Source organism: Bradyrhizobium sp. AS23.2, from assembly GCF_001908185.1.
Classification (GTDB): domain Bacteria; phylum Pseudomonadota; class Alphaproteobacteria; order Rhizobiales; family Xanthobacteraceae; genus Bradyrhizobium.
The window spans coordinates 1-56,978 of sequence record NZ_LGHM01000076.1 but is presented as its reverse complement, the minus strand read 5'-3'; the positions used below and the strand labels follow the sequence as shown (position 1 = coordinate 56,978).

The 56,978-nt window shown below is 64.3% G+C and carries 43 protein-coding genes, 1 tRNA gene and 2 pseudogenes; 25 read left to right on the top strand and 21 right to left on the bottom strand.

Going from position 1 to position 56,978, the window contains the following annotated elements:
- The first annotated feature begins 180 nt into the window (after window positions 1-180).
- Both AC630_RS17090 and AC630_RS17085 read left to right on the top strand, forming a co-directional pair.
- On the top strand, window positions 181-7,287 hold the full coding sequence (locus AC630_RS17090; protein ID WP_083636298.1) for a VCBS domain-containing protein: 7,107 nt from the start codon (window positions 181-183) through the stop codon (window positions 7,285-7,287).
- Between the two features lie 79 nt (window positions 7,288-7,366).
- Window positions 7,367-9,598: a CHASE2 domain-containing protein gene (locus tag AC630_RS17085; RefSeq protein WP_074119664.1), complete on the top strand. Its 2,232-nt coding sequence runs from the start codon at window positions 7,367-7,369 to the stop codon at window positions 9,596-9,598.
- Window positions 9,599-9,941: 343 nt separating this feature from the next.
- On the opposite strand, the gene AC630_RS17080 is transcribed toward AC630_RS17085, so the two are convergent.
- Window positions 9,942-11,537 carry an ABC transporter substrate-binding protein gene (locus tag AC630_RS17080; protein WP_074119669.1) on the bottom strand — a complete coding sequence of 532 codons (1,596 nt, stop codon included), beginning with the start codon at window positions 11,535-11,537 and terminating at the stop codon, window positions 9,942-9,944.
- 201 nt (window positions 11,538-11,738) lie between these two features.
- Between AC630_RS17080 and AC630_RS17075 the strand changes: the two genes are divergently transcribed.
- The 12 genes and pseudogenes from AC630_RS17075 (at window position 11,739) to AC630_RS17015 (ending at window position 25,762) form a co-directional block, all read left to right on the top strand.
- Window positions 11,739-13,400, top strand: a complete 1,662-nt coding sequence (locus tag AC630_RS17075; protein ID WP_074119663.1) for an ABC transporter substrate-binding protein — start codon at window positions 11,739-11,741, stop codon at window positions 13,398-13,400.
- Window positions 13,401-13,591: 191 nt separating this feature from the next.
- Window positions 13,592-14,545: an ABC transporter permease gene (locus AC630_RS17070; protein ID WP_074119662.1), complete on the top strand. Its 954-nt coding sequence runs from the start codon at window positions 13,592-13,594 to the stop codon at window positions 14,543-14,545.
- A 3-nt stretch (window positions 14,546-14,548) separates the two neighbouring features.
- On the top strand, window positions 14,549-15,451 hold the full coding sequence (locus AC630_RS17065) for an ABC transporter permease (protein WP_074119661.1): 903 nt from the start codon (window positions 14,549-14,551) through the stop codon (window positions 15,449-15,451).
- Window positions 15,452-15,454: 3 nt separating this feature from the next.
- Window positions 15,455-16,516: an ABC transporter ATP-binding protein gene (locus AC630_RS17060; protein WP_074119660.1), complete on the top strand. Its 1,062-nt coding sequence runs from the start codon at window positions 15,455-15,457 to the stop codon at window positions 16,514-16,516.
- Window positions 16,513-16,710: a hypothetical protein gene (locus tag AC630_RS17055; RefSeq protein WP_074119659.1), complete on the top strand. Its 198-nt coding sequence runs from the start codon at window positions 16,513-16,515 to the stop codon at window positions 16,708-16,710. The genes AC630_RS17060 and AC630_RS17055 overlap by 4 nt, the downstream gene beginning before the upstream one ends.
- Window positions 16,707-18,122, top strand: a complete 1,416-nt coding sequence (locus AC630_RS17050; RefSeq protein WP_074119658.1) for an Asp-tRNA(Asn)/Glu-tRNA(Gln) amidotransferase GatCAB subunit A — start codon at window positions 16,707-16,709, stop codon at window positions 18,120-18,122. Before AC630_RS17055 ends, AC630_RS17050 begins: the two co-directional genes overlap by 4 nt.
- Window positions 18,119-19,098 (top strand): annotated as a pseudogene (locus AC630_RS17045) (ABC transporter ATP-binding protein). The gene AC630_RS17050 and the pseudogene AC630_RS17045 overlap by 4 nt, the downstream one beginning before the upstream one ends.
- 498 nt (window positions 19,099-19,596) lie before the next feature.
- Complete coding sequence (locus AC630_RS17035) at window positions 19,597-21,345, top strand: type I secretion system permease/ATPase (RefSeq protein WP_074119656.1); 1,749 nt, start codon at window positions 19,597-19,599, stop codon at window positions 21,343-21,345.
- A 187-nt stretch (window positions 21,346-21,532) separates the two neighbouring features.
- Entirely contained in the window at window positions 21,533-22,867 is a 1,335-nt protein-coding gene (locus AC630_RS17030; protein WP_074119655.1) for an HlyD family type I secretion periplasmic adaptor subunit, read from the top strand.
- 170 nt (window positions 22,868-23,037) lie between these two features.
- Window positions 23,038-24,516, top strand: coding sequence for an AMP nucleosidase (locus tag AC630_RS17025; protein WP_074119654.1), 1,479 nt, complete (start codon window positions 23,038-23,040; stop codon window positions 24,514-24,516).
- A 145-nt stretch (window positions 24,517-24,661) separates the two neighbouring features.
- Window positions 24,662-25,282: a tetratricopeptide repeat protein gene (locus AC630_RS17020; protein ID WP_074119653.1), complete on the top strand. Its 621-nt coding sequence runs from the start codon at window positions 24,662-24,664 to the stop codon at window positions 25,280-25,282.
- 204 nt (window positions 25,283-25,486) lie between these two features.
- Window positions 25,487-25,762 carry a DUF1488 family protein gene (locus AC630_RS17015; RefSeq protein ID WP_074119652.1) on the top strand — a complete coding sequence of 92 codons (276 nt, stop codon included), beginning with the start codon at window positions 25,487-25,489 and terminating at the stop codon, window positions 25,760-25,762.
- Between the two features lie 189 nt (window positions 25,763-25,951).
- On the opposite strand, the gene AC630_RS17010 is transcribed toward AC630_RS17015, so the two are convergent.
- The gene (locus tag AC630_RS17010) at window positions 25,952-26,434 is read right to left on the bottom strand and encodes a CinA family protein (protein ID WP_074119651.1); all 483 of its coding nucleotides are present in this window, start codon (window positions 26,432-26,434) and stop codon (window positions 25,952-25,954) included.
- Window positions 26,435-26,604: 170 nt separating this feature from the next.
- On the opposite strand from AC630_RS17010, the gene AC630_RS17005 reads away from it, so the two are divergent.
- Genes AC630_RS17005 through AC630_RS16995 form a run of 3 tightly spaced genes read left to right on the top strand, consistent with a single transcriptional unit; the run spans window position 26,605 to window position 29,210 of the window.
- Window positions 26,605-27,663: an amidohydrolase family protein gene (locus tag AC630_RS17005; RefSeq protein ID WP_074119650.1), complete on the top strand. Its 1,059-nt coding sequence runs from the start codon at window positions 26,605-26,607 to the stop codon at window positions 27,661-27,663.
- A gap of 24 nt (window positions 27,664-27,687) precedes the next feature.
- Window positions 27,688-28,797, top strand: coding sequence for an amidohydrolase family protein (locus AC630_RS17000; RefSeq protein ID WP_074119649.1), 1,110 nt, complete (start codon window positions 27,688-27,690; stop codon window positions 28,795-28,797).
- The gene (locus AC630_RS16995; protein WP_074119648.1) at window positions 28,797-29,210 is read left to right on the top strand and encodes a Rieske (2Fe-2S) protein; all 414 of its coding nucleotides are present in this window, start codon (window positions 28,797-28,799) and stop codon (window positions 29,208-29,210) included. Before AC630_RS17000 ends, AC630_RS16995 begins: the two co-directional genes overlap by 1 nt.
- Before the next feature lie 193 nt (window positions 29,211-29,403).
- Here the strand turns inward: AC630_RS16995 and AC630_RS16990 are convergent, their stop codons facing one another.
- Both AC630_RS16990 and AC630_RS16985 read right to left on the bottom strand, forming a co-directional pair.
- Entirely contained in the window at window positions 29,404-30,729 is a 1,326-nt protein-coding gene (locus AC630_RS16990; protein ID WP_074119647.1) for an MFS transporter, read from the bottom strand.
- A 142-nt stretch (window positions 30,730-30,871) separates the two neighbouring features.
- Window positions 30,872-31,771, bottom strand: coding sequence for a transcriptional regulator GcvA (locus AC630_RS16985; protein ID WP_074119646.1), 900 nt, complete (start codon window positions 31,769-31,771; stop codon window positions 30,872-30,874).
- Between the two features lie 110 nt (window positions 31,772-31,881).
- Here AC630_RS16985 and AC630_RS16980 point away from each other — a divergent pair, with 110 nt between their 5' ends.
- Together AC630_RS16980 and AC630_RS16975 are read left to right on the top strand one after the other, a co-directional pair.
- Window positions 31,882-32,085 (top strand): DUF1127 domain-containing protein, encoded by a 204-nt coding sequence (locus tag AC630_RS16980; protein WP_074119645.1) that lies wholly within the window; start codon window positions 31,882-31,884, stop codon window positions 32,083-32,085.
- 67 nt (window positions 32,086-32,152) lie between these two features.
- Window positions 32,153-32,776, top strand: coding sequence for a GNAT family N-acetyltransferase (locus AC630_RS16975; protein WP_074119644.1), 624 nt, complete (start codon window positions 32,153-32,155; stop codon window positions 32,774-32,776).
- A gap of 52 nt (window positions 32,777-32,828) precedes the next feature.
- Here AC630_RS16975 and AC630_RS16970 read toward each other — a convergent pair whose 3' ends face one another.
- Window positions 32,829-33,671, bottom strand: coding sequence for an oxidoreductase (locus AC630_RS16970; protein ID WP_074119643.1), 843 nt, complete (start codon window positions 33,669-33,671; stop codon window positions 32,829-32,831).
- Window positions 33,672-33,792: 121 nt separating this feature from the next.
- On the opposite strand from AC630_RS16970, the gene AC630_RS16965 reads away from it, so the two are divergent.
- The gene (locus tag AC630_RS16965; RefSeq protein ID WP_074119642.1) at window positions 33,793-34,683 is read left to right on the top strand and encodes a LysR family transcriptional regulator; all 891 of its coding nucleotides are present in this window, start codon (window positions 33,793-33,795) and stop codon (window positions 34,681-34,683) included.
- 100 nt (window positions 34,684-34,783) lie between these two features.
- On the opposite strand, the gene AC630_RS16960 is transcribed toward AC630_RS16965, so the two are convergent.
- Both AC630_RS16960 and AC630_RS16955 read right to left on the bottom strand, forming a co-directional pair.
- Window positions 34,784-35,614 (bottom strand): enoyl-CoA hydratase, encoded by an 831-nt coding sequence (locus AC630_RS16960; protein WP_074119641.1) that lies wholly within the window; start codon window positions 35,612-35,614, stop codon window positions 34,784-34,786.
- A 123-nt stretch (window positions 35,615-35,737) separates the two neighbouring features.
- Window positions 35,738-36,439: an SDR family NAD(P)-dependent oxidoreductase gene (locus AC630_RS16955; protein ID WP_074119640.1), complete on the bottom strand. Its 702-nt coding sequence runs from the start codon at window positions 36,437-36,439 to the stop codon at window positions 35,738-35,740.
- A gap of 244 nt (window positions 36,440-36,683) precedes the next feature.
- Here AC630_RS16955 and AC630_RS16950 point away from each other — a divergent pair, with 244 nt between their 5' ends.
- Together AC630_RS16950 and AC630_RS16945 are read left to right on the top strand one after the other, a co-directional pair.
- Entirely contained in the window at window positions 36,684-38,468 is a 1,785-nt protein-coding gene (locus AC630_RS16950) for an acyl-CoA dehydrogenase family protein (protein WP_074119639.1), read from the top strand.
- Window positions 38,469-38,543: 75 nt separating this feature from the next.
- Complete coding sequence (locus AC630_RS16945) at window positions 38,544-39,632, top strand: Zn-dependent alcohol dehydrogenase (protein ID WP_074119638.1); 1,089 nt, start codon at window positions 38,544-38,546, stop codon at window positions 39,630-39,632.
- A gap of 167 nt (window positions 39,633-39,799) precedes the next feature.
- Here AC630_RS16945 and AC630_RS16940 read toward each other — a convergent pair.
- The 9 genes and pseudogenes from AC630_RS16940 to AC630_RS16900 all read right to left on the bottom strand — a co-directional run bounded on the left by AC630_RS16940 (window position 39,800) and on the right by AC630_RS16900 (window position 48,459).
- Window positions 39,800-40,130, bottom strand: a pseudogene (locus tag AC630_RS16940) (nuclear transport factor 2 family protein).
- A gap of 124 nt (window positions 40,131-40,254) precedes the next feature.
- Window positions 40,255-41,727: an amidase gene (locus AC630_RS16935; protein ID WP_074119668.1), complete on the bottom strand. Its 1,473-nt coding sequence runs from the start codon at window positions 41,725-41,727 to the stop codon at window positions 40,255-40,257.
- Between the two features lie 92 nt (window positions 41,728-41,819).
- The gene (locus AC630_RS16930) at window positions 41,820-42,350 is read right to left on the bottom strand and encodes a cytochrome b (protein ID WP_074119667.1); all 531 of its coding nucleotides are present in this window, start codon (window positions 42,348-42,350) and stop codon (window positions 41,820-41,822) included.
- A 126-nt stretch (window positions 42,351-42,476) separates the two neighbouring features.
- Window positions 42,477-43,448, bottom strand: a complete 972-nt coding sequence (gene mbfA, locus AC630_RS16925; RefSeq protein ID WP_074119637.1) for an iron exporter MbfA — start codon at window positions 43,446-43,448, stop codon at window positions 42,477-42,479.
- A 67-nt stretch (window positions 43,449-43,515) separates the two neighbouring features.
- Entirely contained in the window at window positions 43,516-44,664 is a 1,149-nt protein-coding gene (locus AC630_RS16920) for an alpha/beta hydrolase (protein ID WP_074119636.1), read from the bottom strand.
- Between the two features lie 189 nt (window positions 44,665-44,853).
- Window positions 44,854-45,723 (bottom strand): MBL fold metallo-hydrolase, encoded by an 870-nt coding sequence (locus tag AC630_RS16915; protein ID WP_074119635.1) that lies wholly within the window; start codon window positions 45,721-45,723, stop codon window positions 44,854-44,856.
- Window positions 45,724-45,821: 98 nt separating this feature from the next.
- Window positions 45,822-46,433 (bottom strand): glutathione S-transferase family protein, encoded by a 612-nt coding sequence (locus AC630_RS16910; RefSeq protein WP_074119634.1) that lies wholly within the window; start codon window positions 46,431-46,433, stop codon window positions 45,822-45,824.
- A 143-nt stretch (window positions 46,434-46,576) separates the two neighbouring features.
- Complete coding sequence (locus tag AC630_RS16905; protein WP_074119633.1) at window positions 46,577-47,419, bottom strand: fumarylacetoacetate hydrolase family protein; 843 nt, start codon at window positions 47,417-47,419, stop codon at window positions 46,577-46,579.
- 188 nt (window positions 47,420-47,607) lie between these two features.
- Entirely contained in the window at window positions 47,608-48,459 is an 852-nt protein-coding gene (locus AC630_RS16900; RefSeq protein WP_074119632.1) for an MBL fold metallo-hydrolase, read from the bottom strand.
- A 235-nt stretch (window positions 48,460-48,694) separates the two neighbouring features.
- Between AC630_RS16900 and AC630_RS16895 the strand changes: the two genes are divergently transcribed.
- The gene (locus tag AC630_RS16895) at window positions 48,695-49,171 is read left to right on the top strand and encodes a DUF3775 domain-containing protein (RefSeq protein WP_074119631.1); all 477 of its coding nucleotides are present in this window, start codon (window positions 48,695-48,697) and stop codon (window positions 49,169-49,171) included.
- Window positions 49,172-49,220: 49 nt separating this feature from the next.
- Here AC630_RS16895 and AC630_RS16890 read toward each other — a convergent pair whose 3' ends face one another.
- From AC630_RS16890 to AC630_RS16880, 3 genes are all read right to left on the bottom strand, one after another.
- A complete protein-coding gene (locus tag AC630_RS16890; protein ID WP_074119630.1) occupies window positions 49,221-50,210 on the bottom strand; it encodes an NADPH:quinone reductase in 990 nt (329 codons plus the stop codon).
- A gap of 163 nt (window positions 50,211-50,373) precedes the next feature.
- Complete coding sequence (locus AC630_RS16885; RefSeq protein ID WP_074119629.1) at window positions 50,374-51,156, bottom strand: SDR family oxidoreductase; 783 nt, start codon at window positions 51,154-51,156, stop codon at window positions 50,374-50,376.
- Window positions 51,157-51,283: 127 nt separating this feature from the next.
- Entirely contained in the window at window positions 51,284-51,796 is a 513-nt protein-coding gene (locus tag AC630_RS16880; protein WP_074119666.1) for a CvpA family protein, read from the bottom strand.
- 129 nt (window positions 51,797-51,925) lie between these two features.
- Here AC630_RS16880 and AC630_RS16875 point away from each other — a divergent pair, with 129 nt between their 5' ends.
- Complete coding sequence (locus AC630_RS16875; RefSeq protein ID WP_074119628.1) at window positions 51,926-52,687, top strand: SDR family oxidoreductase; 762 nt, start codon at window positions 51,926-51,928, stop codon at window positions 52,685-52,687.
- Window positions 52,688-52,888: 201 nt separating this feature from the next.
- On the opposite strand, the gene AC630_RS16870 is transcribed toward AC630_RS16875, so the two are convergent.
- A complete protein-coding gene (locus tag AC630_RS16870; protein WP_074119665.1) occupies window positions 52,889-54,493 on the bottom strand; it encodes a GMC family oxidoreductase in 1,605 nt (534 codons plus the stop codon).
- 148 nt (window positions 54,494-54,641) lie between these two features.
- Window positions 54,642-56,087, bottom strand: coding sequence for a coniferyl aldehyde dehydrogenase (locus AC630_RS16865; protein ID WP_074119627.1), 1,446 nt, complete (start codon window positions 56,085-56,087; stop codon window positions 54,642-54,644).
- Between the two features lie 310 nt (window positions 56,088-56,397).
- Here AC630_RS16865 and AC630_RS16860 point away from each other — a divergent pair.
- Window positions 56,398-56,474: transfer RNA gene (locus AC630_RS16860), tRNA-Met, on the top strand.
- Window positions 56,475-56,978: the final 504 nt, after the last annotated feature.

Below are 56,978 nucleotides of genomic sequence, written 5' to 3'. Positions count from 1 at the left end.
TTTTATTACTTGAATGATTACTTTTCCTTCTCTGCGAAGGTTCCGCTCGACGGGGGCCGCTGTAGTCAAGTGACGCGAAATCACACAAGCAATAGATGGTTTCGCTAAGGACTTGGTAATGCTAAGCAAGCTTAGGCGAGCGATACTTACTTAAATTTTAACCATTTTTACGGTGCCCAGTTGAATTACGCTGGCAAATTTGACTCCGCGATCTCTTTGGATGGCCAGAGTTCCCGCTCGCCCGCCTATGTCCATGTCGATTCGTTTACGGCCAAGGCGCACGGTCACGTGCCTGATGGCGCGTTCGTTGTTCCCGACCCGAACCTGATCTTCAACGGCGAGTTCAAGCGCGCAGGTCTCGACCTCGTGCTGTCCCATGAGGGGCACGAGTTCGTCGTTCACGACTATTTCCGGGGCGACAAGCGCGCGGCGATCGCTTCGCCCGATGGCGCGCACCTCACCGGCGACGTCGTCAACGCACTCACAGGCCACGTGCAATATGCGCAGGCGGCGCCGGGGGCTGCTGCCGCGCAGGTCATCGGCCACGTTACCAAGCTCGCGGGCAGCGCGACCGCGGTCCGCAACGGCGTCTCGGTCATCCTGAATAACGGTGACAATGTCGAGAAGGGCGATGTGGTCGCGACCGGCGCGGATTCGACACTGGGCATCACCTTCATCGACGGCACCGTGTTCGGCCTGTCCTCCAATGCGCGGATGGTGCTGAACGAGATGGTCTACGACCCCAACGGGTCGAACAATTCCTCGCTGCTCAGCCTGGTCGCGGGCACCATCACCTTCGTCGCCGGCGAGACCGCCAAGCACGGCGATATGAAGGTCGACACGCCGGTCGCCACCATGGGCATCCGCGGCACCGCGGTGCTGACCCAGATCGATTTCGTCGTTCCCTCCGGCGGCGGCGACCCGCAACCGCAGGCGAGCTTCCAGGTGCTGGTCGAGCCGAGCGGCACGACGGGCTCCTACATCCTGTTCGACAAGGTCACGCTGCTGCCGATCGCGACGGTCAACCAGGCCGGCCAGATGATCCAGATCAGCGGCGGCAACGTCTCGGTCAGCAGCGCGCTGCTGTCGCCGGACGTTCAGAAGCTGATCACGGACGTGTTCACGCTGAAGTTCACCGACAACAACAGCAACACCAAGCTGACCACGAACTTCACCGACACGATCACGCAGACTAGCGCTGGCATCGTGATCAAGACGCCGGCTGGCTACATCGCGACCGCGGTCTTCACGAACCTTAATCCGCAGGACCCGCACGGGCCGGACATTTCCACGCCGACCGTCGGCCGTTTTCCCGGCAAGCCCCTGGTTCAGAGCCTCGATCTCAATGGCAATGTGAAGTCGGTGTTCTCGCTGACGGAGCGCGCGAACACGACCGGCGACACCAAGGATTCCGATACGGTCTCCGGCCGGATCACCTTCCTCGATCAAAACCTGGGCGACCGGCCGACGGTGTCGGTGAACCTCGCCGACGCGCCGAACTATGTCTACAAGAACGCCGGTCAGCAGGACGTCACCGGCTCGCTCACTGCTCTCCAGAAGCAGGACATCGCGGCGACGCAGATCAAGATCGACGTCGTCGCCGACGCTGGCAACAACAACCACGGCTCGGCGGTCTGGACCTACACGATTCCGGACCACGTCTTCGACTTCCTCGCGGCGGGCGAAACGCTGACGCTGACCTACATGGTCCGCGTCGACAACAATTTCTCGCTCAGCCCCGAAACCTCCTTCATCCCGATCACAATCACGATCACCGGCACCAACGACAAGCCGGTGATCACCACCAGCGTCCCGATCATCACCTTCTCCGGCGGCACCAGCGTGCCGGGCGGCCCGCTCACCAGCGATGTCCCTACCTCGGGGACGCTGACCTTCAAGGATGTCGACCTCACCGACACGCATACGGTTGGAGTGTCGCACTTCAGCGCGGTCCTGCCCGACGGCCCCGTGCCCCAGAGCATCCACGACTTCCTTTCGAATGCCTTGTCGGTTTCGATTGCGGCCGGCAATGACAGCACCGGGTCTGGCACGGGAACGATTGCCTGGTCGCTGGCGGATATTCCCGTCTACCTCGCCGACTTCATCCCGAAGGGCGAAGGACTGACGTTGACCTACACCGTGACGGTTACCGATTCGCAAGGCGCGACTTCGGACCAGATCGTCACAGTCACGATCACCGGCACCGATGCTCCTGCCGTGGTGTGGATCGCGACCAGCAAGCCCGACGTCCCGCCCGGCGGCTTCTGGAAGGACGGCGCGAACTGGGAAACCGGCGCCGCGCCGACGATCAATGACGACGTTATCGTCATCACCGACCAGTTACACGGGCTGACGCCCTCCTATCCCGTCACGATCGACGCCGCGGCGTACGGCAAGTCGCTGACGATGGATGATTACGATACGACAGCGCACCACACGGCGCCGGAGGTGATCAACTATAGCACGTTGACGATCGCGGGCACGCTTACGCTCAATGCCGACGCGAAGTTCACCAACTCCGCCGATGGCCACGTTTTCGTCGGCGGCGCGATCGATGTCGAGACGATTACCAGGAAATCTGGTCTGGTCGTCACGAATACCAGCACCATTACGAATGCGGGCACGCTCACTCTGGCCGCAGGCGGCACGATCGATACCCTGACCACCATCACCAATTCCGGCACGATCGATCTCTCCGGCGGCACGCTGGCGCTGAAGAGCAGCATTGCCAACAGCGGCAACGTTACCGTCGACGCCAGCGGCAAGCTCACCGTCAACGGCGCGACAATTGACGGCGGGGCGGGCGATCGCGGGCCCGTGCTGAATGGCGGTACGAGCGATACCCCAGGCGGTACGCATGTCGCGACCAACGATTGGCCCGGCATCGGCGCGGTCACGAATAACGGCGAGCTCGATCTCACCGGCAATGCGGTTCTGAGCAACGGCATCCTGAAGAACAACGCCGTCCTCAAGGTCAGCGGCACGGGCAATGCGCTGGATTACGAGACCGTCACCAATGCCGGCACCATCGAAGTGCTGGCCAACGGCGCGCTCGCGATCGATCAGGGCTCGACCGTCGACAATTCGAGCGGCAACGTCATCGTCGACGGCAATGCCGTGCTGACGCTGGACGAAGCCACGATCAGCGGCGGCTCCATCAACAATTACCGCGGCGTCCTCGGCGGCACGATCGACGTCACAGGCAACAGCAAGCTCGACGGCAACGTGACCCTGAACAAGGGCGCTGTGAAGGTTGAGAGCGGCGTCACGCTGACGCTCGACGACGCGACGGTTGCAGGAGCCGCGATCATCAATTGCGGCATCGTCAAGGTCGACGCGAGCAAGAAGCTGGCGTTGAACGGTGCGACCCTGACCGGCGGCACGCTGACCGTTTCCGGCACGCTGGAGTCCACTGGCACCACCACGATCACCGACACCAATATCTCGAACAGCTATCTGATCGAGGCGATCGGCGGCGTGCTTGCATTGGTGGCGACGACCTCCGCGACCGCGATCACGAATGGCGGCACCATCCAGGCCAATGGCGGCGAGCTCGACATCAACGGCGAGGCCGTCACCAATACCGGCACGCTGGTCGCAATCAACGACGGCACGCTGAAGCTCACCGCGATGACCGTGAACAACGCCGGCGGCACGGTGTCGATCGAGTCCGGCTCGACGCTCGATCTCGCCGGCGCGATCATCGACGGCGGCACGGTGACGGTATCCGGCACGCTGGAATCGATCGGAACGAGCGCCATCGACTGCGCCGGCATCACCAACTCAGGCACGATCTCCGTCACCAGCGGCACGCTGACGATCGATCCCGGCGTTCTCCATGCCATCACCAATCACAGCCTGATCGAGGCGGCGAGCGGCGGCACGCTGAAGCTGACGAGCGCCATCATCACCAACACCGGCGGGATGATCACGGTTGACGGCGCGTCGAAACTCTATCTGACCGACCTCTCGATCAACGGCGGCAGCCTCAGCAATGCCGGCAATCTCTACAGCGTCTCCGGCCTTGACACGATCACAGGCAGCGTCACCAACACCGGCGCCATCGAGGTCCAGAGCGGCACGCTCAACCTTTCCGGCGGCCTCACCGGTGCCGGCACGCTGATCATCGACGACAAGGCGACGCTCGAGCTCGGCGGCGCGGACGCGCAGACCGTCACCTTCGCCGGCGGCATCAATACGCTTCTGCTCGACAAGGTGGCTGGTCAGAGCTTCACCGGCACGATCGCCGGCATGTCGTCGAAGGACGGCACGTTCACGATCGCCGGCGCGGCTAGTATCTCGACCTCGAGCGGCGACGCGCTCGACTTCACCGCATCAGGCGGGACGAGCGGAAACGGCGGCAACATCGTGCTGACGCCGACCGGCACGCTGACCGGCGCGAACAATGGCATCGTCGTCACGCAGAACGGCATCGGCGACATCACGCTGACGACGGCCGGTGCCGTTACCGGCCTGAGCGGCGACGGCATCGTGCTGCACGACGGTGCGAACGGCGCGGGCGACATCACGGCGACCGTCGGCGGCGGCGTTTCCGGCGCCGTCGGTCTCGACGTCGTCTCCCATGGCGCTGGCTACGTCACCATCACGAACAACGGGCACATCACCGGCACGGCCTCGCTCGGCATCCACGTTGACCAGGACGATGCGGGCGCGACCGGCTCGACGCACATCACCAACGCCGGCTCGGTGGTCGGCGCCAACGGCGTCGCTGCGATCTCGATCCAGGAGAACGCGACCGGCACCGCGACGATCGACAATTCCGGCACCATCGGGCCCACTGACGCCTGCACCGTGACTCCGATGACCTATGCGATCGTCGAGACCGGCGGCGCCATCACGATCAACAACACCGGCCACATCAACGGCAACATCTCGGTTGCCAGCGCGACCTTCCACAATGGGGCGACCGGCATCTGGACCGTCGCCGGCACCAGCGTCTTCGGCAATGTGTCCTCGATCGTCAACGCGGGCGAAATCGATCTGCTCAACGGTGCCTCGATTTCCGTGAACGGGTTGGGGATCACCAATTCCAACGAGATCGATAGTTGGGGCACGACGTCGATCACGGGCACCATTACCAACAACCACCTCATCGAGGTGCACACGGGAACGCTGACGCTGTTCGGCTCGCTGTCGGGCTCGGGCTCGGTCACCGTCGATGCCGGCGCGACGCTCGACGTCAAGGATGTGGTATCGCAGACGATCACGCTCGCTGGCGACGGCGCCCATCTTCAGATTGATACGTCGACTTTCGGCGGATCGATCGCGGCGCTGTCCGCGACCGACACGATTGACCTGTCCACCATCAAGTACGGGCCCGGCACCAGCGCGGTCTATGTCGCCAATGCCGATCCCTCGACGGGCGGTGTGCTGACGGTCACCGACGCTGACGGCAACCACATCAGCCTGAAGCTGACAGGCGCCGACTACAGCAGTGCACATTTCGCAGGCAGCAACGATGGCACCGGCCACACGCTGATCACGTTCAATGCGGCCGACGACGCGCCGGCGCTCGACACGGCCACGGCGTCGCTGACCGCCAGTTTCTCCGAGCGTGAAAACACCACCGGCTCCGGAGCGCCCGACCCGGTGCCGACCGCGACCGGCTCAATCGATTTCACCGACATCGACTTGACCGACCGGCCGACGGCGACGATCACGGGCCAATCCGTGACCTGGCTGGGTGTCGATCACACGACACAGCTGGCGCTGACGGGCCAGGAGGAGGCCGCGCTCGAGCAGGCGCTGACGCTCGAGCAGACCGGCAAGAACAATGGCACGATCAGCTGGAGCTATTCGGTCGCCGACAGCGCGCTGGATTTCCTCGGCAAGGGCCAGACCGCGACGGTAGACTCCACGATTGCGCTTGATGACCACCAGGGACAGAAGGACACGGCCGAGGTTACTGTCACGATCACCGGCGCCAACGATGCGCCCACGCTGGCGTCAGTATCCGTCGGGCCGCTGGTGGATACGGCCGTAACCGACCGTTTCTCCAATCTCACCGGGAAGCTGATTGGGACCGATGCCGACAGCGGCGAAACGGCGACACTGACCTTTGCCGTGCTGGATGCACATAACCAGGCAACAAGCATGGTCACGGGCCACTACGGCGCGCTGACCGTCAACCCCGACGGCACCTACAGCTACGTTGCCGATGCCGCGGCGATCAACGCGCTTCCGGCAGGCTCCTATACGGATACTTTCACGGTCCAAACCACCGACGTGCATGGCGCGACCGGCTCGGCGACAGTCACGGTGGGCGTGACGGGTGCCAACGACGCGCCGACCCTGTCCGATCTCAACATAGGCACGCTGACAGACACGGCTGCCGCCGATACTTTCTCCAATCTCACCGGCCAGCTGGCCGGGACCGATGCCGACACCGGCGAGACTGCGACGCTGACTTATTCCGTGCTCGATGCGCATAACCATGCGGCGACGACGGTCGTGGGTCACTATGGCTCGCTGACGGTCAACTCCCACGGTACCTACAGCTACGTTCCCGATGCCGCTGCGATCAACGCGCTTCCGGCAGGCTCCTATTCGGATACTTTCACGGTCCAGACCACCGACGTGCATGGTGCGAGCGGCACGGCGACACTCACGGTGGACGTGACCGGCGCGAACGACGCGCCGGTGTTCAACGTCGACCGGATCAGTGTCACGCAGAACAGCGATGAGCAGGTGATCGTGCACGGTCTGTCGGTTACCGACGCCGATGCTGCCGCCAATGAAACGTTCACGATCGCTGCCACCACCCACGATTCGGGTAGCAACGTGAGCCCGTCATCGGCGGCCGGTTCTTTGGCCTATATCAATGCGAAATTGCAGACGGTCACCTACCGGGAGGGCAGCGGAGAGCCTTCCACGGATAAAGTCACGCTCACCGTGACCGACGGCCACGGCGCGACCGATACGATCAACTTGATTTTCAATCTCGCTGAGAATGCGAATGATCACGTCAGCCTTGCCGGGACGACCGGCAAGGACGTGTTCTTCGGAACGAGCTATCAGGACCAGTTCGTGTTCGCGGCCAACTCGAATCACGACACGATCGTGAATTTCACGCCGCACCAGGACCACATCGACCTGTCGGCAGTTGTGACGACCTCCAGCGTTTCCAACTGGATGAGTCAGCATGTGGCCGCGTCCCCCACGAATTCTGCGGATACCCTGATCACGATCGATCCCGCTGACACCATTTTGTTGAAGGGCGTCAGTGCCAGCGCTCTCCACGCGAGTGACTTCATCGTTCATTCCTGATGACCATTTGGGCGTGGCCGATCGTCTGTACATCCGATCGAAGCTGCCATTGGTCGTCGATGCGTGATATCCAACCAGCATGAAACGTCTCAAGATCCTGCGGCGGTGGTTTGCGCTCAAGTTCGGCTTTGCGCGGCTGATGTGCCTTGCGCTGCTGATCATATTTGCCGCCGTCCGCCTCTGGGATCCGCCGCCGATCCAGGAAGTGCGGCTGCGCACCTTCGACATGTTCCAGCTGATCGATCCGCGCCACAAGGCGACGCGGCCGGTCGTCATCGTCGATATCGACGACAAGAGCCTCGCCAAGCTCGGCCAGTGGCCGTGGCCGCGCACGCGGATCGCCGATCTGATCCTCAACCTCACCAATAGCGGCGCGGTCGCGATCGGCTTCGACGTGGTGTTTTCGGAAGCCGACCGGCTCAATCCGGATCTGGTCGCGAGCCAGATGCGCGATCTGGACGATGCCACTCGCGCCAAGCTGCGGGAGCTGCCGACCAACGACCAGATCTTCGCCGAAGCGATCAAGCGCTCGCGCGTGGTGCTGGGCGAGACCGGTCAGCGGGCGGTCCTGTCGGAGATCGACAAGACGCTGCCCTTCACCGGCGTTGCCACGGTCGGCGAGGAGGGGGCCGAACGCTTCCTGTTCGAATTCCCTGGCCTCTTGCGCAACGTGCCCGTCATCGAGAAGGTCGCCGCCGGCCGCGGCCTGTTCAGCATCAGGACCGACCGCGACGGCCTGATCCGCCGGGTGCCGATGATCATGCGCGCCCAGGGCAACATCATGCCTTCGCTCAGCCTCGAGATCCTGCGTGTCGTGACGGGCACGCCGACGCTCCTGGTCAGGACCGACAAGACCGGCATCAGGGCCGTCCGCATCAAGGGCGTCGAGATTCCGACCGACAAGAACGGCCAGTTCTGGGTGCATTATGCCCGCCAGGATCCGTCGATCTACGTCTCCGCCGCCGACGTGCTCGACAACACGGTGTCGCGCAGCCGGATCGCCGGCAAGCTGGTGCTGATCGGAACCTCAGCGGTTGGGCTCAACGACATCAAGACCACGCCGGTGTCGTCGAACATGCCGGGTGTCGAGGTCCATGCCCAGGTGCTCGAAAGTGTGCTGAGCGGCGCGGTCATTTCCCAGCCGAACTATGCGCTCGGTGTCGAGCTGCTCGCCGCGCTGATTATCGGCCTGCTCGTCATCATCTTCACGCCGAACCTCGGGCCCGTCCGCCTGGTGCTTGCGGGTGCGATGTTCGCCGCCATCCTGATCGGCGTATCCTGGTTCTTCTATTCGCAATATCGCTACCTCATCGACTTCACCTATCCGCTGCTCTCGACCACCGCGATCTATCTGACGCTGATCTTTGCGAGTTTCGTGCGCGAGCAGCGCCAGCGCGTGCAGATCCGCGGCATGTTCGCGCAATACATGTCGCCCGTGCTGGTCGAGCAGCTCGCGCAATCGCCGGAAAAGCTCGTGCTCGGCGGCGAGGAGCGCGAGATGACGATCATGTTCTCCGACGTGCGCGGCTTCACCACGATCTCGGAGAGCTACAAGCACGATCCGCAAGGGCTGATCGCGTTGATGAACCGCTTCCTGACGCCGCTGACCGACGTCATCATCGAGCGGAAGGGCTATATCGACAAATACATGGGCGACGCCATCATGGCGTTCTGGAACGCGCCGCTCGACGATGCCGAGCACGAGGTCAACGCCTGCGAGGCCGCGATCCAGATGCTCGAGCAGATCGACGCGGTCAACAAGGAGCGCGAGCAGGAGGCCATCGACGGCGGCCACGTCTACATCCCGCTCAATGTCGGCATCGGCCTCAACACCGGCATCGGCGTGGTCGGTAACATGGGCTCCGATCTGAAGAAGAACTATTCGGTGCTCGGCGACAGCGTGAACCTCGCCTCGCGCCTCGAAGGCCAGTCGAAGGAGTACGGTTTCCCGATCATCGTCGGCTCCAGGACCGCGCTCGCCGCCAAGGAGAAGTTCGCGATCCTCGAGCTCGACTTCATCATGGTCAAGGGCAAGACCGAACCGGAAGTGATCTACGCCATCGCCGGCCCCGAGGACGTGATGAATTCCGGCGCCTTCCAGCGCCTGCGCAACATCACCATCGAGATGCTCGGCTGCTACCGCCGCCGCGACTGGCAGGGCGCGCTCGACGCCATCGAGCGCGGCCGTCGAAGCGAAGACGCCGACACGCTGGAAAAGCTGTTCAAGCTCTACGAAGCCCGCATCAAGGTTTTCCAGACCAATCCACCGGCCGAGGGATGGTCCGGGGCGTATGCGCTGCTGACGAAGTAGCGGTGCGCGGGCGAAGGGGCGTCGCTGGCGCTACACATTCGCCGTCGTCCCCGCGCACGCGGGGACCCATAACCCCAGGGAGAAGTTGTGGTGCGAGAGTGGCAACCACGAGTCCTCGCCAAACCTCTCCCTGTGGTTATGGGTCCCGGGCTCGCGACTACGTCGCACCCCGGGACGACAGCGGTGTTTGACGGGGCAGTTTGGCTCCAACGCTACCGACGCCGCCATCAACTCCCGTAGGGTGGGCAAAGGCGCACTTGCGCCGTGCCACGTCTTCTCGTTCACTCGTGGGGCACGCTTCGCTTTGCCCACCCTACGATGGCTGTGGTCGCGCGCCGCCCCCTCACTCCATCCCGATCGTCGTCAGGTCCTGGAACCAGTGCTGCGCCTGCACGAACTGCTTGATCTTCGGCGACAGCGCATGCGGGTTGGTGTCGTGAACGACCCAGACCAGCACGGCATCGTCGACGATCAGGGCGTGCGCCTGTGCGATCAGATCGTCCTGCTTGGCGGTGTCGAAAGTCTGCTTGGCCTCGTTGATCAGCGCGTCAACCTCAGGGTTCTTGTAGCCGCCCCAGTTGACACCGACCGGTGCGATCTGGTCGGAGGCGAAGAAGCGGACGATGGCGTAGAGTGGATCGGAGGTGACATAGGCGATGTTGTTGGCGGTGATGCCGGCATTCATGTCGTCGGCCGCGCCCTTGCGCCAGTGCGTATATAATGTCTCGAGCTCGACCACCTTGAAGTCGATGTCGATGCCGATCTCCTTGAAACTCTGCTGCAGGAATTCGTTCATCGGCAGCGACAGCATCTGGCCGGTGCCGCCTTGCGCGATGATGAAGGTGGTCTTCAGCGGCTTCGCCTTGGAGTAGCCGGCCTCCTCGACCAGCTTCCTGGCGGCAGTGAGATCATACTTGATGTCAAACGTCGGCTTGCCGAACCACGGGCTCGACGGGTCGACCTGGCCCTTGGCGGGTTTTGCGAGGCCATTCATCAGGCCGACCACCGCCTCGCGATCGATCGCAAGGTTCAGCGCCTTGCGCAGGCGGATGTCGGTCCAGGGCGAGCCCGGCAGTATGCTGAGGTGATAATTCCAGACATGCGGCGTGATGTTGTCGACGATCTTCATGCCGGCCGCCTTGAGCTGCGGCACGGCATCGGGCGCCGGCGTCTCGATCAGGTCGACCTGGCCGGCCAGCAGCGCGTTGGTGCGCGTCAGCGCTTCCGGCATCGGCACCAGCACGATCTTGTCGGACTTCGGAATCCGCTTCTTGTTCCAGTAGTCCGGATTCTTGGTCAGCTCGGCGAGCTCGCGCGGTACCAGCTTGGTCAGCTTGAACGGGCCGGTGCCGGAAGGCTGGCTTGCGAACTTGTCCCAGTCCTTGCCGAGCTTTTCATATTGCGCCGGGCTCGACACCAGGAACCAGAGCATCTGATAGGGAAAGAAGGAGTCGACAGTCTTGGTGGTGATCTCCACGGTAAAATCGTCGATCTTGGCGTAGCTCGCGACCGAGGGCAGGCGGGTCTTCACCTGCGCGCTCTGTCGCTTGTCGAATTGCGGCGCCTTGTCGTTGAGCACCTTGTCCAGATTCCAGATCACCGCGTCGGCGTTGAACTCGCTGCCGTCGTGAAACTTCACGCCCTTGCGAAGGGCGAAGCGCCATTTGGTCCTGTCGTTGTCGTCGACCTTCCATTCCGTCGCGAGCCCCGGCACCAGCTTGCCGGGCCGGTCGGCGACGTCCATCTCCCACGCAACGAGCGGATCGTAGATCGTGTAGGCCGTGAACTGGTAGGCGCCGGCGCCGCGATCGGGCTGGCCGGTCGTCAGCGGAATATCCGCCATCGAGATGCCATAGCGCACGACCGTTTCGGCCCGCGCCGGGATTGCGGATAACGCCAGGGCAAGCACGGCGAGACAGGTCGATAGTCGGACACGCATGGCCCAATACTCCCAGGAAGAACTCAGGGCCAAACTTGCAATCTTGATGCCAGAATAGGCAGCGCGGCGCCTGCGCAGGTGCACAATCACAAGGACTTGTCGTCGCAGGGGCAATTTGCAGAATAAGTTTCCCCACTGGCACAGCCATTGCATACGATTGCTTCAAAATTAATCATCGGAAGCCGGAAGAGGATTGAGGCGATGCTTATCAAGAAGACGACCACTCGCGCGGCGCTGATCGCGTTGCTGGCGCTCGGTAGTGCGGCCGCATGGCCGCGCGTGGCCAGCGCCGACACAGTGCTGCGCATCGGCATGACCGCTGCCGATATTCCGCGCACGCTGGGCCAGCCCGATCAGGGCTTTGAAGGCAATCGCTTCACTGGCCTCACCATGTACGATGCGCTGACCGGGTGGGATCTGTCCTCGGCCGACAAGGCGAGCGTGGTGATCCCCGGCCTTGCGACCGAGTGGAAGGTCGACGATGCCGACAAGACCAAGTGGATTTTCAAGTTGCGCCCCGGCGTCACCTTCCATGACGGCTCGCCGTTCAACGCAGACGCCGTGGTCTGGAACGTCGACAAGGTGTTGAAGCAGGACGCGCCGCAGTTCGACGCCAGCCAGGTCGGCGTCACCGCCTCACGCATGCCGACGCTGGCCTCCGCGAAGAAGATCGACGACATGACTGTCGAGCTCACCACCAAGGAGCCCGACAGCTTCCTGCCGATCAACCTCACCAATCTCTTCATGGCGAGCCCGGCGAAGTGGCAGGCCTTCTACGACAAGGCGGAAGGCACTGACGCCAAGGCCAAGTCGCAGGCCGCCTGGACCGCGTTCGCCAAGGACGCTTCCGGCACCGGCCCGTGGAAAATGTCGAGCTTCACCCCGCGCGAGCGGCTCGAGCTCGTCAAGAACGCGAACTATTGGGACAAGGCGCGCGTGCCCAAGGTCGACAAGATGGTGCTGTTGCCGATGCCGGAAGCGAATGCGCGCACCGCGGCGCTGCTCTCCGGACAGGTCGATTGGGTCGAGGCGCCGGCGCCGGACGCGCTGCCCGAGCTCAAGCAGCGCGGCTTCAAGCTCTACGCCAACGAGCAGCCGCATGTTTGGCCGTGGCAGTTCTCGCGCATCGAAGGCTCGCCCTGGAACGACATCCGCGTGCGCAAGGCCGCGAACCTCTGCGTCGATCGCGAAGGCCTCAAGGACGGCCTGCTCGCAGGCCTGATGGTGCCCGCGACCGGCACCTTCGAGCCCGGCCATCCCTGGCGGGGCAAGCCGACCTTCGAGATCAAATACGACAAGGCTGCTGCCCAGAAGCTGATGCAGGAGGCAGGTTTTGGTCCGAACAAGAAGCTGACGGTGAAGATCCAGACCTCGGCCTCCGGCTCGGGCCAGATGCAGCCGCTGCCGATGAACGAGTATCTGCAGCAGGCGCTCGCCGAGTGCTACTTCGATGTGCAGCTCGACGTCATCGAGTGGAACACCTTGTTCACCAACTGGCGCCGCGGCGCCAAGGACCCCTCTGCCAACGGCTCGAATGCGACCAACGTCACCTATGCGGCGATGGATCCGTTCTTCGCGCTGGTGCGCTTCCTGCAGTCGGGCATGGCGCCGCCGGTCTCGAACAATTGGGGCTTCATCAACAATCCCAAGTTCGACGAGCTCGTGAAGAAGGCGCGGCAGACCTTCGAACCAGCTGCGCGTGACGCCGCGCTCGCCGAGTTGCATGCGGCTTCCGTCGACGACGCAGCCTTCCTCTACGTCGCCCACGACGTCGGCCCTCGCGCCATCAGCCCGAAGGTGACAGGCGTCGTGCAGCCGAAGAGCTGGTTCATCGACTTCTCGCCGGTGTCGATGGCGCCGTAAGGTGAGCACGCTGGTAGGGCTCCCCTCCCCCTTGCGGGGAGAGGGGCTGGGGAAGGGGGGCACACGGGCGGTCCCTGCGTGGCCACCCCTCTCCCTAACCCTCCCCCGCAAGGGGGGAGGGAACCCTCGCATCTCGTGTCCCTTACTGAAGCCCGCGCACCCAATCGTGCGTCATCACGTTAGGTAAGTCAGTGCTCGCCTATATCGCCAGACGCATCGTCTACGTTATCCCGATCGTCATCAGCGTGGCGCTGGTGTGCTTTCTGCTCGTGCACATCACGCCGGGCGATCCGCTGGTCGCGGTGCTGCCGGCCGATGCCTCGCAGGAGCTTGCCGCGCAGCTCCGCGCCGCCTACGGCTTCGACCGACCGCTGCCGGTGCAGTTCGGCCTCTGGCTGATGCGCGCGCTGCACGGCGATCTCGGCAATTCCATCGCGACGGGGCGCCCCGTGCTCGCCGAGGTCATGCGCGCGGTTGGCAACACCGTCACGCTCGCGATTGCCGCCGCCATCATCGGCTTCACCATGGGCATCCTCCTCGGCCTAATCGCGGGCTATTTCCGCGAGACCTGGATCGACAAGGTCGCGACCTCCTTTGCCATCGCCGGCGTGTCGGTGCCGCATTACTGGCTTGGCATGGTGCTCGTCATCATCTTCTCGGTCCAGCTGAACTGGTTGCCCGCGGTCGGCGCCGGACCCAACGGCTCCAACTCCTGGGCCTGGGACTGGGCGCACCTGAAATATCTCGTGCTGCCGGCGATCACGACCTCCGTGATTCCGATGGGCGTCGTTACCCGCACGGTGCGTGCGCTCACCGGCGACATCCTCTCGCAGGATTTTGTCGAGGCGCTGCGCGCGAAAGGCCTGCACGAGCGGGGCGTCTTCCGTCACGTCATCAAGAACGCCGCCCCCACCGCGCTCGCGGTGATGGGCCTCCAGCTCGGTTACATGCTCGGCGGCTCGATCCTGATCGAGACCGTGTTCTCCTGGCCGGGCTCGGGCTTCCTGCTCAATTCGGCGATCTTCCAGCGCGACCTGCCGCTGTTGCAGGGCACGATCCTGATTCTGGCGCTGTTCTTCGTCTTTCTCAATCTGCTGGTCGACATCGCGCAGGCCGCGATCGATCCGCGCATCAAGCGGGGCTAGCCGATGAGCGAGTTTCCGCTATCTGCGACCAGTGATGCCGCGCTCCAGGCCGCGCCCGCGAGCAAGGCACGCGGCTATTGGGCGACCGTCGGCCGCCGCATCACGCGCGACAAGGTCAGCATGGCCTGCGCGCTGGTGCTGCTGCTGATCTTCCTGTCCGCGATTCTTGCGCCCTGGCTGGGGCTGGAGGATCCCTACAAGGGTTCGATGATCCGTCGCCTTCGCCACATCGGAACAGTAGGCTATCCGCTCGGCACCGACGAGCTCGGCCGCGACATGCTGGCGCGGCTGGTCTATGGCGGGCGGCTGTCGTTGGTCATCGGTATCCTGCCCGTGATCCTGGCGTTCTGCATCGGCACCTCGCTCGGCATCATTGCCGGCTATGTCGGCGGCAAGCTCAACACCGCGATCATGCGCACGGTCGACGTGTTCTACGCCTTCCCCTCCGTGCTGCTGGCGATCGCGATCTCCGGCGCGCTCGGGGCCGGCATCCTCAATTCCATCGTGGCGCTCACGATCGTGTTCGTGCCGCAGATCACCCGCGTTGCCGAAAGCGTCACCACCGGCGTGCGCAACATGGACTTCGTCGAGGCCGCGCGTGCCTCCGGCGCAGGGCCCTTCACCATCATGCGCGTGCATATCCTCGGCAACGTGCTGGGCTCGATCTTCGTCTATGCCACCAGCCTGATCTCGGTCTCGATGATCCTGGCGGCAGGCCTCTCCTTCCTCGGCCTCGGCACCAAGCCACCGGAGCCGGAATGGGGCCTGATGCTGAACACCTTGCGCACCGCGATCTACGTCAATCCCTGGGTCGCCGCATTGCCCGGCGCGATGATCTTCGCCGTCTCGATCTGCTTCAACCTGCTCTCGGACGGCCTGCGCAGCGCCATGGACATCAGGAACTAGGCCATGAGCGAGAGCAATACATCTGTTGAAATGCTGGAGCCGGTCGAGGACCGCGGTGGCGTTGCGCAGCCGCTGCTTCAGGTTAATGGCCTGACCAAGCATTTCCCGGTTCGCGGTGGGCTGTTCGCGGCAAAGCGCACCGTGCGCGCGGTGGACAACGTCTCCTTCTCCGTCGCCAAGGGCGAGACCGTCGGCATCGTCGGCGAGTCCGGATGCGGCAAGTCCACCACCGCGCGCCTCTTGATGCATTTGATGCCGCGCGATACCGGCGACATCATCTATGACGGCATGACCGTGGGACAGTCGCTGAGCTTGCGCGAGTTGCGCCGCGGCATGCAGATGGTGTTCCAGGACTCCTACGCCTCGCTCAATCCGCGCCTCACAATCGAGGAATCGATCGCGTTCGGCCCCAAGGTCCACGGCATGGCCGATGGTGCGGCACGCGCATTGGCCCGCGAGCTGCTCGGCAAGGTCGGCCTGCGGCCCGAAAACTTCGCCAACCGCTATCCGCACGAGATCTCCGGCGGTCAGCGCCAGCGCGTCAACATCGCGCGGGCCCTGGCACTGTCGCCGCGGCTGGTGATTCTGGACGAAGCCGTCTCCGCGCTCGACAAATCCGTCGAGGCGCAGGTGCTCAATCTGCTTGCCGACCTCAAGCGCGAGTTCGGGCTCACCTATCTCTTCATCAGCCACGACCTCAACGTCGTGCGCTACATCAGCGATCGCGTGCTGGTGATGTATCTCGGCGAGGTCGTCGAGCTCGGTCCGGTCGACCAGGTCTGGGATCAGCCGGCGCATCCCTATACGCGCGCACTTCTTGCTGCGATGCCGTCCTCCGATCCTGACAGCCGCACCGAGAAGCCGCCGATCACGGGCGATCCGCCCAATCCGATCGACCCGCCTTCGGGCTGCCGCTTCCACACCCGTTGCCCGTTTGCGGAGCCGCTCTGCGCAAATGCGACACCACAGCTCACTGCGCTCGATAAGATGGGCCACGAGGCCGCGTGTTACATGGCGATACCGGGTTCAGGCCATAGCCGCGCGCCCAGAGAGGAAACCGCATGACGAGACCGACACCAAAAGAGATCAAGCCAATGGCGCAAGTCGCCGGCGTTCCCGTGGATGACGAGATCGCGACGCGCATCTCCAATTCCATCGGACCGGCCTTCGAAGGCTTTGCGGCCATCGCCGGCACGCTGCCGTTCGACCTCGAGCCCGCGCTCTATTCGATCGCGCAGACCCAGAAGGTGTCGAAATGAGCACCGAGCCTGCACTGATGACGCTCACCGAGGTCGCGCGTGCGATCGCGATGAAGCAGGTGTCCTCGCATGAGGTGACGCGCGCGCTGCTGCACCGCATCACGCAATGGCAGCCGCATCTCAACGCTTTCATGTCGATTGAATCAGAGTCCGCGTTGAAGGCCGCTGAGGCCGCCGACGCCGAGCTCGCCAAGGGCGAGGTGCGTGGCCCGCTGCACGGCGTGCCGCTCGCGCACAAGGACATGTATTACGACGCCGGCAAGGTCGCGACCTGCGGCTCCCTGATCCGACGCGAATTCGTTCCGACCGTGACGTCCACCGCCTTGCAGCGGCTCAAGGACGCCGGCCAGGTCCGTCTCGGCACGCTTCATCTCGCCGAATTCGCCTATGGACCTACCGGGCACAACGCCCATTACGGTCCTGTGCGCAATCCCTGGAATGTCGCGCACATCACCGGCGGCTCGTCGTCGGGCTCCGGCTCGTCGGTCGCCGCGCGCCTGACCTATGCGGCGCTCGGCTCGGACACCGGCGGCTCGATTCGCATGCCCGCGCATTTCTGCGGCGTCACGGGGCTCAAGACCACCGTCGGCCGTGTCAGCCGCGCCGGCGCGATGCCGCTGTCGCAATCGCTCGACACGGTCGGCCCACTCGCGCGCACCGCGGAAGACTGCGCGCTGCTGCTGGCTCTGATGGCAGGCGCCGATCCTGAGGATTCAACCTGCAGCCATGAGCCGCTGTCGGATTATGTCGGCGCGACCAAGGGCTCACTGAAGGGCCTCAAGATCGGCGTGCCCGCGTCCTTCTATGTCGACGATCTCGACAGCGCGGTCGCGCGCGTGCTGGACGAGACCATCGCCGTGCTCAAGCGCGAGGGCGCCGACATCGTCAAGGTCGAGCTGCCCGATCAGCGGCAATTGTCCTCGGCGAGCCAGCTCGTGCTCGCGGCCGAAGCCGCCGCCTTCCACAAGCGCTGGATGATCGAGCGTCCGCAGGATTATGGCCCGCAGGTCCTGATGCGGCTTCAGAATGGTCTTGCCGTTCCCGCCATCACCTATCTCGAGGCGATGCGCTGGCGCGGCCCGGCGCTCGCCGCGCATAATGCCGCGACTGCCGGCGTCGACGCGATTATTGCACCGGCCTCTCCGGTGCCGGCGCCGACGATCGAGGAGAGCGACGTCGGCGGCGGACCGAACGCGCCGTCGCTGCTGCAGCGACTGACGCTGTTCACCCGTCCGGTGAACTTTCTCGGCCTGCCGTCGCTCACCGTGCCGTCCGGCTTCACCAGGAGCGGCCTGCCGATCGGCATGCAGCTCATCGGCCGCTCCTTCGATGAAGCGACCTTGCTCACCATCGGCGCCGCGTTCCAGCGCGTGACCGACTATCACGATCGGGTACCGAAACTGCCGTCATGACAAAGCTCGTCGAGATCTCAGGCCTCAACATCCGCTTCACCGGAGAGCGCACGGTTTTTGCCGTGAACGATCTCAATCTCTCGCTCGGAAACAGTGAGGTGCTGGGCCTGCTCGGCGAGTCCGGTTCGGGCAAAAGCGTGACCTTGCGTGCGCTGATGCGGCTGTTGCCGCGCAAGCGCACGCAGATCGCGGGCAAGGTCAATGTCATGGGCCGCGACGTGCTCGCCATGAACGATGAGGAGTTGTCGTCATTCCGCGGCCAGACCGTCTCGATGATCTTCCAGGAACCCGCGCTCGCGCTTGATCCCGTCTACACCATCGGCGCGCAGATCGCCGAAAGCGTCGTGCGCCACGAAGGCAAAAGCTACGCGGAGGGCAGGGCGCGTGCGCTGGAGATGCTGGAGGTCGTGCGCATCCCGTCCGCCAAGCGGCGGCTGGACGCCTATCCGCACGAAATGTCCGGCGGCATGCGCCAGCGCGCGATGATCGCGCTCGCGCTCGCCTGCCGGCCGAAAATCCTGCTGGCGGACGAGCCGACCACCGCGCTCGATGCCACCGTGCAGATCCAGATCCTCCTGCTGCTGCGTGAGCTGCAGCGCGAGTTCGGCATGTCCGTCATCTTCGTCACCCACGACATCGGCGTCGCCATCGAGATCTGCGACCGCGTCGCGGTGATGTATGCCGGCCAGATCGTGGAGCAGGGGAGCCTGCGCGACATCGTCCGCAGCCCGGTGCACCCCTATGCCAAGGGGCTGCTCGCCTCGACGATCCATGGCGCCAAGCGCGGCGCGCGGCTGGAAACCATTCCCGGCACGCCACCGTCGCTGGCCGAGAAGCCGCACAACTGCTCTTTCGCCCCCCCGCTGCGCCGTCGCCCAGCCGCGCTGCCTGGAGCAACTGCCCGCGAACGTGGAGGTCGGGGCCGGGCCGGGCGGCGCGGTGTGTGCTGGCGGAGCCGGTGGCGGCGTCGTCGTAGCCGGTGTGCTCCCTCGCCCCGCTCTTGCGGGGAGAGGGTTGGGGTGAGGGGTCTCTCTCCGCGGATGAGATTGTCGAGGGGGCTGCATGTCCCTCACGCCGAAATGCGCGCTCCCTCAAAAATCCTCTACGACAACACCGAGTTGTCACAGTTCACCGGGAGCTCTGAGCCGCGCGCGTTTCTACTGTGCATGGGGTTGTTTTCGACATTTTTGTCCGAGCAGGCGGCCAGCTCTAGCTGCCCGGCGGTTCAGTCGGCCGGAACTTCCCGCCTCTCCTGGGCTGGGGAGAGGCGCCGACGCCTGCTATAAAAAGCCGTAAAGACTGTGGAATACCGGACTTGCACGCGGGGCTGTCAGGGGTAGATGTGGCCCATCGGGGTCCTGGATTAATTCGGCTGCGTTGGACGCAGGGAGAACACGATGTTAATCCGGATCGAGTACCTCTGAACGGCCTATGAAATCCGGGGTTTTTCCCCCATCCGAAAGAGATCAGACTGATGGCAGCCGTACCTGGCGTCCGCCGTTCAGAGCTCGGTGACGCCTTACGCGCTTGTCGCACGGCGTTCGTCGGCGTCGGCTTGATGAGCTGCATGGTCAACCTGCTCTATCTGACCGGGTCGATCTTCATGCTGGAGGTTTACGACCGGGTGCTGCCGAGCCGCAGCATTCCGACCCTGGTCGGCCTCATCATCCTCGCCAGCTTCCTCTACGCGGCGCAGGGCGTGCTCGACATGATCCGCAACCGGATTCTGGGGCGGGTCGGCACCGCGCTCGATGATGCGCTCAACAAGCGCGTGTTCGACACCATCGTGCGCCTGCCGCTCCTGGTCGGCAGCCGCAACGAGGGCCTCCAGCCGCTGCGCGACCTCGACAATGTCCGCTCCTTCCTCGGCGGCATGGGCCCGAGCGCGTTCTTCGACCTGCCCTGGCTGCCGCTCTATCTCGCCATCTGCTTCGCCTTCCACGTCTTGATCGGCGTCACCGCGCTGGTCGGTGCCATCATCCTGGTTGGGTTGACGTTGGTCACCGAAGTTCTGTCCCGCCAGCCGGCGCGCGAGGCGATGGGGCTTGCCGCCCAGCGCAACGACCTCGCCTCCGCCAGCCGCCGCAATGCCGAAGTCATGGTGTCGATGGGCATGGCCGGCCGGATGAACCAGCGCTGGAGCGAGGCCAACGAAAAATATCTCGCCGGCAATCAGCGTGCGAGCGACGTCGCCGGCGGTCTGGGTGCGGTCGCAAAGGTGCTGCGCATGATGCTGCAATCGGCCGTGCTCGCGGTCGGCGCCTATCTCGTCATCCACCAGGAGGCGACCGCCGGCATCATCATCGCCGGCTCGATCCTCTCCGCCCGCGCGCTGGCGCCGGTCGATCTCGCGATCGCGCACTGGAAATCCTTCGTCGCGGCACGCCAGAGCTGGCAGCGTCTCACCCGCCTGCTGGAGCAGATGCCCGCGCAGACGATGCCGACCCAGCTGCAGGCGCCGACCAGCCGGCTCTCGGTCGAAGGCATCTCCATGGTGCCTCCGGGCGACCAGCGCCTCATCGTGCAGGACGTCACCTTCGCGCTCGCGGCCGGCAATGGCCTTGGCGTGATCGGGCCGAGCGGCTCCGGCAAGTCGTCGCTGATCCGCGCGCTGGTCGGCGTCTGGCAGCCGGTGCGCGGCAAGGTGCGGCTCGACGGCGCGGCGCTCGACCAATGGTCGTCCGACGTGCTCGGCCGCCACATCGGCTATCTGCCGCAGGATGTCGAATTGTTTGGCGGCACCATCGCGCAGAACATCAGCCGCTTCGATCCCGAGGCGACGTCCGACGGCATCATCGCTGCGGCGAAAGAAGCCGGCGTGCACGAGATGATCATCAAGATGCGCGAGGGCTACAACACGCAGGTCGGCGAGCAGGGCACCGCGCTCTCGGCAGGGCAGGCGCAGCGCGTGGCACTGGCGCGCGCGCTCTACGGCAATCCGTTCCTGATCGTGCTCGACGAGCCCAATTCCAATCTCGACACCGAAGGCGACGAGGCGCTGACCCGCGCGATCCGCAGCGCCCGCGAGCGCGGCGCCATCGTCATCGTGGTGGCGCACCGGCCGATCGGCGTCGAGGCGGTCGACCAGATCCTGGTGCTGCGCGACGGCCGCATGCAGGCCTTTGGACCGAAGGAGCAGGTCCTCGCCCAGGTGCTCCAGCCGCGCGTGACCCCGCCGGCGCCGATCAAGATCGTCAGCGAAGGCGGAGTGCCCAAATCATGAGGCGGCAAGACGCTGCGCTTCTTCTCCCTCGCCCCGCCTGCGGGGCCGCGACGAGCTTCGCTCGCGCTGAGAGGGTCGGGGTGAGGGGGAGTCTCCACGGGGGCGGTGACAGTGGGACTCGCGGAGAGCCCCCCTCACCCGATCGCTGCGCGATCGACCTCTCCCCGCAAGCGGGGCGAGGTGAAAGATGAGCACGATGTCGATCGGCGGCGCGAAGCCCGCCGCGAAGAGGACCGTGCGGGAGTCGATCAAGTTCCACCTGATCCTCGGGCTTGGGATCATGCTCGTCCTGATCGTCGGTCTCGGCGGCTGGGCGTCGACCGTGCTGATCTCGGGCGCGCTGATCGCGCCGGGCCAGATCGTGGTCGAATCCAACGTCAAGAAGGTGCAGCATCCGACCGGCGGCGTGGTCGGCGAGGTGCGTGCCCGCGACGGCGACGTGGTCAAGGCCGGCGACATCGTGGTGCGGCTCGACGACACCGTCACCAAGGCGAACCTCGCCATCGTCACCAAGAATCTCGACGCCGCTCAGGCGCGTGCGGCGCGACTGCAGGCCGAGCAGCGCGGCCTCGACAAGCTCGAGTTCCCGCAATCGCTGGTCGATCGCGGCAGCGATCCCGACGTCAAGGCGCTGCTCTCTGCCGAAGCCAAGCTGTTCGACGTTCGCGTCAACGGTCGCGCCGGCCAGAAGGCGCAGCTCCGCGAGCGCGTCCAGCAGCTCAACGAGGAGATCGAGGGCCTCTCCGCGCAGGAGAAGGCCAAGGACAAGGAGATCGGCCTGGTGCAGCAGGAGCTCACCGGCGTGCGCGATCTTTATGAGAAGCACCTGGTGCAGATCTCGCGCTTGACCACGCTCGAGCGTGACAGTGCCCGCCTCAACGGCGAGCGCGCGCAATACATCGCCTCGCGGGCGCAGGCCAAGGGCAAGATCACCGAGACCGAGCTCCAGATCATCCAGGTCGACAAGGACATGGTGAGCGAAGTCTCCAAGGACCTGCGCGAGACCAACGACAAGATCGGCGAACTGATCGAGCGCAAGGTCGCCGCCGAAGACCAGCTCCGCCGCGTCGACATCCGCGCGCCGCAGGACGGCATGGTGCTGCAATCAACCGTGCACACCGTCGGCGGCGTCGTCACCGCCGGCGATACGCTGATGCTGATCGTGCCGCAGGCCGACGACCTTCAGGTCGAAGCGAAGGTCAATCCGGTCGACATCGACAAGCTCCAGATCGGCCAGAAGACGCTGCTGCGTCTGTCCGCCTTCAACCAGCGCACCACGCCCGAGCTCAACGGTGTCGTCAGCCGCGTCTCGCCAGACGTCACCACGGACCAGCGCACCGGCCAGAGCTACTACACCATCCGCGTCTCGATGCCGGCCGAAGAGGTCGCCCGCCTCGGCGACGTCAAGCTGATCCCCGGCATGCCCGTGGAAGCCTTCGTCCAGACCGGCGACCGCACCATGCTGTCCTATTTGATGAAGCCGCTGCACGACCAGTTGATGCGGGCGTTCCGGGAGAAATGACGCGCGAAAGCGCGTCATCCCCACCCGTCATTGCGAGCGTAGCGAAGCAATCCAGCCTGTCTCCGCGGAGGGATTTCTGGATTGCTTCGCTGCGCTCGCAATGACGACGTGGCTGTCAGTTTGCTATACTGCGATTGCAAACAGCTTGTCCCAAGCAACCGGCGTCGAACATGCAATCCATCCACTCCCCACCGTCCATCGCAACCGAATCCTTCTCCGACGCTGCTGCGGCCGTCGCCCGGCTCGAAGAGATCTACGAGCGCAACACGAAATTCCTGCGCGACCGGTTCGAGGCCTATGTCAATGGCGAAGGGATCACGACGCGGGCGCGGGCCTATTATCCCTTCGTCCGCGTCACCACCGCGACGCATGCACGGCTGGATTCGCGTCTCGCCTATGGCTTCGTCGCCGGACCCGGCGTGCACGAGACCAGTGTCACGCGGCCGGATCTGTTCCGCGCCTATCTCACCGAGCAGATCGGGCTGCTGATCCAGAACCACGGTGTTCCCGTAGAGATCGGCGAGTCCGTCGAGCCGATCCCGATCCATTTCGCCTACCGCCGCGACATCAACATCGAGGCCGCCATCACCACCAGCGAGAACTCATCCGTCGCGCGATCGCTGCGCGACGCGTTCGACGTGCCGGACCTCGCCACCATGGACGATGCGATCGCCGACGGCACGTTCGAGCTTCAGCGTGGCGCGCCCGAGCCGCTGTCCCTGTTTCGGGCCGCCCGCGTCGATTACTCGCTGCGCCGGCTCTATCACTACACCGGCACCGATCCCGAATATTTCCAGAACTTCGTGATCTTCACCAACTACCAGTTCTATGTCGACGCCTTCGTGCAGCTCTGCCAGCAGCGGCTCCAGTCCGGCGAGGCCGGCCTCGAAGCCTTCGTCGCGCCCGGGAATGTGATCACGCGCAGCGGCGGAGCGACCATAGGGATGGCACCCGTGCGGGCGCCGCAGATGCCGGCCTTCCATCTCGTCACGCCCGGCTATCGCGGCATCACCCTGATCAACATCGGAACCGGACCGTCCAACGCGCGCAACGTCACCGACCACGTTGCCGTGCTGCGTCCGCACGCCTGGCTGATGCTCGGCCATTGCGCGGGCCTGCGTAACACGCAACGGCTCGGCGACTACGTGCTCGCGCATGGCTATGTGCGCGAGGACCATGTGCTCGATCGCGAGCTGCCGCTGTGGGTGCCGATCCCGGCGCTCGCGGAGATGCAGGTCGCGCTGGAGGAGGCGGTCGAAGACGTCACCGGGCTCGAGGGTTTCGAGCTCAAGCGCCTGATGCGCACGGGCACCGTCGCAAGCGTCGACAACCGCAACTGGGAGATCTCCGGACCGGCCGTGATCCGCCGCCTGTCGCAATCGCGTGCGGTCGCGCTCGACATGGAATCGGCCGCGATCGCCGCCAACGGCTATCGCTTCCGCGTTCCCTACGGCACCCTGCTGTGCGTCTCCGACAAGCCGCTGCATGGCGAGATCAAGCTCGCGGGCATGGCCAGCGAATTCTACCGCCGCCGCGTCGGCCAGCATCTCGAGATCGGCCTGAAAGCGCTGGAGCGGCTCAAGCAGCAGGAATCGGAGCGGTTGCATTCGCGAAAACTTCGCAGTTTCGCCGAAGTCGCGTTCCAATGACGCGCTTACTGCCCGCGACCCGCAAGGACAGGAGAACTGTCGTACGAACATTGACGTCTCGGTGAGCACCGCACTCCGGAATATCACGGCGAAGGAGGGGTTATCACGTCGTCCGGGGCCGCTTGGATCGAGACAGGAGACAGAGATGATCACAACGATGATCAGGTTCGTCGCGCTGGGAACGTTTGCGGCGCTGCTGGTTTCCCCTGTGCATGCCGCAGGGGGAGGCGGGGGCGGCGGTGGTGGTGGCGGTAATGGTGGCAGCGATCCTTATGGCGGCGCCTATTCAACGCCCAGCACCAGCACCGCCCAACCGACCTATCCGAGGCGCTCGGGAACGAAGGCCGGTCAGAAAGGCAAGAAGCCGAACAACCAGTCAAGCATTGACGATCCGGCATTCGCCGCCGGCTATCGCGTCGCCTATGACACCATCTACGAACGTAACGACTATGCGGCCGCGATCGATCAATTGAAATCGCTCGGCCATGACGACCATCCGAACGTCGCCAACCTCATCGGCTATTCCTATCGCAAGCTCGGCGACTACGCGCAATCGCAGGTGTGGTACCAGCGCGCACTCAAGGCAGACCCGAACCACGTGCTGACCTGGCAGTACTATGGGCTTTGGCAGCTCGAGCAGGGCAATCGCGAGCAGGCGCTCTATCACCTGAGCCGGATTGCCGCCATTTGCGGGACTGATTGCGAGGAGTACAAATCGCTGGCCGCGGCACTGGAGAAGCCGACCGGCACGGCGCTCGTGTACTGACGGGGCAGGGTGGTTTCGCCGCGACGGGCGGCCATCGTGTCTGACGCAACCATGTGACGAGGAGGCGGGGTGACCCTCCCGTCCTCGCGCGTGGAGCTGTGGCGGATACGGCCGGCGAAGCCGCCTGCACGAAGCCGCCTGCACATGGTGACAACGCGCCAGATTTTCAGCATTGTCCGTTCGGGGCGCGAACGGGACAATTGGATGCCGCTTACGCGCGACAAGATCATCGGTCATGACCTCGAACGGCTGGCCTTTCGCTTCACCATGACGAGCGAGGGCGAGGTCGTGCAGTGCCAAATCAGCGACGCGGCGCTGGACGAACTCGCGGGCATGCAGGGCACCGAAAGCAGCGCGCGGCACGCGCAGTTCCTGTCCCTGCGCGAAACCATCGAGCGGATCGCATCAGATCTCTACGACGAGGCGCCGCGGTTCAAGGGCTTTGTGGTGCGGATTTTCATGCGGCATTTGGGAAGGTAGGCGCGACGCTGAGGGCGGACCGCGCCTCACCTCCGCTGTCATCGCCCGGCTTGACCGCGCGATCCTGTATTCCAGAGGCAGTTGTGATTGAACCGATAGGCCGCGGCGTACTGGATGCCCCGCTTTCGCAGGGCATGACAGTGATCGTGCGGCGGGGTCATCCCGACTTACTTGAGCTACGGAAGCAGATCACCCCTCCAACGTCTTGAGCAGCAACTTCAGCGCCGTCGCCGCGAACACCTGCATGTTGGCGAAGCGATCGTTGTTGCCCGTCTCCAGCGTCATCACCTCCACTCCGGGTCCCGCGACTGCCATGCAGCTGTGGCCGGCCGCATCGCCGTAGCGGTTGCCGGTGGGACCGGCGGCGCCGGTTTCGGACAGGCCCCAGTCGCATTTGAAGCGGCTGCGCATCTGTTCGGCCAGGAGTTTCGCATAGGGCTCCGACGAGGATCGAAAACCCTTCATTCCATCGTCCGAAATATCCATCAGCACGCGCCTCGCATCGCGGGTGTAGACCACGGCGCCGCCGAGGTAATAGGCCGACGCGCCGGGCACCGCGAGCAGGCTGGCCGAGATCAGGCCGCCAGTCGAGGATTCCGCGACCGCGATGGTCTGTTTGCGTGCGACCAGTTTGGCCGCGACCTGTTCCGCAATGCCGACGAGCTCTTTCATCCCTTTGACCTCTCATTCCCTCGCAACCGAGCTCAGCCTTCCTAGCATATGACAGCGGCCTTGGCCGAGTTGCGGGCAGCGGGCAGGCCTGCTTGAATAGCGGACAAAGCGGAGCGGCCAAGTGCCGCCCGCGAGAAGACGTGACGAGGAAACGTGAGAAGGGAGACGTCATGGCGTCCCTGATCGTCGGCGGGGTGGATTGCGACGTGCATCCGGCCGTGCCGAATCTGACCAGCCTGCTGCCCTACCTGAACGAGTATTGGCGCGATCAGGTGACGACGCGCGGCATGGTCGACCTCGTCTCGCAATCCTACCCGAAGAACTCGCCGATCGTGGCGCGCCCCGATTGGCGCCCCGAGACGGGCAAGCCGGGCGAAAGCCTCAACGACATGCGGCGCCATGTGCTCGATCCCTTCCAGCTCACGCACGCCATCTGCAATCCACTCTACGGCGTGCAGATGGTGTTTTCCGAGGACATGCAGGCCGCCTTCTGCCGCGCGCTGAACGATTGGCTCGTGAAGGAATGGCTCGATCGCGATCCGCGGCTGCGCGGCTCGATCGTGATCCCCACCCAGAGCGTCGAAAAGTCCGTCGCCGAAATCGAACGCTGCGCGCAGGACAAGCGCTTCGTGCAGGTGCTGATGCTCGTCATGGGCGATTCGCCGCTGGGCAAGCGCGCGCTGTGGCCGATCTATGAGGCGGCGGAACGGCTGGACCTCCCCGTCGGCATCCACGCCGGTTCCGCCTATCACAATCCCCCGAGCGCTGTGGGGTGGGGGTCCTATCACATCGAGGATTATGTCGGTCAGGCGCAGGCGTTCCAGACTCAACTGACCAGCCTCATTGTCGAAGGCGTATTCGTCAAATACCCGCGCCTGAAAATGGTGATGCTGGAATCCGGCGTCTCCTGGATCGCGCCCTATCTCTGGCGCCTGCACAAGTTCTGGCGCGGGGTGCGGATGGAGACGCCCTGGGTCGATCGTGCGCCGCTGGAAATTGTGCGTAGCAACATCCGCTTCTCGTTACAGCCATTTGATGCGCCGCCGGAACCTGAGACATTAATTCGCCTGTTTGATCATATGCAGTCCGACGAATTGGTCCTATTCTCCACGGACTATCCGCACTGGCAATTCGACGGCCAGGACGCGCTGCCCGAAGGTCTGTCCCCCGATCTCGTGCGCAAGATCATGATCGACAATCCGCATGCAACCTATCCCCGCCTGAGATAGCCCGCTGCCAAAGGAGGCAAGGCGATGAATATCCAGTTCCGCGAGAGCACCGAAGCTGCTTCCCCTCTGACGACCAAGACCGCGATCGCGGACTGCGACATCCATCCGGCACGCGCGACCCGCACTGAGCTCTATCCTTACCTCGCCAAGCGCTGGCAGCATCATCTCGAAGTCTACGGCGTTCATGCCTATCAGGGCATGATGGAAGGCCCGCCCTATCCGAAGGCCCAGCCCAACGCATCGCGCCGCGACGCCTATCCGCCGGAAGGCGGACCGCAAGGTTCCTCGCTCTCCTTCATGCAGAAGCAGCTGCTCGATCCCAACAACGTGCAACTCGGCGTGCTCAACCCGCTCAACACCGGGCAGGGCATCCGCAATCACGAGCTTTCGGCCGCGCTCTGCTCGGCGATCAACGACTGGCAGATCGACAAATGGACCAGCAAGGACAAGCGGCTGAAGGCCTCGATCGTCGTCGGCAACGAGGACGGGCTGTCGGCCGCAGCCGAAATCCGCGAGCGCGCCGGCGACAAGAACTTCGTCCAGGTGCTGCTGCTCAGCCGTAACGTCGAGCCGCTCGGCCAGCGCCGCTATTGGCCGATCTATCAGGCCGCGGAAGAGGCGGGCCTTCCCGTTGGCGTCCACGCCTTCGGCTTCGGCGGCAATCCGATCACGCCGTCGGGCTGGCCCAGCTATTACATCGAGGAGATGGTGGGCCACTCGCAGTGCCAGCAATCGGCGCTCGCAAGCCTCGTGCTCGAAGGCGTGTTCGAGCGCTTCCCGAAATTGAAGATGGTGATGATCGAGGCCGGTTTCGGCTGGGCGCCGTCGCTCGCCTGGCGGTTGGACAAGGCCTGGCAGCGACTGAGGAGCGAAGTGCCGCATGTGAAGCGGCCGCCGTCCGAATATATCCGCGAGCAGGTGTGGTGGACGACGCAGCCGATGGAAGACCCGGAGCGGCGCGAGGATCTGTTCGACGTCATCAAATGGATCGGCTGGGACCGTCTGCTGTTCGCGACCGACTATCCGCACTGGGATTACGACGAGCCATCGCGCGTGTTGCCAGCGGGCGTCAGCGAGACCAATCGCGAGGCGTTCTATCTCGGCAATGCGCAGAAGCTTTACGGGATTAGTTGATGGCGCGTCATGTGATTGCCTCGGTGGATGAACTGCCGCCGGGGACACGAAAATTTCTCGAGATCGACGGCCGGCCGATCGCGATCTTCAACATCAAGGGCGAATATTTCGGCCTGATGAACCGCTGCCCGCATCAGGGCGCGGCGCTGTGCGAGGGCCCGCTGATCGGGCTCGCCCAGTCAAAAGATCCCGGCGAGATCGAATACACGAAACTCGGCGAGATCATCCGTTGCCCCTGGCACGGCTGGGAGTTCGACATCCGCACCGGCCAGTCCTACTGCGATCCCCGCCGCTTCCGCGTGAAGGCCTATCCGGCCCATGTCGAGCCGGGCGCGAGCGTGGTGAAGGGGCCGTATGTCGCCGAGACGATCCCGGTCAGCGTCGAGAGCGATTACGTGGTGGTGGAGCTGTAGGCCCCACCGTCATCGGGACTGCACTCCCTCGCCCCGTTCTTACGGGGAGAGGGTTGGGGTGAGGGGCCTCTCTCCGCGCATAAGGTCGCTGACGGACCTGTACCCCTCACCCGAATTCGATCTGCGATCGAATTCGACCTCTCCCCGCAAGGGGGAGAGGTGAAGAAAGAGGGCGCCCCGGAATGACACCGTCCTAGCGGCCCGCGACCGGCTCCGCCACCGGATCATACGTCGGCACAGCCTCGCCGCCGCGGCGATACACCACCGATGCTGCGATGATGCCGAGCAGCGCCGCGAACATCAGCCAGAAGCCGGGCGAGGCCTTGTCGCCGGTCTTGTCGATCAGCCAGGTCGAGGCGAACGGCGTGAAGGTGCCGAACAGGGCGGCTGCGAGCGCGAAGGCGAGCGAGAAGCAGGTGGTGCGGACATGTGCCGGCACGATCTCGACCAGAGCACCGAGCATGGTGCCGCTGTAGACGCCGAAATAGAACGAGAACATCATCTCCACCGCGAGCAGCTTGCCGAAAGTCGGCGCCGCCACCAGCCAGTGCAGCGCCGGATAGGCGGTGACCAGCGACAGGCAGGCGATGGTGATCAGCACCGGCTTGCGGCCGATGCGGTCGGACAGGGCGCCGCCGACCGGATTCCAGATGAAGTTGGTCACGGCGACCAGCAGCGTCACGAGCAGCGCGTCCTGCGTCGTCAGCTTCAACACGTTCTTGCCGAAGGTCGGGGTGTAGACGGTGACGAAGTAGAACGTCGTCGTGGTCAGGACCGCGATCATCATGCCGAGGATGACGATGCGCCAGTTGGCGAGCGCGGAGGCGAACACCTCGCTCGCGGTCGGATGCTTCTTCATGGCGAGGAAGGCCGGCGTCTCCTCGAGCGTCCGCCGCAGCAGGAAGATCAGCGGAATGATCAGGCAGCCGACGAAGAACGGAATGCGCCAGCCCCAGGCGGTGACGATGTCGGCCGGCATCACCTCGGACAGGATGTAACCGAGGATCGAGGCCACGAAGATCGCGACCTGCTGGCTCGACGATTGGAACGAGGTGTAGAAGCCGCGGTTGCCGGGCGTTGAGATCTCGGCGAGATAGACCGAGACGCCGCCGAGCTCGACGCCGGCGGAGAAGCCCTGCAGCAGGCGGCCGATCAGCACGATGATCGGCGCTGCAATGCCGATGGTTGCGTAGCTCGGGCAGAACGCGATCACCACGGTGCCGAAGGCCATGATGCCGAGCGTGACGATCAGGCCCTGGCGACGGCCGATGCGGTCGATGTAGGCGCCGAGCACGATCGCGCCCACGGGCCGCATCAGCGCACCGAGCCAGAACACGCCGAAGGTGTTGAGCAGCGAGGCGGTCTCGTTGGAGGAGGGGAAGAAGGCCTTGCCGATGGCGGCGGCGTAGAAGCCGAACAGGAAGAAGTCGAATTGCTCGAGGAAATTGCCGGATGTTGCGCGCAGGATCGCGCCGACACGCGACTTGATCTCGGGCGGATTGGTTGCTGGTCCAGCCATGACGTTACTCCCTTCAGGACGCGGCCGGACCGGAACTCATTTCACGGCAAGGCGACAGATTGTTGCTGCGACAATCTGTCATACCCCTTCTCGCGCGGGGCGCAGCGAGTCAACCGATTTTGCTGTGGAAGTCGATGATTTTTCAGGCTTTATTCTGCGTTGCGGCGACCACCCATTGGCGGAATGCGGCAAGCTTCGGCGCCTCTCGGCCGCCCTCCGGCGAGACCAGGTAAAAGCCGGCATCGGCCGGCAACGCGATCTTGAAGGGGACCACGAGCCGGCCCTTGGCGATGTCGTCCTGAACGTACGAGGTCCGCCCCATCGCCACGCCGATGCCGTCGATCGCAGCCTGGATGGTCATGAAGATCATGTCGAAGGTGATGCCGGGCTGCTTGGCGATGTCGGCCGGCAAGCCTGCCGCGGTCAACCATAGCCGCCAGTCGTCGCTGTTGGCGTTCGAGGTGTGCAGCAGCGGATAGCCTCTCAAATCTTCCGGCTGGCGCAGTGGCTTGTCGCCGCGCAGGAGTGACGGGCTGCACACCGGAAACAGCTCGTCCGCCATCAGCCAGTCGGCGCGCAGGCCCGGCCACTGGCCACGCCCGTAGCGGATCGCGGCATCGACATTGTCGCGCTGGAAGTCGACGAGGTTGGTCGATGTGGTGATGCGGACATCGATGCCGGGGTGCTGCTCCTGGAAATCGGTGAGCCTTGGCAGCAGCCATTTCGCGGCGAGCGAGGCCAGCGTCGACACCGTCAGCACCTTGTCGTCGTCCTTCCGCAGCAGGCGGTCGGTGGCGAGCCTGAGATCGTTGAAGGCAGCGCGGACGCCCGGCAGGTAGTCGCGCGCCTCCGGCGTCAGCGCCAGCGCGCGGTTCTGCCGGACGAACAGGCGGATGCCGAGCTCCTCCTCGAGCCTGCGGATCTGATGGCTGATCGCGGTCTGCGTCACGTTCAGCTCGGTCGCAGCCAAAGTGAAGCTGAGATGGCGTGCGGCGGCCTCAAAGGCCCGCAATCCGTTCAGCGAGGGCAATCTGGCAGTCATTTGGCAGCAGGATACATGACGTTATTTCATGCGAAAAGGTACAAATTGTCGTTTGTCGAAACGACCGTACGAGCAGATATTAGCCTCAAGTTTAGCTCGAGGAGCTGAAAATGTCTACTTGCACCACCGAATCGATGACAAATCATCATGCGACTGGTCTGATCCACCAGATCGGCGAGACGCTGCATATCTGGCACGAGCGCTACCGGACGCGGCAGGAGCTGACCCACTGGACCGCCCGTGACCTCCATGACGTCGGCCTGTCCTGGAGCGACATTGCCTTCGAGGCTGAGAAACCCTTCTGGCGGGCCTGATCGGCCGCCAGGCCGGCGCCGCCTGATCAGGGGCGCCGGCGGTCCCCCTTTCCGTTGGGCATGTGTCATGAGCACTCTTCGCCTGGAAGACCTGAAGCAATATTCGGATACGCTGCGCACCCGGCAAGGTGAGGCGCTCAATGTCCGCTTCGTCGAGCCGCGCGACACCGAGGAGCTCCAGCACTATTTCCGCTCGCTCTCGACCCGTTCCCGCTACAACCGCTTCTTCGGCGCGATCAGCGAGCTGCCGAAGGGCTTGCTGAACGACTTCCTCCAGGTCGGCGAGCGCGAGCGCTTCACCGTCGTCGCGACCAAGATGGTCGACGGATTCGAAACCATCGTCGCCGAGGCGCGCTACGCCTTCCACGAAGCGAACGCGACGCTCGAATTTGGCCTCTCGGTCGACGACCGCTGGCAGGGCCACGGCATCGCCACCGCGCTTTTGAGGAATCTCGAATGCCGAGCTGCCGCGCTCGGCGCCGAGCACATGTTCGGCGACACGCTGCGCTCCAACGAGACCATGATCTCGCTCGCGCGCAAATCCGGCTTCGGCTTCGTCAACCATCCGGACGACTGGAAGCTGGTGCGCTTCGACAAGGAGATCAACGTGGCGCCGAAAGACATTCCCTGTGCGAGCTGGCGTCTCGCCGCGCTTTCCCGTCAGGCCGATAGCCCCTCAGCCTTGGCCTGACAATACTCCGAGCCCGGCCTGGCGAAACCAGAGCCGGGCATTTTTTTTGCCCTCACGCAGCAGTGTCGTTTGTGAAGTCGGTCGAGGTCGCGATCGTTCGCCACTCCGCTAGTTCCTTCGCGACGAACGCGTTCTTCGCTTCAATCCGTTCCACCGTATCGCTGCCAAGCGGCAACCGCAGCGGCGGGTTCTTGGCGTCGGCGAGCTTCAGGAAGGCCTGCGCCAGCTTGCGCGGGTCGCCGCGCTGGCCGCCATTGGCGTCGGCTGCACGCGCTCGGGTCTTGCCGACGCTCTCTTGATAGTCGCCGATCTGCATCGCCGTGCGGGACAGCGAGGTCTCGTCGAGGAAGTCGGTGCGGAAGAAGCCTGGCTCGACCACGGTCACCTTGATACCGAGCGGCGCGACTTCGCCAGCCAGCGCTTCGCTGAGACCTTCCACCGCGAACTTGGTCGCGCCATAGACGCCCCAGCCGGGATAGCCGGCGTACCCGCCGACCGACGAGATGTTGATGATGTGGCCGGAACGCTGGCGGCGCATATGCGGCAGCACCGCGCGGGTGACGCCGAGCAACCCGAACACGTTCGTGCCGAACAGTTTTTGCGTCTCGGCACCGCTGGCCTCCTCGATCGCACCCAGAAGGCCGTAGCCGGCGTTGTTGACGAGGATGTCGATGCGCCCGAATTTCCTGACCGCCTGGCCCGCAGCCTCATGCGCCTCGGTCTCGCTGGTCACGTCGAGCCGGGTGGCGAGCAGCCGCTCGTGACTGCCGAGCCGGGCGGTGACGGTCGACGGGTCGCGCGCGGTCGCGACCACGGCGTCGCTGGCCTTCAACGCCGCTTCGGCGATCAATGCGCCAAATCCGCGAGACGCTCCTGTGATGAACCAGACACGCATGGTGTTGCCCTTTCCGTTCTTGCTCCGGCGGCATGCCGAGGCCGATGGGCAAGGTGTAGCGGCTCGCCATAGCTGAGATAATCCGCTATATATTTTGCAAGCTATTGAGAACAATTCAGTAATGCAGATCGACCCGTCCGACCTCGCGACCTTCCTCGCCATTGCCCGCCACCGCAGCTTTCGCGCGGCGGCGACCGAACTCGGCGTCACGCCATCCGCGCTGTCCCATGCTCTGCGCAATGTCGAGGAACGGTTGGGCCTCAGGCTCCTGAACCGCACAACCCGCAGCGTGGCGCTCACCGAGGCCGGTGAGCGGCTGTTTGCCCGCATCACGCCGGCCTTCCGTGACATCGACGATGCGCTCGAGGACCTCAACAATTTCCGCGGCAAGCCTGCCGGGACGCTGCGCTTCACTGCCGCGCGCCAGTCGGCGCAGCTCGTGCTGCTGCCGATCGTGACACGCTTCCTGAAAGCGTTTCCGGATATCAGCGTCGAGATCGTGATCAATGACGTCCTGATCGACATGGTCGCGGCCGGTTTCGACGCCGGCGTGCGTTTTGGCGAGACCATTGCCGCCGACATGATCGCGGTACCGATCGGCCCGCGTCACCGTTTTGCCGTGGTCGGCTCGCCCGGCTTCTTCAAGGCGCACGAGGCGCCGAACACGCCGCATGATCTGAAAGGCCTGCCGTGCATCCGCTACCGCTTCACCAGCGGCGCGCTCTATCACTGGGAATTCGAGCGCGGCGGCATCGAGCTCGCCATCGACGTCACCGGGCCGCTGACGATGAACGACCAGGACCTGATGGTCGATGCGGCGCTCGACGGAATCGGTCTCGCCTATGTGTTCGAGGCCCAAGTGGAGGCGCTGCTCGCCAAGCGCAAGCTGGTGCGCGCACTCGCCGACTGGTGCCCGGCCTACCCAGGCTTCTTCCTGTATTATCCGAGCCGCCGCCAATTGCCGGCGGCGCTGCGGGCCTTCGTGGATTTCGCGCGGGCGCCTGCCGCGTAGCCCGGACGGAGCGAAGCGCAATCCGGGATTCGTTCCGCGCTCGCAGGCTTTCCCGGATTTCGCTTCGCTCCATCTGGGCTACGTCCGGTTGCCGCACGCTCTACTTCCCCGTGAACACCGCCTTGCGCTTCTCGATGAACGCTTGCACGGCTTCCTTGTGATCGGCGGTCGTGGTGAGGCGGATCAGCCGCTCGGCCTCGTGATCGCGGGCGGTCTCGAAATCGAACAGTAAGGCTTCGTCGAGATTGTCCTTCATGTAGCGGAGCGCCATGCGTGGGCCTTCGGCGAGCGACTTTGCCAGGGCGAAGGCTTCAGCTTGCAACTTGTCGTCGGGCACGACGCGGTTGACGAGGCCGATGGCTTCGCAACGCGCCGCATCGACCCGGTCGCCGGTGAACAGGAGCTCGCGCGCCCGCGCGGTACCGACGAGACGGGTAAGCAGCCAGGCGATGCCGTAATCGCCGCTAAGCGCGATGCGGGCGTAGCCGGTGGCGACGAAGGCCGATTGTGCGGCGATGCGAATGTCGCAGGCCATGGCGATCGCGAGACCCACGCCGACTGCCGGCCCCGGCAGCGCGGCGATGGTCGGCTTGCGCACCGACACCAGCGCGCCCGTGAGCAGCCGCTGCCGCTCCTGGAGATCGCCGACCTTGTCGTCAAAGGACATTTCGAGCTTGGCCTTGTCGTGATGCGCGCCCATGCCCTTGACGTTGCCGCCGGCGCAGAAGGTCTCGCCCGCGCCGGTGAGCAGCAGTGCACCGACATTGCGGTCCTCGCCGCAGGTGCGGATCATCGTGCGCAGCGCCGGCGTCAGCGTGTCCGACAGCGAGTTGCGCGCCTCCGGCCGGTTCAACGTGATCACCGCGACGCGGTCGCGGATGACGCAAAGGAGTTCGTTGGTGCCGGTGTCGATGGTGGTTTCCGTGGTCATGTCGCTCCCTCTCTTTCGTCATTGCGAGGAGCGAAGCGACGAAGCAATCCAGTCTGTATCGGATGAGGCATCTCTGGATTGCTTCGCTTCGCTCGCAATGACGGTTGTTGTGACGTTATCGCCTCAAAACTTCTCCACCCACGGCCGCAGCTCCAGCTCCCAGCTCCAGGCGCTGCGCGGCTGTTGCAACACGTTCCAATAGCTCTCCGCAATCGCGTCGGGATCGAGCATCGAGTCCGGCTTGTCCGATGCTTCCGCGCGCGCCGCGCTGCGGATGCCGCCGTCGATGACGAAATGCGCGACATGGATGCCTTGTGGCGACAGCTCGCGCGCCATGCTCTGCGCGAGGCCGCGCAGCGCGAACTTGCCCATGGCGAACGGAGCGGACTGCGCATAGCCCTTGACGCTGGCGGAGGCGCCGGTGAACAGGATCGCGCCATGCTTGTTCGGTAGCATCCGCCTCGCCGCCTGCTGCCCCACCACGAAGCCGCCATAGGCGCTGACCGCGATCGCCTGCGCGACGTCGGCCGGAACCAGGTCGACGAACGCCCCGCGCGAGCGGCCGCTGGCATTGTAGACGACGAGGTCGGGCGTGCCGATCTCGCGCTCGACGAGGCCGAATAGACGCTCGACCTCATCGGGCTCGGTGGCGTTGCAGGCATAGGCCTTTGCGCCGGTCTCGCTGCAGAGCGCGCCGAGCTTTTCGATCTTGCGAGCGGCAAGCGCGATGCGAATGCCCTGGGCAGACAGCAGCCGCGCCAGCGAGGCGCTCAGGCCTTCGCCGGCACCGACGATGAGCGCGATCTTGTATTTCGGGTGTTCCATGGCGTGATCTCTCGAGCTAAGGAGCCGCTGATCTAGGCATGGGCCGCGCAAACAACCAGCCGGATTGGCAGTTGACGCGATCACAATTCCGCAGAGCGAATTGCTCCTTCACCGTGATCATGCCTCCCTGACAATTTGCGGCTTTATCCGTATCCGCAACTGGAGCATGATCGACATCATCCCAAGCGGCAAGCGCTAAAGTAGCGCAAAATGTTCGCAGGGCGCGGAAACGAAGAGGACGATCATGCACAAGCCGGTCACAGGGCAGCCAAAAAATGTCGCGGCCGAACAATCCGGCCTGCTGGCGCCCGACACCACGGGCATGAATTTCTACCGCGCCGATCAGGCGCTGACCGATCTCCTGCGCATCCACCTGCCGGAGACACTGTTCCGCCACATCGAGCCGCATCTCGACCGCCTCGGCGAACTTGCCGGTGGCCCGCTCGACGAATGTGCGCGCCTCGCCGACCGGCACACGCCGGTGCTGCACCAGCGCGACAAGTTCGGCCGCGACGTGCAGTGGATCGAATACCACCCGGCCTATCGCGAGTTGGAGAACGCCGCTTTCGGCGAGTTCGGCATCCACGCGCTCTCGATCCGCAAGGGCATCATGGGCTGGCCGGACAAATATCCCGTCGTCGCCAAGCACGCGTTCACCTTCCTGTTCAACCAGACCGAATTCGGTATGGGCTGTCCGATCAACGTCACCGACGGCTGCGCCAAGCTGCTGGCGAATTTCGGCAGCGAGGCGCTGAAGGCGAAATATCTTGATGGCCTCACCCAGACCGACATGAGCAAACTGACGCAGGGCGCCCAGTTCATGACGGAAAAGGAGGGTGGCTCAGATGTCGGCACGCTGACCACGCGCGCGGTGCAGGAGGGTGACCATTGGCGCCTCTACGGCGAGAAATGGTTCTGCTCGAATGCCGATGCGAAGGTCGTGATGCTGCTGGCGCGCCCCGAAGGCGCCGGCCCCGGCACGCGTGGCGTCGGCCTGTTCCTGATGCCGCGCTTCCTCGACGACGGCTCGCAGAACCACTACCGGATCGTGCGTCTCAAGGACAAGCTCGGGACGCGCTCGATGGCGTCAGGGGAGATCAAGCTGGAGGGTGCGATCGCCTATGCCGTGGGCAAGCTCGACCGCGGCTTCGTGCAGATGGCCGAGATGGTGAACTCCTCGCGGCTCTCCAACGGCGTCAAATCCACCGCGCTGATGCGCCGCGCCTATCATGATGCGATGACGGTGGCCAAGAACCGCGTGGTGTTCGGCAACCGCATCATCGACCTGCCGCTCGGGCGACGGCAGATGCTGAAGATCATGCTGCCGGTCGAGCAGGCGTTGTCGATGAGCTTTCTCACCGCCGACGCGCTCGACCGTGCGGAAGCCGGCAGCCAGGATGCGGCGGCGCTGTTGCGCATCCTGACTCCAACGTTAAAATTCCGGGCCACGCGCGATGCGCGCAAGGTCTGCGGCGATGCGCTCGAGATGCGCGGCGGCATCGGCTATATCGAGGAATTCGCCATAGCCCGCCTGCTGCGCGATGCGCATCTTGGTTCGATCTGGGAGGGCACAGGAAATATCGTCGCCATCGATGCGCTCAAGCGCGCGGTCGGCCGCCACGGCGCCGAATCCGCGCTCGCCGCCGACCTGCATGCCCGGCTCGACGACAGCGCGTCCGTGCCGCAGGCCTGGCGCGACCGTTTGCGCGGCCTCGTCGATCGTGCGGTGGGCTTCGCACGTGAGGTCGCTGGCAAGGCCGACAACGAGGCCGATGCGCGCCGCGCGACGAGCCTGCTTTATCATGTCGCCAGCGCGGTCGCGCTCGCCTGGGAAGCGCATCGTATCCACGACATGCGCGGCGATGCGCGCCGGCTGTTGCTGTCGCGGCTGGTGGTCGATCACCGGGTGTCGCCGAGCGATCCGTTCCGGCTGACGGAAAATGCCGTGCAGCAGAAGGTCGCGGCGCTGCTGCTCGGCGATCGCGCGTGCGGCATGAGCGAGGTTGGCGAACTGGTTCTGGCAGCGTAGGCTCCTTCTCACCTCTCCCAAAGGGAGAGGTGAAGACCCGCACTCAACGAAAACCATAACAACGAGGAAACACTGATGAAGGCCGCCGTCCTTTATGAAGTCAACAAGCCTCTGGTCATCGAGGATGTCAGCCTGCCGAAGCCGGGCCCACGTGAGGTGCTGATCCGCACATCAGTCGCCGGGCTCTGCCACTCTGACCTGCACTTCATGGAAGGCCTTTATCCGCACCCGCTGCCCGCGGTGCTCGGGCACGAGTCCGCCGGCGTGGTCGAGCAGGTCGGCTCCGACGTCACTTACGTGAAGCCTGGCGACCATGTCGTCACCTGCCTCTCGGTGTTCTGCGGCACCTGCGACAATTGCACCACGGGCCGCACCGTGCTCTGCACCGACACCACGGTGAAGATGCTGCCGGGCGCCTCGAACCGGATGCAGTGGAACAGGTCGGAGAAGCTGCACCAGTTCCTCAATCTCTCGTCCTTTGCCGAGCAGATGCTCGTGCACGAGAACGCGATCGTCAAAATCAGGAAAGAGATGCCGCTCGACCTCGCCGCGCTGATCGGCTGCGGTGTCATCACAGGCTACGGCGCGGTGGTGAACACGGCGAAGGTGACGGCCGGCGAGACCGTTGCCGTGATCGGTTGCGGCGGCGTCGGCATGGCCGCGATCAACGGCGCGCAGATCGCAGGCGCCGGCCGCATCATCGCCATCGACACTAACCCGGCAAAGCTCCAGCTCGCGACCAAGCTCGGCGCGACCGACATCATCAACCCCGCCGACGGCGACGTCGTGCAGCAGGTCCGTGACCTCACCAATGGCGGCGTGCATCATTCCTTCGAGGTGCTCGGCCGTAAGGAGACCGCAGAGCAGGCTTTTGGCATGCTCGCTTCGGGCGGCACGGCCACCATCGTCGGCATGATCCCGTTCGGCCAGAAGATCGAGCTGCACGGCTTCGACTTCCTTAGGGAACGCCGAATCCAGGGCTCGTCGATGGGCTCCAACCATTTCCGCGTCGACATGCCGCGGCTGGTCGATTTCTACCTGCGCGGCCGGCTGCATCTGGAGGACTGGATCTCGGCAAAACTGAAGCTGTCGGAGATCAACGAGGGCTTTGCCAGCATGAAAGCCGGCAAGACGCTGCGCAGCGTGATCGTGTTTGATAGCTGATTACCGGCGTTCGCCGGTGTCGCTCCAAAACAGGGGTCATCGCCCGGCTTGACCGGGCGATCCAGTATCCCAGAGGCGGCAGTGATTGAATCGAGAAGCCGCAGCGTACTGGATGCCCCGGTCAAGCCGGGGCATGACAGCGGAGGGTGAGGATGGCTTGCCTCAACTCACCGCGACACGTGCGCCGAGACTGCCAGCCATTTCCCGTTCTTCTTGGTCCAGCAATCGGTATAGCGGCCGGTCGCCTGCTGGCCGTCGGTGGTGGTGTAGCTGGTCGCGGCGTGGATGATGGCGAAGTCGCCCATGATGCGGATGATGACGTCGCGCGCCTGCAGATTGCGGATCGCGATCGGCCGCGCCGTCTGCTCCAGGAAGGCCGCGCGGTCGACCAGCGTCTTCGGGATTGGAGCAATAGAATTCCGGCGCCAGGATCTCGTCGAAACGCCTGACGTCGCAGTTCTGCACAGAGGCGACATAGTCACGGTTGAGTGCGGTCATTGCGAGGAGCCACCCGGTCCCGCCTTCGGCGGGCCGGATGAAAGGCTCCGCGACGAAGCAATCCAGGCTGCTTCCGCGGGTAGATTTCTGGATTGCTTCGCTGCGCTCGCAATGACGGGAAGGACTAATCATCAAACATCTTCGGCGGCACGAACCCGCCGAACTCGCGCTCGATCAGCTCGGCGAGCTTGAGCGGCGTGCGGTCCTCCAGCCACGGGCCGACGATCTGGACGCCGACCGGCAGGCCGTCCGGCGCAAAACCGGTCGGGATCGCGGTGGAGGGCAAGCCGGGCAAGGTCGCGATGCCGGGCCAGGCGAGCTGGTCCGGATAGACATGCTCCTTGCCGTCGATGGTGATCCGCCGCGTTTCCTGGTCAGGCGAATGGTCATGCGGGTAGGCCGGCGTCGGCATGACCGGGCAGATCACCGCGTCGAACGTTCTGAACAGCTCGCGCCATTGCGCCCGCAGCCGTACGCGTCCGCCATTGGCCGCCTGCCAGTCGCGATGGCTGAGCGCAATACCGCGCAGCCGCTCCGCAGCTAAGCTGTTGTCGCCTTCCGGCAACGCCGCTGCCGCCGCTTTTGCACCGGCATAGGTGTCGGGCGCGAAGGTTGCGCCCAGGAACGACATCAGCATGCGCATATAGAGGCGCGATGAGGCCGCGAAATCCGGCAATAGCGGACTGCTACGCTCGATCTTCACGCCGGCCCTGGCGAGGTTGTCGGCCAGCTTGTTGATGGTTCCGCGCACGGCCGTGTCGGTCGGCAGCACCGGATCGGTATCGATCACCAGCACGCGGAAATCCTTTAGCGCGGTGTGGCGGGCTGCCGGCAATTCGAGCCGGTAGGCCAGGCCCGCATCGATCGGATCGGGCCCGGCCATCACGTCGAGCAGCAGCGAGAGATCGGCGGCACTGCGCGCCATCGGGCCGATCACCGAGAGGTCGCGCTCGAACGGCAGAGGCGGCAGCGGCGGCGGTGTATGGCCGCGCATGGCCACGAGGTTGAAGGTCGGCTTGTGCGCATAGATGCCGCAGTGGAAGGCCGGCACGCGCAGCGAGCCGCCGATGTCCGAGCCGATCGACAGCGGGCCGTAGCCCGCGGCGAGCGCCGCCGAGGAGCCACCGGATGAGCCGCCCGGCGTGCGGCCGAGATCGTAGGGATTGTTCGTCGTGCCGTAGATGTCGTTGTAGCTCTGCCAGTCGCCGAGCCCGAGCGGCACGTTGGTCTTGCCGATGACGATGGTGCCCGCATCCTTCACCCGGGCGATCGGTAGTGCGTCTTCCCTGGCGATGAAATCCTTTTGGGCGGGAATGCCCCAGGTCGTCGGCAGGCCGGCGACGTTGTAGGATTCCTTCACCGTCATCGGCAGGCCGAGCAGCGGCTTGCGCTCGCCGCGGGCCAATGCTGCGTCCGCGTCGCGCGCTGCGCTGAGGGCGCGGTTAAAATCCCGGACGCAGATCGCGTTGACCTTGCCGTCGTGCCGCTCGATGCGGTCGATCGCGTCCTGCGTGAGCTCGACCGCGGAGACCTTCTTCGCGATCAATGCGGCCGACAGCTCGACCGCGCTCTTGAAACTCCATTTCGACTTGGCCACCACATGCTCCTGCGTTTCATTGCCCGCCAATGATGCGCAGTTTTATATGATGTCGCAACCACCGTTTGATCGCGGTTGACCTGTCCTGAGGGCTACCTCGGCAGCATCCGCTGCATCACGCGGTCGCGATAGACGAAGATGTGTGCGAGCGCCGCAGCAATGTGAATCCCGATTGCGATGAGGAGCGCCCATTCCATCGCCTGGTGCAGGCCGTCAATGGCGCGGCCGGCTGCAGCGTTGTCGGAGGCCAGCATCGGCAGCGGCATGAGATAGAAGAATGAAACGGACCATCCCCGGTAGGAAGCGAACAACCAGCCCGAGATCGTCGTTGCCAACACGAGTGCATAGAGCAGCCAGTGCACAGCTTCCGAGGACAAGCGCTGCCAGACTGGCAGAGAGCTCTCGGGCGCAACAGGATGGGTGAGTCGCCAGAGAAAGCGGAGAGCCGTCAGCGCAAGGATCGCAATCCCGATCGAGATGTGAAACGTCATTGCGGCGCCCGGGCTCATGCCGCGGTGGATATCCGGCATCAGCCAGCCGATCGGGTATTGCACCGCAAGTAGTCCGACAATGAGCCAATGGAAGATCTTGGCCGGTTTCCCATAGTGCAGTTGGGCCGTCATGAGCTCCCTTTCGGCGAAGTGCTCGGCTAGCGCGGCCTCGCTCGAGGCAAGCAGAACTAACGTGCAGGTCAGGCTTGCGGCTGTGGCAGTGTATGAACGATGCCTCTTCATCACTGCCACAACCGCTTAAGCCGCCCCGATCAATATCCCCACCGCGAGCACGATGGCGCCGCCGAGCACGATCTGGAACACGGCCTGCAGGAACGGCGTGTCCATGTAGCGCGAGCGGATGAAGGCGATCGCCCACAATTCGAAGAACACGACGACGCCGGCGATCGCGGTTGCGATCCAGAACGCGTTGGGCCAACTATCCGGCACGAGATAGGGCGCGGTGTGGCCGAGCCCGCCAAGCGTTGTCATCGCGCCGCAGGTGATGCCGCGAAGCCAGGGCGAGCCACGTCCGGTCAGCGATCCGTCGTCGGACAGTGCTTCCGCAAAGCCCATGCTGATGCCGGCGCCGATCGAGGCGGCAAGGCCGACCAGAAAGGTCTGCCAGTTCTGGTGGGTGGCGAAGGCGGCCGCAAACAGCGGCGCCAGTGTCGAGACCGAACCGTCCATGAGGCCGGCGAGGCCCGGCTGCACATATTGCAGCACGAACATCCGCCGCCGCGTGCGATCCTCCTCGGCGCGCACGTCCGGCTTCAGGATCTCGTCGGTCAGCGCGACCGCGCGGTTCTCGTGGTGCTTCTCTTCCTCGGCGAGATCGCCAAGCAGGCGACGCACGCCGACATCCTCGGCCTGCTCGGCGGCGCGCGCGTAGAAGCGCTCGGCCTCGAACTCCATGGTCTCGACCTCTTTCCGAATCGTGTCGAGCGGCAGGTTCTTGGTCAGCCAGATCGGGCGCCGGCGCAAAAAGCCTTTGACGTCCTCGCGGCGGATCGGCGGCAGATGCTGGCCGAACCGCTCTTCGTAGAGCTGGAGCAGGCGATGCCGGTGGCCGCGTTCCTCCTCGGCCATCTGCTCGAAGATCTTGGCTGTGTCCGGATATCGCTCCCGAAGGTCCTCGGCGAAAGACATGTAAATGCGGCTGTCCTCCTCCTCGGAGGAGATCGCGACCGCAAGCACCTCGCGCTCGGTCAGATCGGCAAAATTCTTCACGACGGTCCTGCTTATATAGTTTAGAATGATTCTAAACTATATAGGGCGCCGTGGTTCGCGGGTCAAATCAGCCGGCGCAGACCTTTGCGAGGAAGTTGAGTAGCAACTGGCTCACCTCGGCCGGTTGCTCCTGCTGCACCCAATGTCCGGCGCCGTCGACGAGGTGGCAGCCAAGCATCTTCGTGCAGGCGCTTGTTTGCATCGTCTCGAACACGCCGGGGCGCTGGTAGGTGCCCCAATCCTGCTTGCCCGAGATGAAGCAGGAGGGCACGTCGATGCTGCGGCCGGCGAACAGTTGCAACTCGCTATTGAAAGCGCCCGACGTGCCCCAGCGATACCATTGCAGGCCGCCCTGGAATCCGGTGCGGCCGTATTCGGCGCTGTAGTACGCGAGCTCGCTGTCCGGCAGCCAATGATTGGCGGCGATCGCGTCGGGTGACGGCATCTCCTTCGCGACCGTCTCGGCCATGGTCTCGCCCTCGTCCATCACATAGTAGGTCGGCAGCTTTGCCAGCTCTTTCGCCGACCACGACTTCAGCGGATAGGGCTTGTTGTCGGTCCAATCAGCGCTCTTGTGGTGATAATAGGCGCGGAGGAAATCATGCACGCCCTGCGGTGCGCGATGCATGTCCGCGTTGGCCGCGCGTGTCGAATAGTACCATTGATAGTGTATGCGCGGGCGGGGCAGCGCGGCGAGCTCGCGATGCACGGGATCTTCCACCGGTGGCTTCGCCGGCGCGTCGACTGTATTGAACGGCAGCGGCGGCGCTCCGCCGAACGGGGCGCTCATCATCGTAACAGAACGAAATACGTCAGGTCGCATCAGCGCGCACCAGGCCGCGACCGGACTGCCGAAATCATGTCCAACCAGATCGACCTGCTTGTAGCCGAACGCCGACACCAGCCCGAGCGCGTCACGCACCAGGTTGAAGAGCGAGAAGGGCGCGAGATCGTCGTCGTAATCGGCGCTCCATCCCGTGGTCCGGCCGTAACCGCGCTGGTCCGGCGCGATCACGTGATAGCCGGCGTTGCTGAGCGCCGGCATCACCTTGCGCCAGGAGAAGGCGAGCTCCGGAAAGCCATGCAGCAGCAGGACGCAGGGCCGCCCCTTGGTCTCGAAGCCGGCCTCCAGCACATGCATGCGCAAGCCGTTGATGCCGTCGACATAACGGGAGCGGATTCCGGCGGGCAACGGGATGTCGGGGAGATCGGTCATGTTTGTTTCCTCGTCGTGGCTGGCGAATGCGCGAGGGTATGATGCTCTCTCCGCGCGAACGGAAATCGTAGGGTGGGTTAGCCGTAGGCGTAACCCACCATCTTTGGTGCCGCGAGAGAATAGGTGGGTTACGCCGAGCGGACTGCGCTTTGCGCAGCCGCAGGGCTAACCCACCCTACGGCAGTCCCGTCACACCGCCGCGCAGACGAACCCGTTGCCCTTGCGCCTGATCTTGCCGACCGACGGCGACGGGAAATGCGCCGTGCAGCACAGCGTGTCGGTGTCGCAACAGCGTTCCAGGAAGCCGCGGCGCGTTTTCGCCGCCGCGGCCGGATCGACGTCGAACTTGATCGACAGCTCCGGATAAAGCGTCTGCAGCGGCGAGTGCATGAGGTCGCCGGAGAACACGGCATCGTCCTTGCCTCGGCCCATCGTGATGGCGACATGGCCAGGCGTGTGACCTGGTGTCGGCAGGATGCGGACGTGATCGCCGATCTGATGGTCGCTGCCGACGAGCTCGTGGCGCTTGGCCTCGACCACCGGCAGCACGCTGTCGGCGAAGGGCGGCACCTCAGCCTTCGCGTTCTGCTCGGACCAGTAGTCGAACTCCTGCTTGGCGAAGACGTAGCGCGCCTTGGGGAAGGTCGGCACCCAGCGGCCGTTCTCCAGCCGTGTATTCCAGCCGACGTGATCGACATGCAGATGCGTGCACATCACGAAGTCGATGTCGTCGACTGTGAATCCGGCGGTGTTGAGCCCACGCAGATAGGCGTCGTCGGTCTTCATGTTCCATTTCGGCCGCTGCGGCCGCGGCTTGTCGTTGCCGATGCAGCTGTCGATCAGGATGGTGTGATGCGGCGTCTTCACCACATAGGACTGGAAGCACAGGAGCAACACGTCCTGGTCATCCAGCGCCCTGGCCTGCCGCATCCACGCCCGGTTCTCGGCCAGCACCTCGGCCGTCAGTCCCGGCAGCATGTCCAGTGCCGGCACGAACGAGGTTTCCTGCTCGATGACGCGATGGATGGTAAGATCGCCAACCGAGAACTTCAGGCTCATTGAGAACTCCCGGGGTTTACAGCATGATCCGGAAAAGTGTGCAGCGGTTTTCCCTCGCGACAAACGCGGAACGCGTTTGCGCGGAGATCATGCTCAAACTACGCCGCTGGCGGCACCGAGATCTTCACGGAGGGCCGCTCCAGCATCTTCTGGTGGAAGGCGTCGAGCTTCGGATAGGCCTTGCGCCAGCCGCAATCGGCGAAGCGGAAGTCGGCATAGCCGAGCACGCAAACGAGGCCGATCTGGGAAATGTCGAACGGTCCGTTCAGCACTTCCGGCATGTTCTCGAAGCGCGCCATGCCGGTCCAGGCCCGGTTCCAGTGGTCGTCCGACCAGGCCTGCCATTGCAATCCCTGCGGACGCACCATCTTCTCGTAGCGGCACAACAGCATGGAATCGAGCATGCCGTTGATCAGGGAGTGGTTGGTCTTGGCCTTCCAGCGCCGCGGACCGTAATCCGGGATCAGGCTGCCGCCGGCCATCTCGTTGAGATATTCGACGATGACGTAGGAATCCAGGATCACGTCGCCGTCATTGGTGATCAGCACCGGCAGCTTCTTCAGCGGCGTGATGCGCGAATAGTCCTCGTTGGCCGTGCCCGGCGCGACCGTTGCCGGCGTGAATTCGATCTTGTCGATCAGCCCGAGCTCGATCGCGGCGATGCGAACCTTGCGGGCGAACGGCGAGGCGGCGGAGAAGGTGAGCTTCATTTGAAGTATCCGTCAATCAATCGATTGGGTTCGTCATTGCGAGGAGCGAAGCGACGAAGCAATCCAGGCTACCTCTATAGGACGATCTCTGGATTGCTTCGCTTCGCTCGCAATGACGGTGCGGCGGTGGCGGTGCGCGCCGCTTACGCCCCGATGATTTCCTGGCGCTGCTCGCCGAGGCCCTCGATGCCGAGCGTGACGACGTCGCCGACATTGAGGAAGGTCGGCGGCTTCATGCCGAGGCCGACGCCGGGCGGGGTGCCGGTGGTGACGATGTCGCCGGGCAGCAAGGTCATGAACTGCGAGACGTAGGAGATGCACTTGGCCATGGAGAAGATCATGGTCTTGGTCGAGCCGGTCTGCCGGCGCTGGCCGTTGACGTCGAGCCACATCGACAGGTTCTGCACGTCCTTGATCTCGTCCTTGGTGGCGAGCCACGGGCCAACCGGGCCGAACGTGTCGTGCGATTTGCCCTTGGTCCACTGGCCCAGGCGCTCGGTCTGGAAGTTGCGCTCGGAAACGTCGTTGCAGACGCAGTAACCGGCGACGTAGTTCAGCGCGTCGGCTTCCGAGACGTACTTGGCACGGGTGCCGATGATTGCGGCGATTTCGACTTCCCAGTCGAGCTTGGTCGAACCGCGCGGCTTCTCAACGGCGTCGTTCGGACCGGAGAGGGAGGTGTTCGCCTTCAGGAAGATGATCGGCTCGGTCGGGATCGCCGCGCCCGTCTCCTTGGCGTGGTCGCTGTAGTTGAGGCCGATGGCGACGAATTTCGAGATGCCGGTGACCGGTGCGCCGAAGCGCGGCTTGCCGGAAACGGCGGGCAGCGAGGCAGGATCGATGGCGGCCAGCTTCTTCAACGACTCCGGCGAATAGGCCTCGCCGGTCAGGTCTTTCACATGCGCCGACAGGTCGCGCAACTGGCCGGATTTGTCGATCAGGCCGGGCTTTTCCGCACCCTTTTCGCCGTAACGAACAAGCTTCATTCTCGTTTCTCCCTGGAGATGGACCGATCGGTTAAATAGCTTCATGGAACACGGCGGCGGGAAATTCAACCGCTCAAAACGGGCCGCATTGCAGCCCTTCCTTTGTAGGGTGGGCAAAGGCGCAGAGCGCCGTGCCCACCAATTCTTCTGCTAACCCGGGATGGTGGGCACGCTTCGCTTTGCCCACCCTACGATTGCAGCGCCACAAACCTGAACGCGTCCCCGTCCCGCCTGATGTGACCGGCCGAGAAATGCCCGCCGATCACCAGCGTCGGCGTATCGGCGAAGCGCGAAAACAATTCGCGCCGCGTCGCGGCCGATTGGTTCTGGTCGGAATCCGCGGTCGAGGACCAGCGGAGATGCGCCATCTGGCAGGGGTGGTGGGCGACGTCGCCGGTGAGCAGGCCCTGCTCGCCGTCCGATTGGATGAGGATACTCATATGGCCGGGGCTGTGGCCCGGGGTCGGGATCATGCTGATCTCCTCGCAAAGCCGGTGGTCGCTCGGGATCAAATCGGCCCGATCGGCATCGACGATCGGCTTCACGGAATCGTCGAACACGGCCCGCTTGTCCGGTTCGGTCGAATGGTCGCGCCAGTGCTCGTATTCGGTCCTGCCGAAGACGTAGCGCGCGTTCGGAAAGGTCGGCACCCATTTGCCGCCGGCGAGTTTCGTATTCCAGCCGACATGGTCGACATGGAGATGCGTGCACAGCACGGTGTCGATGCTGTCAGGCGCAAAGCCTGCCGCGGTCATCGTCTCCAGGAATGGCGTGGAACGATTGTTCCAGGTCGGGACGTTGCGGCCCTGCTTGTCGTTGCCGAGCCCGGTATCGACCACGATGCGCTGCGACGGCGTCTCCACCATCAGCGAGTGGATCGACATCTTCAGCCGGCCCTCTTCGGTGGCGAAATGCGGGATCAGCCAGGGAAGCTTCTGGATCTCTTCATTGCTCGCCAGCGGCAGGATGAAGCGGGTCGAGCCGACCGTCTCCAATTCCACGACCTTGGTGATTTTGACCCTGCCGACCTTCCACTGCATCGGGCGTCCCCCCATTTTCTTGTTTGCGTTTCTATCCGCCGTCATTCCGGGGCGCGACGAAGTCGCGAACCCGGAATCTCGAGATTCCGGGTTCGATGCTTACGCATCGCCCCGGAATGACGGCTGAAATGCGCGCATTGCGCCGAGATTGCGGGTTTCCGCCGCCAAGCGCAATGGATCATCTGTCGTGATGTTGCGTTATTGGGGGAACCCGGAACAAGCCAAGGGGGAGCCCATGCCAGAGCTTTCCATTTCCGTCGACAAGCTCGTCTTCATCATCGAGAAGGCGCGCGAATTCGACGTCAAGGAATTGGACTCCGATCCGGATTCCGGCTCGAACCCGACCGATGACGACGCCATCGATGTCCTCGAAGACAATGGCTCCGATCCTGTGCGCAGCGAGCTGGGCAGCTTCATCGCTGCCCTGAACGAGGACGAGCAGGTCGATCTCGTTACGCTGACCTGGCTTGGGCGCGGTGAGGGCACGATCGATGATTGGGACGATCTGAGGGCCCGCGCCGTGGAGGCGCGCGGTGAGTATCGCAAGCCCCGGCACGAGACGGTGCAATATCTGCTCGGGGACCCCATGCTCGGCGACCTCCTCGCGGGCGGGCTCGACGAATTCGGCGTCGACTGGACCGATGAGCGTCTCACCGCCGATTCCTCCGATCCCAGCGAACGGGACGAGGACGAGGCGACGAAGCGGCGTTGATTGGGCTTCGCCGCGCGTTGCGTTGACGCGGCCGATCGCGCGCCAGCACCTAGCGCGCGCAGTCGACGATGACGGTACCGAGCTTGTCGCCCTTCTCGACGGCCAGATGCGCCTGTGCGGTGTCCGACAGCGCAAACTGCGCCGCGACATTGTGAACCCGGGTTCCCGCGGCCAGCCATTTCGAGATGTCGGCCTGCGCCGCCGCAAGCAGCGCCGGCGGAAGCGCGAACAGCACGAGTGCACGGAGCGCGATGCATTTTTCCATCAGCTCGCGCATCGGCACAACGGGCGTGCGGTTGCCGTTGGTGGCGTAGACCGCGATCGTGGAATTGACTGCCATCAGCTTCAGCGTGGTCGCGATGTTGCCGCCGAAATCGACATCGACCACGCGATCGACCCCGCGTCCGCCGGTGAAAGCCATCGCCTTGGCGACGACATCTTCATCCCTGTAATTGATCACGAGATCGGCGCCCCCGCGCCGTGCCTGCTCGCCCTTCATTGCCGAACTGACGGTCGCGATCACCTGGGCGCCGCCCCATTTCGCCAGCTGCACCGCGTAGTGGCCGACTGCGCCGGCGCCGCCGGTGACGAGCACGGTCTTGCCGACGATCGGCCCGTCCGCAAACAGGCAGCACCAGGCCGTCATCGCGGGAATGCCGAGCGTGGCGCCTTCCGCGAAGGAGAGATTATCCGGCAGCGGCGTCACCAGCTGCTTGGCGAGCGCGATATATTCCGCCGCCGTGCCGAACGCGCGGCCGTTGCGCTGGCCGTTGAACAGCCAGACACGGTCGCCGACCTTGAAGCGTGTCACGCCGTCGCCGATCTGATCGACAAAACCGGCGCCGTCGCTGTTCGGGATCACGCGCGGATATTCCATCGCGCGATAGCTGCCGCCGCGCCGGCCGACATCGGCTGGATTCACGCCGGAGGCTTCCAGGCGAATGCGTAACTCGCCCGGGCCTGCGACCGGCGTCGCGATCTCACCATAAGTGAGGACGTCCGCCGCCGGTCCCGTCTGCTCGTACCAGACCGCTTTCATCTGGGGCCCGCTTTCCGAAGTTCGTGAACCATTGCTGCTACCTCGAACGCGAACTTCGGAAAGCGGGCCCCAGAAAGAAATTACAAGTTCTAGTGCCACTTATCGATTTGAAGTTCCTGACAGAACTCGCGGCATACACCGCAGGAACTTCAAATCGGTGGCACTAGAGCGTACCGGGGAAGGCGCCGCCGTCGAGCAGGATGTTCTGCCCGGTGATGAAGCCGGCCTTGGCGCCGCAGAGGAAGGCACAGGCATAGCCGAACTCGTCGGGCTGGCCGAAGCGGCCGGCGGGGTTGAGCTTGGCGCGCTCGGCCAGGATCTGGTCCGCCGTGACGCCGCGCTTGTCGGCTTCCGCCTTCGCGGTGCCGGTCAGTCGGTCGGTCTCGAACGGGCCCGGCAACAGGCCGTTGATGGTGACGTTGTTGATCACGGTCTTGCGCGACAGGCCGGCGATGAAGCCGGTGAGGCCGGCGCGCGCACCGTTGGAGAGGCCGAGAATGTCGATCGGCGCTTTCACCGCGGCCGAGGTGATGTTGACGATGCGGCCGAACTTGCGCGCCATCATGCCGTCCACGGTCGCCTTGATCAGCTCGATCGGCGTCAGCATGTTGGCGTCGATCGCCTTGATCCAGTCGTCGCGGGTCCAGTTGCGGAAATCGCCGGGCGGCGGGCCGCCGGCATTGTTGATCAGGATGTCCGGCTCGGGGCAGGCCTTCAGCACGGCCTCGCGGCCCGCCGGCGTCGTGATGTCGCCGACGATTTCGGTGACCGTCACATCAGGATAGGCCTTGCGGATTTCGTCGGCCGTTTTCTTCAAGGCTTCGGCGCCGCGCGCAGTCAGCGTGACGTGAACGCCGGCTTCGGCCAGCGAGATGGCGCAGGCACGGCCTAGGCCCTTGCTGGATGCGCAGACGATGGCGCGGCGACCTTTGATCCCAAGATCCACTGTTTCACTCCCGTAATGTGATGCAGGCTTTAGATGGCGGTCACTCTAGCCAACCTCGGCGCCGCTGGTAAGGGACGGGCTCGCATCAAAATGCATGCACGTCCATGCGGCGATGCAATGCGCCTGATCAGATGCGCCGTTCCTGCTTGAGGCGGTCGATCGCGGAGGCGGCCTCCGGCGGCAGCGATTTGAAGCCCATCTGGCCGACCGTCGAGAACAGCGGCCGCAGATGCGAGCCGGCAAGGAAGGGCGGCTGGTGGTCGGCCGGCACGATCTGGTCGAATACGAGCACCAGCGTGGTGGCGACGAGGCCAACCCTGACGGCGCCGAGCGCGGCGCCGCCGAGGCGGTCGCCGATGCCGGTCTCGCCGATGGTGTCGTTCAGCGCGATGCGGCCGATATGCCCGAACAGCATGCCAACGACCACGAAGATGCCGAAGAACCAGGTCCAGTTCTGCAGCAGCGGTGCGCTCGGGTTGCCGGTGACTTGCGGCGCAATCAGCGGCATCAGCGCGACGGTGATGGGCGCGGCGAGAAGGTAGGCGAGGATGGTCATGGCGCTGCGGAGCAGGCCGGTCCTGAAACCGAAGCCGATCGCGATGGCGAGCGCCGCATAGACCGCGAGATCGAAACTGTTCATAAGCCGCCACCTTGCCTCAATGGAAACGCTTGCCTCGATGGAACGAATGAACGCAGGGCCGATCATTTCGGTTTCAGATCGCTAAAATCGTTTGTATTGATGGGCTCGAAAAGCTCAAGGGTTGCGCCAATGTCAGATATGTTCGACGTCAGTAAAGAGACCATCCTCGTGACCGGGGCCAGCCAGGGGCTGGGGCGGCAATTTGCCCGGGTGCTGGCTGCGCATGGCGCGGCGGTCGCGCTTGCCGCGCGGCAGACGGACAAGCTGAAGAGCCTGGAGGAGGAGATCCGCGGCAAGGGCGGTCGCGCCGCCGCCGTCGCGCTCGACGTCACCGACACCGCCTCGATCGCGAGGGCCGTCGATGCCACGGAGGCCGAGCTCGGCCCGGTGACGGTGCTGATCAACAATGCCGGCATCGCCATCGAGAAGCTCGCGACCGAGCAGACCGAGGCCGACTGGGACGCGGTGATCGGCGCCAATCTGAAGGGTGCCTATTTCCTCGCGACCGAAGTCGCGCGCCGGATGATCGCGCGCAAGCAGTCAGGCAACATCGTCAACATCGCCTCGGTGCTCGGCACCGGCGTGCTGAAGGCGGTCTCGCCTTACGCGATCTCCAAGGCCGGCATCATCCAGGCGACCAAGGCGATGGCGCTGGAGCTCGCGGGGCAAAACATCCGCATCAACGCGCTCGCGCCCGGCTACATCGATACCGAGATGAACCACGCCTTCTGGTCGACGCCATCAGGCGAGCGACTGGCAAAACGCATCCCGCAGCGCCGCGTCGGCGCCGAGTCGGATCTCGACGGCGCGATTCTGCTGCTGGCGTCGAAGGCGTCGCGCTACATGACGGGAAGCGTGATCACCGTCGACGGCGGTTTCTTGTTGAATTGAACACCGCTGTCGTCCCGGACAAGCGAAGCGCAGATCCGGGACCCATAACCACAGGGAGTGGTTTGGCGAAGACTCGGAGTTGCCAACTCACGCCGCAACTACTCCCTGGGGGTATGGGTCCCCGCTTTCGCGGGGACGACAGCGGAGAGTGACGCGGGAGCTTCGGGCTTCGTCGGGACGACAATACGGGGATAGCGTCGTCTAATTTGCCCGCATCTCCGCCCGGATCATATCCGCCGCCTTCTCCCCGATCATGATCGTCGGCGCATTGGTGTTGCCGCCGATCAGCGTCGGCATGATCGAGGCATCGACGACCCGCAAACCCTCCACGCCGTGCACCTTCAGCGTCGGATCGACCACGGCCATCGCATCGGTACCCATCTTGCAGGTGCCGACCGGGTGATAGACGGTATCGACGCGCTCCCGCAGCAGCGCGCGGATGTCGTCGTCTGTGCGTACATTGGCGGTGAACATGTCTTTCGTCTGAAGCGCGCGCAGCGCGGGCGTCTCCATCAGCCGGCGCGTGGTCTTGAAGCCCGCGACCATCGTCTCGATATCGTCCGCTTCGCCGAGGAAGTTCGGGTCGATCAACGGCGCCTCCATCGCATCGGCGCTCGCAAGCGCGACGCTGCCGCGGCTCTTCGGGCGGAGCAGGCAGACATGGCAGGAGAAGCCGGTGCCGCCATGGCGCTTGCGGCCGTGGTCGTCGACCATCGCCATGCCGAAATGCAACTGGATGTCGGGAATGTCGAGATCGGGCCGCGTCTTCAGGAAGCCGCCGCATTCGGCGAAATTGGAGGTGAGGGGACCGCGGCGCTCCCGCCTGTATTGCAGGATGGCGCGGATCAGCCGCGGCATGCCCTTCAGCGAGATGCCGGCGAAATTGGGATTGTCGGACATGTAGCCGAAGATGAAGTCGGGGTGGTCCTGCAAATTCTGACCGACGCCTGGCAGGTGATGCACGCTTGCAATGCCGCGCGCGCGAAGCGCGGTGGCATCGCCGATGCCCGACAGCATCAGAAGCTGCGGTGACTGGAAGGCGCCGGCAGCTAAGATCAGTTCGCGCCGCGCGCGAAGCTGCTTCACTTCCTTACCCTGCCGGTACTCCACGCCGACGGCGCGCTTGCCCTCGAACAGGATGCGCGTCGCATGCGCCTGCGTCTCGACGCGCAAGTTCGCGCGCTTGCCCATGTGCGGATGCACATAGGCACGCGCCGCGCTCCAGCGCTCGCCGTTCTTCTGCGTCACCTGGTAGATGCCGAGGCCCTCATGGTCCTCGGCGTTGAAATCCTCACGGATGCGGAATTGGCCTTCCTGCGCCGCCTGCAGGAAGATCTGCTGGACCGGATTGCCGGAGAGCAGTCTGTTCACCGCGAGCGGGCCGCCCTTGCCGTGATACTCGCCGTCGAAATCGGCGTTGTTCTCCGAGCGCTTGAAGTAAGGCAGCACGTCGGCATAGGACCAGCCGGCGTTGCCGAGCGAGGCCCAATGATCGTAGTCGGCGCGGTGGCCGCGGATATAGACCATGGCATTGATCGCGGAGGAGCCGCCGAGGCCCTTGCCGCGCGGCTGATAGCCGATGCGGCCGTTCAGCCCTTTCTGCGGCACAGTGTTGAAGGCCCAGTTGTTGACGTTGCCGGCGACCATGAGCACCAGCGCGCCCGGCGTGGTCACGACCCAGTTGTCGCACGCGCCGCCGGCATCGAGCAGCGCGACCGATGTCGCCGCATCCTCCGACAGCCGCCCCGCCACTGCGCAGCCGCCGGAGCCCGCGCCCACGACGACGAAATCGAATGTGTCAGTCACTTGTTTTCCCCCTTCGATTTTTGTTCTCGTCATTCCGGGGCGCGCGTCGCGCAAGCCCGGAATCCATTCGTCCGCGTTACGTGCTGCGAAATGGATTCCGGGTTCGATGCTGCGCATCGCCCCCGGAATGACGGTTGTTTGTGTGGCTCTACGACATGAACCGCATCAGCTTCTCCAGCCGCGCGATCTTGCCGCCATAGGGCGGGTAGAGGTCGGCGAGGCGGTTGAACTTGGAGCGGTAGAACACCGGCTTCAGCTTGCTGAATGTCCGAAACCCCCATTCGCCGTGATAGGCGCCGGTGCCGGATGCGCCGACGCCGCCCATCGGCTGATTGATTTGCGTGAAGTGGAACAGGCAGTCGTTGACGGTGACGCCGCCGGAGATTGTGCGCGACAGCACCTCGTCGCGCGCGTCGTTGTCCTTGCCGAACCAGTAGAGCGCAAGCGGCCGGTCGTGCCGGTTGACGAAGGCGATCGCCTCCGCGGGCTCGCGATAGCCGAGCACCGGCAGCACCGGCCCGAAGATTTCCTCCTGCATCACCGCCATCTCTTCGGTCGCGCCGGCGATCAGCGTCGGCGGGAATTTGCGGTGCGCCTTCCAGTTCGGATCGTCGGGCTTTGCCGGCTGCAGGATCTTGGCGCCGCGCTGGGCGGCATCCGCGACGAGGCCTTCGAGCCGCGCATAATGCCGGTCGGAGACAATAGAGGTGTAGTCCTTGTTGGCGGGATCGGTGCCGAACATGCGCCGCATCTGCGCGCGCACTTTTTCGGCGAAGGCCTGCAACGAGCGCTCGGGCACCAGCACGTAATCCGGCGCGATGCAGGTCTGCCCGGCATTGAGCAGCTTTCCGTAGGCGATGCGCTCGGCCGCTTCCTCCAGATCGGCGGATGCGTCGATGATCGCCGGCGACTTGCCGCCGAGCTCGAGCGTGACCGGCGTGAGATTGCGCCCCGCGGCCTCCGCGACCAGCCGCCCGACCCGGGTCGAGCCGGTGAAGACGAGATGATCGAACGGCAGCGCCGCAAAGGCCTTGGCGATCTCCTCCTCGATGCCGGTGACGAGCATCTCGGTCGCATCGAACCTCTCGGCGACCGTTTCCTTGAGCAGCGCCGAGAAGTGCGGCACCAGCTCGCTCGGCTTGATGATGACACGGTTGCCGGCGGCGATCGCGCCGATCGCGGGCGCGAGCGTCAGCTGGAGCGGATAATTCCACGGCGCGATGATGCCCACGACGCCGAGCGGCTGCGGGATCAGCCGGTTGCGCGCGGGCAGGAATTGCAACGCGGTGGCGACGCGCTGCGGCGCCATCCAGCTCTTCAGATGCTTGGTGGCGTGCCGGATCTCGGAGAACACCAGCATCGTCTCGGCGATGGTGGTCTCGACCGCCGCGCGGTGGCCGAAATCGGCCGAGATCGCCTGCCGGAAGCGCTCCTCGTTATCAGCGACCACGGCGCGCAGCCGCGCCAGCCGGTCGAGCCGCTGGGCGAGGTCAGGCGCCGGCTCGGCCCGCGACCGCGCGACCATGGCATGGAAGGCGTCCTCGAGAACCCGAAGCGGGGCGCTCGGCAGGGATCGGTCCAAGGTGTGGTCCATGGCGTTCTCCCCTGAAATGGCGTTTCCTCTTGTTTTGTTGCCGCAAGCTGGCCCTTTGCGGAACTTCTGGCAAGAGCGCGCGAGGCGGGCCGGAAATTGGCCCAGCTAATTGTCATAAAGTCGAAAAAAAACGTTCCCGCAGCCCTTTCCAAAGGCAGCCGGGGTTGATACATACGCCTCGCACCCGACGGGCTTTGCCCCGGGTTGCCTTCCAAGGAAAGCCTTTGGGACGGAAGAAGCAAGCCACGCGAATAGCGCCGGCCCTCCATTCACCGTCCCCGGCGTTTTGGCGAAGGCGTGCAACAGTTAACGCGGGGTGGAGCAGCCCGGTAGCTCGTCAGGCTCATAACCTGAAGGTCATAGGTTCAAATCCTATCCCCGCAACCAAGTTGGCAAAGAACCCCAGCAATCTCAATTGATTGCTGGGGTTCTTTTTTTGCGCTGGAAGCGACCGCAACAACATCAATAGCTTAGCTCACAGGTTCAAATCACCCCGCAAACAACCATGATGAACTACCGCAGTCGACTGGAACGGTACGAAGCCCTTCGCTTCAACAGTTCGTCGCGTACAGGGTGTTCCAGGTCCATGTCGACTCACTCCACCGCATCGATGACGACAACACTGGCATCAGACGTAGGATGCGCGCGCCTGGCAGCCGCCTTCATCCATTCGTAGTGTTCAGCCAGCATCAACACGAGTGCGCGCCGACTGTTCGTCGTCAGATGATTTGAGACTGACTAGGCGGGCTGCGAAGGGAGGCTCTGGCTCATCAGGGGTTGGAGTTTAAGCGGCCTGCAGTCGATGCTGCAAGCGACGATTTGCGATGGTGTCGTGCTTGATGCGCTGACGTTCGGCCAGGATTGTCTCGGCTCTGCCGAAGTAGACGTCGG

Coding starts and splice junctions, on each gene's coding strand:
- AC630_RS16955 (WP_074119640.1), bottom strand. CDS start 36,439: ATGGAACACCCGAAATACAAGATCGCGCTCATCGTCGGTGCCGGCGAA.
- AC630_RS17010 (WP_074119651.1), bottom strand. CDS start 26,434: ATGAAAGAGCTCGTCGGCATTGCGGAACAGGTCGCGGCCAAACTGGTC.
- AC630_RS17000 (WP_074119649.1), top strand. CDS start 27,688: ATGAATATCCAGTTCCGCGAGAGCACCGAAGCTGCTTCCCCTCTGACG.
- AC630_RS16965 (WP_074119642.1), top strand. CDS start 33,793: ATGCAGATCGACCCGTCCGACCTCGCGACCTTCCTCGCCATTGCCCGC.
- AC630_RS17050 (WP_074119658.1), top strand. CDS start 16,707: ATGAGCACCGAGCCTGCACTGATGACGCTCACCGAGGTCGCGCGTGCG.
- AC630_RS16920 (WP_074119636.1), bottom strand. CDS start 44,664: ATGACCGATCTCCCCGACATCCCGTTGCCCGCCGGAATCCGCTCCCGT.
- AC630_RS17015 (WP_074119652.1), top strand. CDS start 25,487: ATGCCGCTTACGCGCGACAAGATCATCGGTCATGACCTCGAACGGCTG.
- AC630_RS17005 (WP_074119650.1), top strand. CDS start 26,605: ATGGCGTCCCTGATCGTCGGCGGGGTGGATTGCGACGTGCATCCGGCC.
- AC630_RS17065 (WP_074119661.1), top strand. CDS start 14,549: ATGAGCGAGTTTCCGCTATCTGCGACCAGTGATGCCGCGCTCCAGGCC.
- AC630_RS17060 (WP_074119660.1), top strand. CDS start 15,455: ATGAGCGAGAGCAATACATCTGTTGAAATGCTGGAGCCGGTCGAGGAC.
- AC630_RS16905 (WP_074119633.1), bottom strand. CDS start 47,419: ATGAAGCTTGTTCGTTACGGCGAAAAGGGTGCGGAAAAGCCCGGCCTG.
- AC630_RS16900 (WP_074119632.1), bottom strand. CDS start 48,459: ATGCAGTGGAAGGTCGGCAGGGTCAAAATCACCAAGGTCGTGGAATTG.
- AC630_RS16945 (WP_074119638.1), top strand. CDS start 38,544: ATGAAGGCCGCCGTCCTTTATGAAGTCAACAAGCCTCTGGTCATCGAG.
- AC630_RS16995 (WP_074119648.1), top strand. CDS start 28,797: ATGGCGCGTCATGTGATTGCCTCGGTGGATGAACTGCCGCCGGGGACA.
- AC630_RS16915 (WP_074119635.1), bottom strand. CDS start 45,723: ATGAGCCTGAAGTTCTCGGTTGGCGATCTTACCATCCATCGCGTCATC.
- AC630_RS17025 (WP_074119654.1), top strand. CDS start 23,038: ATGCAATCCATCCACTCCCCACCGTCCATCGCAACCGAATCCTTCTCC.
- AC630_RS16910 (WP_074119634.1), bottom strand. CDS start 46,433: ATGAAGCTCACCTTCTCCGCCGCCTCGCCGTTCGCCCGCAAGGTTCGC.
- AC630_RS16960 (WP_074119641.1), bottom strand. CDS start 35,614: ATGACCACGGAAACCACCATCGACACCGGCACCAACGAACTCCTTTGC.
- AC630_RS16970 (WP_074119643.1), bottom strand. CDS start 33,671: ATGCGTGTCTGGTTCATCACAGGAGCGTCTCGCGGATTTGGCGCATTG.
- AC630_RS17035 (WP_074119656.1), top strand. CDS start 19,597: ATGGCAGCCGTACCTGGCGTCCGCCGTTCAGAGCTCGGTGACGCCTTA.
- AC630_RS17085 (WP_074119664.1), top strand. CDS start 7,367: ATGAAACGTCTCAAGATCCTGCGGCGGTGGTTTGCGCTCAAGTTCGGC.
- AC630_RS16890 (WP_074119630.1), bottom strand. CDS start 50,210: ATGAAAGCGGTCTGGTACGAGCAGACGGGACCGGCGGCGGACGTCCTC.
- AC630_RS17030 (WP_074119655.1), top strand. CDS start 21,533: ATGAGCACGATGTCGATCGGCGGCGCGAAGCCCGCCGCGAAGAGGACC.
- AC630_RS16975 (WP_074119644.1), top strand. CDS start 32,153: ATGAGCACTCTTCGCCTGGAAGACCTGAAGCAATATTCGGATACGCTG.
- AC630_RS16880 (WP_074119666.1), bottom strand. CDS start 51,796: ATGAACAGTTTCGATCTCGCGGTCTATGCGGCGCTCGCCATCGCGATC.
- AC630_RS16985 (WP_074119646.1), bottom strand. CDS start 31,771: ATGACTGCCAGATTGCCCTCGCTGAACGGATTGCGGGCCTTTGAGGCC.
- AC630_RS16930 (WP_074119667.1), bottom strand. CDS start 42,350: ATGACGGCCCAACTGCACTATGGGAAACCGGCCAAGATCTTCCATTGG.
- AC630_RS16980 (WP_074119645.1), top strand. CDS start 31,882: ATGTCTACTTGCACCACCGAATCGATGACAAATCATCATGCGACTGGT.
- AC630_RS17020 (WP_074119653.1), top strand. CDS start 24,662: ATGATCACAACGATGATCAGGTTCGTCGCGCTGGGAACGTTTGCGGCG.
- AC630_RS17055 (WP_074119659.1), top strand. CDS start 16,513: ATGACGAGACCGACACCAAAAGAGATCAAGCCAATGGCGCAAGTCGCC.
- AC630_RS16865 (WP_074119627.1), bottom strand. CDS start 56,087: ATGGACCACACCTTGGACCGATCCCTGCCGAGCGCCCCGCTTCGGGTT.
- AC630_RS16875 (WP_074119628.1), top strand. CDS start 51,926: ATGTCAGATATGTTCGACGTCAGTAAAGAGACCATCCTCGTGACCGGG.
- AC630_RS17075 (WP_074119663.1), top strand. CDS start 11,739: ATGCTTATCAAGAAGACGACCACTCGCGCGGCGCTGATCGCGTTGCTG.
- AC630_RS16895 (WP_074119631.1), top strand. CDS start 48,695: ATGCCAGAGCTTTCCATTTCCGTCGACAAGCTCGTCTTCATCATCGAG.
- AC630_RS16950 (WP_074119639.1), top strand. CDS start 36,684: ATGCACAAGCCGGTCACAGGGCAGCCAAAAAATGTCGCGGCCGAACAA.
- AC630_RS17080 (WP_074119669.1), bottom strand. CDS start 11,537: ATGCGTGTCCGACTATCGACCTGTCTCGCCGTGCTTGCCCTGGCGTTA.
- AC630_RS16990 (WP_074119647.1), bottom strand. CDS start 30,729: ATGGCTGGACCAGCAACCAATCCGCCCGAGATCAAGTCGCGTGTCGGC.